We start from the raw sequence: 55953 nt of genomic DNA, 5'->3' as shown, positions 1-55953 counted from the left end.
CTTGCGTCAACGCGTGCGTGATGAGCGCGCGCGAACCCGTCTGATCGCCCTGCGTGAACGAGGCGTGCAGGGCAATGCGCACCAGCAGCCGTTCGGTTTGACTCAAGCCACCGGCCGGCGCACCGCCCTCGACAAAATCCAGCAGCACCCCGACATAGCCCGGATCTTGTGCCGCCAGCCGCAGCAGGCTTGCCGCCTGTTCCGGCCATAGCGCGTGGATGCGCTGGCAAAGGGGATCGTCCGGCGGCACGGGCACGGCGGGCGCGGCGTCATGCAGGACGTCGGCGGCTTGCAGTACGGCGTTGACGCCTTGCAAGGTAAGCAGATGCAGTACGTCGAACACATCCGCTTCACTGGCGCCGGCCGCGAGCGCCATGCGCAAATGGGTCTCCAGCCCGGCCGCGTACAGATGGGTGGCGGACGCGTCCAGCGCGACATAGACCAATTCGACCATGCGCGGCGTCAGCGGGCCCGTCTGCGCCGGATAGCCCGCGTAGTCGGCGTAGTACGACAGAAACGCGGGGTTGGCGCGCAGCATGGCCTCGGTCCATGGGCGCCAGTAGCCGCGCGCGGCAATGAAGCGGGATTTGATGGCATCCAGGTCGGTTAGCGTGTGCATAGCGTTTGGCCGGTCAGGTATTGAGCTTGGGCACCCGCTACGAAGCGAAGCAGCGGCCATAGCGCGGGGTCGGGGTGTGGCGAGGCGACTTCGATGGCATTGATCCGGCGCGCGCGGGGCCCCCATTCACAGGCCAGGGTGGCGATCAGCATGCGCGCGGCGGCGTCGTCGCCGGCGTGTTCCCAATCAGCCTGTTCGATGCGCGGCAAAAGCAGCGTCAGGCTACTTGGTTTGCCGTCCATGCCGCCCATTCCATGGCGGCGTGCCACGGCCAGGACCGCGGCCAGGCGGCCACCGGGCGGGCTAGCCAGGACGGTCGTGTCGATGACGGCGGGGTAGCCGTCGCGCGCTTGTTCGTGCTCTTGTCCGTGCTCTTGTTCGTGCTCGTATCCGTGCTTGTGCTCGCGTTCGCGTTCGTGCGCTTGCGTGTCGCCCCTTACGGGCCAGTCGCCGTGCACGGTCAGTGCCAAGGGCGTATCGCATGGCACGGGGGCGATGGCGTTGGGCGCATAGGCTTGGCTGCCGCCGAAGACGGACGATCCGCCGTCCACGGACAGGCGGCTGCCGCTTAACGGTGCGGCGTCCGGGCTGGCTAGAAACGCCAGCGCGCAAGCCAGTTCTTCGGGCCTGGCCAGGCGGCCCAGCGGAATCTTCGCCACCGCGCGCACCGGGTCCAGGCGGCCGCTGGCGATCAGCCCGTCGACCAATTCCGTTTGTACGAACCCGGGGCACAAGATGCTGACGCGCAGCTCGGGCCGCGCGCGCGCCAGGGCTTGTGTTTGCGCGATCAAGCCGGCCTTGCTGGGACTGTACGCGCCGCGCATCGGGATGGCGTGCAATCCCGCACCCGAGGCCACGTTGACGATGCGGGCATGCGGTGTCAGTCGTCCCTGTAGCGCACGCAGCAGTCGCGGCGGCGCGTGCAGGTTCAGGTCCAGCAAACGCTGCCAATCAAGATCGGCTTGTTCGACCACGGGCAGATTGCTGGCGTCCGTCATCCCCGCGTTGTTGATGATGGCGTCCAGCGGCGGCATGTCGTCGGCCAGCGCGTTGATCTGGTTGGGGTCGGTCAGGTCCGCGACGCGGGCAATATGTTCGGTGGCTGGTGTGGCAGGCAGCGGCCCAGAGACGACGGCGGCTCGGACGCCCGAACCTTTGGCACCCAGGACTCCGCCGCCCATGACCACGGCACCCAGGGCATCGGCGGCCTCTAGCTCGTTGTTCGTCGCCAGCGCGCCCGACCCGCCTGCGCGCAGCTCCGCAAGCAACCCCTCCAGCGCTTCCGCATTACGGTCCACCAGCACGCAGCGGTGGCCTAGACGGGCCAGCCGCCAGGCGGTGGCGCGGCCGATGCCGCTGGCTGCGCCCGTCAACAGCACCGTTTCCATCAGAGCGTGGTGAACGTGATGCCGCCGTCCACCACCAGCGCCTGCGCGGTGATGAAGCGCGCTTCGTCGCTGGCCAGGAACGCAATGCCGCTGGCCACGTCTTCCACCGTGCCTAGCCGCCCCATCGGCGTGCTGGCGATGCGGCGTGCGTCGCGTTCGGCGTTGCGGTTGCGCTGCGTGCCTTCCGTCGGCACGGCCGAGGGGCAGACGGCGTTGACGCGAATGCCGCGCCCACCCAGTTCGGCCGCGGCCGCGCGCGTAATGCCCAGCACGCCGGCCTTGATGCCCGAATACACCATCGACGCTGGCGCGGATTTCAGAGCGGCGGTGGACGCCACGTTGACGATCGCGCCGCCGCGTTCCGGGTCCATCGCCTCGGCGGCTGCCTGGATGCCCCAGATCACCGCCTTGAAACCGATGTCCAACATGCGGTCCATCGTGTCGGCCTGGATCTCGGCGGCGCTTTGATAGCGCACCCAGGCCGCGTTGTTGACCAGGATGTCAAAGCGCGAACCGTGTTCGGCGGCCTGGCGCACGGCCTGCGCGATGCCTTCGCGCGACGATACGTTCTGCACCACCGCAAACGCCTTGCCGCCGGCGGCGTTGATGTCGGCGACAGCCGCGTCCACCAGTTCCTGTTTTAAATCGTTGACGCCGACGATAGCGCCGCGCGCGGCCCGCGCGCGGGCCGTGGCGCGGCCGATGCCGGCGCCTGCGCCGGTGATGAGCGCGACGCGCCCAGCCAGATCTTGTTGCATGGTTTCTTCCTACACCGATTCAATGAATGCGCGGCCCGCCGCGCGCGACAAGCCGCTGAACGCCGCATCCAGCTTGCGCACCGCGCGCAGCGCGGGGTGCAAGGGCAGCTCCCAGGTAAAGCCCATGCCGCCGTGCAGGTGGATGGCCTTCTCGATGACGAAAGCGGCGTTGGCGATGGCGCCGGCCAGCGCGGGCCGGGTGTCGCGCGGCGCGCCGAATTCGTCGGTATGCATCGCGCGGCGAATGGCGGCGCGGGACACGTCCTGGACCAAGCGCATGCGCGCCAGCAGATGCCGCACGGCCTGCTTGGCCGACAGCGGACGGCCAAACTGCACGCGGGTGGCCAGGTAGCTGGCGGCGGCTTGCAGCGCCCCTTCGGCCGCGCCGTTGGCGAATTCGGCCAGCAACAACCGGGCCGAGCCTTGCAACGCGCGCCAAGCCTGCGCATCAAGCCGCGCCAGCACCGGCGCGCCTGCCAGCGCCAACCACATTTGCGGATGATCCGGGTCCAGCGTTGCCTGCGGCTCGTGCTTGGCATCGCTGACATCGACCAACACCGCGCCGTCGCCATCGGCCACCAGCACCCAATCCGCCGGGCCATGGTCCAAGCGGGCGCTGCCTTCCTGCATGCTGCCTTGCCAAGCTATGCCGGCCAGCCGTTCGCCCGCCACCAGCGCCGCGGCGTGCGGCGTGCCGGCCAGCGCCCGTGCAAGCAAGATCTGCTCGGCCAGCGGCAAGGGCAGTTGCAGCCGGCCCGCCGCGTGGGCGATGGGCAGGGCAAACGCCAAGTCCAGGCCCAGCCCGCCGTCAGCCTCGTCCGCCATCACGCCGCACAGGCCCGCCTGTGCCAGCACGGCGGCCATCGCATGCGGATCCTGGCGCGACAGCGCATCGGCAATGGCCGCGTCGGCGGCTTGCGCGAACTCTTCGGGATGCAGTTCTTCGCTACTCATGTCAAATCCTTGGGTAGGTTCATGACGCGCTGCGCGATCACATCCAGCTGCACTTCCGTGGTGCCCGCGTAGATCGTCTCGGCGCGCGCGAACAGATACGCGTTGGTAAAGGCCTGATGGGCGCGCCGCGCCAAGGGGCTGGAATGCGGCCCCACCTGCGACAGCAGCGAGAGCGCCAGGCCCGCAAACGCCTGATGGCATTCGGACCAATACAGCTTGGTCAAGGACCCGCGCGCGCCGATGGATTCACCGCGAAGCATGCGTTCAACCGTCAGTTCGACCAGCCCCTTCAAGCCGTCGATTTCAGCGACCAGATCACCGACGCGACGTTGCACGTAGCCATCGTCCAGCGTCGCGGCAAGCCGGGTGTCGGACTTGCAGGCGGCGATCAGCTGGCGCAGTTCGCATTCGAAGCGCCAGGGGCGGTACATGCGGTTGGTGGCGCGTTCGATCGACAGCACGCGGATGGCCGCGTTCCAGCCTTCGTCCGGTGCGCCCAGGCGCGCGCTGTCGGGCACGATCACGTCGTCGAAGAAGACTTCGGCGAATGACTCTTTGCCGTCGATGGACTTGATCGGCACCACGCGGATGCCCGGCGTATCCATCGGCACCGCGAACATCAGCAGCCCCCGGTGCTTGTCCGCCACGGTGCCGGTGCGCGTCAGCAGCAGGCAGTAGTGCGCCTTGGCCGCGCCGCTGGTCCAGATCTTCTGGCCGTTGATACGCCAGTGTTCGCCTTCCTGTACGGCTTTCGTGCGCAGCCGCGCCAGGTCCGAGCCCGCGTCCGGTTCGGAAAAGCCCTGGCACCAGAACTGCCGCATCGTCAGGATTTCCGGCAGGAAGGCCTGCTTCTGGGCCTCGTCGCCGACGGCCATGATGATGGGGCCGGCCAGCTCCTTGCCGATGGAGCTGACGCTTTCCGGCATCGGCAGCGCGCCGATTTCCTTGTTCACCGCCAGATGCTCGCGCAGGGTCAGCCCATGGCCGCCATAGGCCTTGGGCCAGGTCATGCCCGCCAGGCCGGCCTGATGCATCGCCGCTTCCCAGGCGCTGCTTTCGGCCAGCGTGGCGGCGCGCCAGTCCAGGCTGTCGGCGCGCATGAAATCCGGCAGATTGGCGCGCAGCCAGTGGCGCGCGTGTTGCCGGTAGACCTCGACGCCCGAGGCGGGGTCGGGAACGATCACCTGTTGTTCAAAATTCATGCTTGTCCTTGCTGTGCGGGCGCGGGTTCGGGTGCTGATGCCGGCATGGCGCGCGGAATCATCAGCGCGTCCAGCACCACCACGCCCTGGCCCTGCGGCCTTACCAGAATGGGGTTCATGTCGATGTCGGCGATGTCGTCGCGGTGCCGGAACGCGAATTCCGACAGGCGGGCCACGCTGCGTGCGGCGGCGGCCACGTCGGCCTTGGCCTGCCCGCGCGCGCCGTCCAGAATCGGGAACATCTTCAGCGACCGGATCATCGCCATCGCCTCGTCTTCGGTGACGGGCGCGGCCTGCACCGCCACGTCGTTCAACACTTCGGCAAAGATGCCGCCCATGCCCACCATGACGATCGGCCCGAAGACCGGGTCTTGCGACACGCCCGCGATCATCTCCGTGCCGCCGCGCAGCATCGGCGCCACCAGCACGCCGTCGATGCGGGCGGCGGGCGCATGGCGCGCCACGTTGGCAAGAATGCGCGCATGGGCCTCGCGCACGGCCTCGGCGTCTTCCACATTCAGCGCCACGCCGCCCGCCTCGGTCTTGTGCGCCACGTCTTCCGACGCGATCTTCAGCACGACGGGATAGCCGATGGTGTCGGCGGCGCGAACCGCCGCGTCGGCGTCGGTGGCGATCACTTCGCGCGGCACGTCGATGCCCGCGTTGCCAAGCGCCTGCTTGGCGTGGAACTCATTTTTGAAGACGATGGGGTCGATGGGGGCAGGGGCGGGGGGCGCAATGTCAGCCCCACCCATCGCACGCAGTTGCCCCAGCCGTGCCAGCCCCGCCAAGCCCGTGGCCGCGGCATCAATGCTGGAGAACACGGGGATGCCCAGCGTGTTGATCTGTTCGATGGCGTCCGCCGGCCCCTGGCTGATGATCATCAGCAGGCGCTCCGGATGGCTGGCGCGCACCTGCGCCAGCGCTTCCAGATAGATGCCGCGCAGCCGCGTGTTGTACAGCGACAGCGACATGAACAACACCAGCGAACTGTCTGAAGGGTCTTCCAGCAGCGCGGTCAGCATCTTTCCCAGGATGTCCGGCCGGCTCGACATCTGCGCCGACGCGTCGACCGGGTTGCCGGTGCTGGCGGTGGGCACCGCTTCGTGGATGCGCTGTTGCGTCAGCGGCGCCAGCGCGGGCAGGGTCATCCCGGCCTCGCTCATGGCGTCTGCCATCATGATGCCGAACCCGCCCGAGGCCGCCACCAGCGTCACCGCGTCGTTGCGGGGCAGCCGGTTCGGCATCAGCATCGACGCCGCGTGCCCGATGTCGATCAGCGCTTCCACCGAGCGCACGCGCAGCACGCCGTGGCGGCGGAAGACGGCGTCGATGACGGCGTCGGATCCGGTCAGCGCGCCGGTGTGCGACGCGGCCGCCTGCTGGCCCTTTTCGGTGGAGCCGATCTTCAACACGATGACCGGTTTACCGCGCGCGCGCGCCAGGCGCAGCGCGCTGATCAGTTTGGTGGCGTCGCGGCAGGTCTCCATGCAGCACAGAATGATGTGCGTGTCCGGGTCGTCGGCCAGCGCGGCGATGCCGTCGGCCACGTCCACGTCCGCCTCGTTGCCGGTCGCGATGAAGCGGCTGACGCCCATGCCGCGCCGGGCCACGCTTTGCATGGTGTGGCTGCCCACATTGCCCGACTGCGACACGATGCCCGCGTGCCCGACGGGTGGCATGTGTTCTTCCAGCGCGATCGAGAACGAGCCGATCAGGCGATCGGCCACATTGACCGCGCCCAGGCAGTTCGGCCCCAGCACGCGCATGCCGTGTTCACGCGCAATGGCGACCAGCTCGGCTTGCAGCGCGGTGCCGGCAGCGCCTGCTTCGGTAAAGCCCGCCGACAGCACGATGGCGGCCTTGGTGCCGCGCGCCGCGCAGTCGCGCAAGGCGGCGGGCGTGGCGGCGGCGGGCACGGCCAGGATGGCCAGCTCGGGAGCAGAGGGCGTGTCGCGCACCGAGGCGTAGGCGGGCAAGCCCTGGATGACGCCGCCCTTGGGGTTGATGGGATACACGGCGCCGGCATAGCCGTGCTTGATCAGCATGTGCACGGGCCGGCCGCCGATCTTGGTGACGTCATCCGACGCGCCCACGACGGCGATGCTGCTTGCGGTGAAAAACGGCGCCAGCCCGGCGCCCGCGCGCTGGGGGCTATGTCGTTGGGGGCTATGTTGCTGCGGGCTGTACGCTTGTGCGGTCTGCGCCATGCTCAGCGCCCCTTGAATTGCGGCTGGCGCTTTTCCAGGAAGGCCATGCGCGCCTCGCGCGCGTCTTCCGTCTTGGCCAGCGTCATCGTGAAGTCCTGCTCGAAGCGGTAGGCATCGCGCTGCGGCATGAGGTCAACCATATTGGCCGCGCGCTTGGCGTACAGCACGGCCAGCGGCGCCTTGGACGCGATTTCATGCGCCAGGGCCAACGCGGTCGGCAGCAACTGGTCGGGCGGTAGTACGTCTTCCAGCACGTTGCGGCGCAAGAGGTCGTGCGCACTTAGACGCTGGCCGGTGAAGAACATGCGGCGCAAGGTTGATCGGCCCACCAGCGTGCGCAACATGGACGCGCCGCCGGCCAGGCCCACGTTGATCTCGGGCATGCCGAAGGTGGCGTTGTCGGACGCGTACATGATGTCGCACGCGGCCATCAGCCCCATGCCCGCGCCCAGCGCCGCGCCATTGACGGCGGCAATCACGGGCTTGGCGCATTCCTTGATGGCGTTGCCGGTTTCGCGGGTGATGCGGTTGTGTTCCAGGAAGTCGCCGGCGATGTCGGCGTTGGGGCGGTCTTTCAAATCTGCGCCGGCGCAGAACACCTTGCCATGGCCCGTCAGGACCGCGCAGCGTATGTCGTCGCGTTCGGAAATTTCGTCGAAGATAGCGACCATGCGGCGGCGCATGGCGCGGTTCAGGGCATTGACGGGCGGGCTGTTCAGCGTGACCAGCGCAACGCCTTCGTTGACTTCCAGGGTGACGGTGGCCTCGCTCATGCGGGCACCTTGTTGGTCGGGGAAAAGGCAAGGGCGCGCAGGGCGCCGGTGGCATGCTGCATGACGTGTCTCCTAGAGTCCGATGGACCGGTCTTGCCCTGTTTTCAGCGCGGGGCGGCCGGGTTTTTTTGGATTATATGGACGGGTATTGCGCAGGATTCAGGCCAAAAATGTTGGTTGTGTTCTGCATGAAAACGGCATATTCCCGGCCCGTTCAAGCCGATACCATGGCTTGGGAAATCGTCCGCCGGACGAGCAGAACAGGGGCGGTCGGCTGATGCAGATCGAACGTATCGGCACGGTTCGCGCCGCGCTGGGCGAGTGCCCGGTGTGGGACGCAGCCGGCAATGTGTTGTGGATGCTGGACTGCCGTAGCGGGCAGTTGCTGAGGATCAATCCGGATAGCGGCGCCACGCGTGAATGGCTGTTGCCGGCCCCGGTGGGCTCGTTCGCGCTTAACGGCGACGATGAAATCATCGTGGCGCTGAAAGACACCTTTGCGCTGGTTCGCTTGTCGGACGGCACGCTGCGCACCTTGGCAAGCATCGACGACAGCCATCCCCATCTGCGCCTGAACGACGGCGCGCCGCTACCGGATGGCAGCTTCGTGGCCGGCACCATGCATATCCACCGGGAAGCGGGCGAAGCGCCGCTGGGCGGCTTGTATCGCGTGGACACGGACGGCCGGGTCAGCCGCATCGCGCAAGGGCTGGGCGTGGTGAACGGCCCGGTCATGCATCCGGACGGGCAGCATTTTCATGTGTGCGATAGCGCGCAGCGCAAGGGGTTTCGCTATCGCGTGGATGAGGCTGGCCGCTTGTCGTCCCCGGAAGTTTTCATCGATACCGATCCCTTGGGTTCCGCCCCGGACGGCTGTTGCTTTGATCGCGATGGCGGCTTGTGGACCGCGCTGGTGCATGCGTCGGCCATTGCGCGGTTCGATGCCGACGGCAAGCTGGATCGCCGTATCGACTTGCCGGTGGCGCACCCGGCATCGCTCTGTTTCGGGGGCCCGGATCTATCGGATATCTTCGTCACGACCATCAGCGATAGTGGCCGCCTGACCGCCACGGGCCCGCTGGATGGGGCTTTGCTGCGCATACGGGGGGCGGGCGCCGTGGGCGCGCCACGCGGGCGTTGCCGCATCCGGCCCTGATCACTGCCCCTGATCAGGGGCTTTCGGCGGCGGCGGTCTTGTTATATGCCGTGAACCGCAGCGCCGATCCCGACACGTGCGAGGCCACGAAATCCAGGAACAGCCGGATCTTCACTGGGATCATCGCGGTGTCCAGGATGGTGGCGTACATGCCTTCTTCGAAGGTCGTGTTGGTGACGTGGTAATCGGGGAACAGACGCACCAGCGTGCCGCGCGAAATATCGTTGTGCACGGTGTAGTCATCCAAGAGCGCAATGCCTTCGCCAAGCAGCGCCAGTTCCAGCAGCGCAACGCCGTTGTTGCTGACGTGGCGCGGCTTGATCAGCACTTCTTCGATGGTTTCGTCCTGCTTGAAGCGCCAGCAGGTTTGATCGCCCGGCAGCAGGTAGGCCAGACAATCGTGCTGCGCGATATCCGTGGGCAGCGCGGGCGCGGGGCGCTTGGCCAGATACGCGGGCGAGGCCACCAGGAAACGTTCGCTCTTGAACAGGATGCGCCGCTTCAGGCCCGCTTCCACGGGCGGCGAAATACGGAAATCGATATCGAAGTTGTTGCGGCGCAGGTCTGCCTTGGCTTCGGTCAGCACCAGTTCAATATGGATGTCGGGGTACTGCTGGCGAAAGGCGGCAACCAGCGGCGGCAGCACGCCCAGGCCGAACATCATGCGCGAATGCACCCGCAATATGCCCTTGGGCGCGGCGCGGATTTCGGTGATGTTGCGATGCGCCTCGTTGATGTTCCACAAGATGGATTCAAGCTGTTGCGCGTATTCCTGGCCGGCTTCGGTCAGCACGACCTGGCGGGTGGAACGCAGCAGCAGCTTCACGTTCAACTCGTTTTCGAACTCGGTGATCATGCGGGATACCGACGTTGCCGACACCCCGAATTGCCGAGCGGTTTCAGAGAAACTCTCGGTCTTGGAGATCGATAGAAAGAGCTCCATCGCGCGCAGCCTGTCCATCATTCCTCCACTTTACGCAGCACAGAACGCCGCATTTCCTGTATTCATCCGATGACTGCCGGCCTCTAGAATTTCCTCAGAACGTCAAGCATTCAATGAGGAGACATTATGGAATTCGGCGTGTTCATTCTGGCGCAGCAGCGAGGTTACCACCAGTCCTCAAAGCAAGTCATCAACAACTCCATCGAACAAACCGTGGTGGCGGAGCAGGCTGGTTTCGACGCCGCCTGGTACGCCGAACACCACTTCAACAACTACTCCTTGTCGCCGTCGCCGCTGATGACGGTGGCGCACGCGGCAGCCAAAACGCACCGCATCCGCCTGGGCACGGCGGTGTGCATCTTGCCGCTTTATCACCCCGCGCGCTTCCTGGCCGAAGTGGGTTTCGTGGACACCGTGTCCAATGGCCGGCTGGACCTGGGCGTGGGCTCGGGCTATCAGGAATTCGAGTTCGAACGCTTTGGTGTGCAGATCGCGGATTCGGGTGCGATCTTCAATGAATTTCTTGACGTCATCCCCAAGGGCCTCACGCAGAAGATCTTTGAACACGATGGCGAGTTCTTGAAGATTCCGCCCAGCTCGATCGCGGTGCGCTGCCTGCAAGACCCGATGCCGCCGCTGTGGATCACGTCGGGCAATCCGGTGACGCTGGGCCGTGGCGTGCGCGAAAACCATAACCTGTTCGTCACCGCGCTGCTCAAGGGCAACGACGCTATTTCCGAGCTGCGCGGCCGCCTGGAAAAAGTGGCCGAAGACAATGGCCGCGATCTGGACCGCGATGTGAAGTTCGGCTTTCTGCGCTGTGGCTACGCGTCGGACAACAAGGCCGAGATCGATGCCTACCTGGACTGCGCGCGCTTTCAACGCCGCATTTCCGAAAGCCTGAAGTTCCGTCGCGCGCAAAGCGACGACGGCTACATGGTCAAGGAAGTGCCGTCGGAAAACGACCCGACGTTCGAGCAGTTGCGCAAGAACCTGCCGGTGGGCTCGGTGAACGAGGTGATCGACAAGATGCTGGAAGAGATCAGCATCCTGCGGCCCAAGCACATCGCCTTGCAGACGCAGTTGGGCGACTTCGATCAGAAGACGATGCTCAAGCAGATCGAGCTGTGGGGCGACAAGATCATTCCGGCCATCCGCAAGGAAGTTGGCAGTACGACGGCCATTGCCTGAAGGAGCGCAAGATGCAGATCTATCTGAGCAATGCGGGGGCGATCACGCTGCGCCATCCGTCGGACTTCCGGCGGCTGGACGTGTTGGCCGATCCGCAGCCGCGCGAACGGCTGGAACACGCCATCGCGCGGGTCGGGCGGCGCGAGGACGAGCGCCATGTGCGCCTGTCTCCATCCGTGCTGCGCTTCTTGTCGCAGCACGCGGGCGATCCGAAGTGGGAAGCGGATTTTTCCGCCATGGTGGACTACGCGGCTACTCACGGCTGGGTCGATGAGCGCGGTGATATCCGTGCGCACATGGTGGTCAGCGAGCATGACCAGGTGGTGTCAGTGGATGACTTCAAGGCGGCGATGCGCTCGTTGCCGGCGGGTATCAGCGCGGTGACCACAGGGGACGGCGAGCAGGTGGCCGGCATGATCGTGTCGAGCCTGACATCGATTTCGGCCGACCCGCCGATGGTTGGCTTCTTTGTCCAGCAGACGTCTTCCGCGCGCGAACCCTTGCTGCGTCACGGCCGCTTCGTGGCCAATGTGCTGGGCGAGGGGCACGAGGCCGTCATGCAGGCGTTTCTGGGGCAGCCGCAGGGCATGGCCCGGTTCGCGCAAGGCGGCTGGGTGATGAACGGGCAGGGCACGCCGGTATTGCCGGATGCGCTGGCCAGCATCGAATGCGATATCGTTTGCACCGAAGCGCTGGGCACGCATGACCTGATCGTCGGCAAGATCCGCAAGACGACGTGCCGCGAGGCGCAGCCCGTGATCAATTTCAAGTCAGCCACGCATCGGATCGCGCCGGTTCGGCTTCAGTAGAGCGGGCGGGCTTACGCCTTAAGCAGGCCGATACGGTGCCCACGACAATGCCCGCCATAGTTGGCGGGCATCTTCTATTGCCGCTGAATGCCCGCGATGATGGCGGGCATTTTTTGCTGCCGATGAATGCGCGAAGCCTAGCTTGCGATCAATCCAGCACGATGTGATTGTCCTGGATCACGCGGCCCCAGTATTGGCGGTCGGCTTCCAATTGCGCGTCCAGCGCTTGCGGGCCGCCCGCCTTTTCGGTCTGCCCGTTCGCGACCAGCATGTGGCGAAAGCTCTCGGACTGCACCGTCTTGATGGCCGCTGCGGAATAGGCCTGGATCAGGTCCGAGGGCGTGCCCTTGGGAGCATGCAGCGCGGTCCAGTAACTGGCCTTCAACTGCGGATAGCCCAGTTCAGCCACCGACGGAACATCGGGCAGGGCAGGGTCGCGCTGGTCGGTCGTCAGCGCCAGGATCTTCACCGCGCCCGCCTTTTGGTGATCAGCCAGCGCGATGGGCGTCATGTACGACAAATCATTGCGGCCGGTGATCAGGTCGATCAGGCTCGTCGGCGTGCTCTTGTACGGCACGGCGATCAAGGGGATACCCAGCGTCTTGGCCAGGATCAGCCCATACAGGTCCGTAACGCTGCCCGGCCCCAGCGAGCCGTAGGTCAGCGCGCGGTTTTCCTTCTTGGCGTAGGCGACCAGGTCCGCAATGGAATTGACGCCGATCGTAGCGGGCACCGTGATGGTCAAGGGGCCGTCGAACATCATGGCAACCGACTCGAAGCTGTCGAACCGGTATTGCAGCTTGGGGCGCAGCAGGATGTTCAGCGACAAAGGCCCCGAGCCGCCCATCAGCAGCATGTTGCCGTCGGCGGGCGCGCGCGCGACCTGCGTCGCGCCGATGATGCCGTTGGCGCCGGGCTTGTTTTCAACCACAAATGGCACGCCCAGTTGCGCGCTCATGCCTTCGGCCAGCACGCGGGCGAAGTTGTCATTGGGGCCGCCGGCGGCATAGGGCACGATCAGGGTCACGGGCTTGGGCGCGGCGCGCAGCGGCCGGGCAAGCATCATGAGGGTGCCGGCCGCGATGAAGCCGCGGCGCGTGAGCTTGAACATTGTCTCTCTCCTTGTACCCACCGCCTGCATGTCCGTGCCTTCTGCGGGCCGGCTCAGCGTATTGTCAGCTTGGCGACGGGGGCGGCGGGCGCTTGGGCGCCCGCCTTGGGTTGTCACAGAAGTCGATGATAATTTTTATCGGACTTCCGGATTACCCCACTATTGCGCAGAACAGTTCTGCAAAGGCCGTCAGAAACCCTCCAGGACGACCTTGCCCTGCGCCTTGCCGCTTTCGATGAAGGCATGCGCGCGGCGCAGGTTATCGGCGTTGATCTTGCCGTAGTGCTCGCCCAGCGTGGTGCGCAGCGTGCCGTTGTCGATCAGGCGCGCGGCCTGGTTCAGCAATTCGTGCTGGGCGATCATGTCGAGGGTCTGGTGCAGGGGCCGCGCAAACATGAATTCCCAATGCAGCGACGCTGACTTGCCCTTGAGCAGGCGTACGTCGATGGCGGCGGGGTCGTCGATCAGCGCGATCTTGCCCTGCGGCGCGATGGCCTCGGCCAGTTGCGCAAAGTGCTTGTCGGTGTGCGTCAGGCCGGCGATGTAGCTGACCTGCGGCACGCCGATGCGCTTGAGCTCTTCGGTCAGCGGCTTGCTGTGGTCGATGACGTGGTGGGCGCCCAACTCGCGCACCCAGGCTTGCGTTTCGGGGCGCGAGGCGGTGCCGATCACCGTCAGGCCGGTCAGTTGGCGCGCCAGTTGCACCAGAATGGATCCCACGCCGCCCGCCGCGCCCACGACCAGCAGGGTGCCCTGGCTGGGGGCGGCGTTGTCCAGCACGCGCAGGCGGTCAAACAACAGTTCCCAAGCGGTGATGGTCGTCAGCGGCAGCGCCGCGGCCTGGGCAAAGTCCAGGCTCTTGGGCATATGGCCGACGATGCGCTCGTCCACGACATGCCGTTCGCTGTTGGCGCCGGGCCGGTTCAGCGCGCCGGCATACCAGACGCGGTCGCCGGGTTGGAACAGGCTGGTCTTGGCGCCCACGGCGCGCACGATGCCGGCCGCGTCCCAACCGATGATCTCCGGCTTGCCGTCCTTGGGCGCGCGGTTGGCGCGGATCTTTACGTCCACCGGGTTCACCGAGATGGCGTGTACGTCGACCAGCAGGTCGTGGTCACCCGGCACGGGTTCGTCGATGGTGATGTCTTGCAGCGCGTCGGCATGGTCAGCCGGCAGGTTCTTGAAATAGGCGATGGCTTTCATGAATAGGCTCGTTGTATTGGGGGGAATCAAAGAATGGAGCGGACCACGCCGCCGTCCACGCGCAGCGCGGCGCCGTTGGTGGCGCTGGCCTGCGTGGAGCAGGTGTAGACAACCATGTTGGCCACTTCGTCCACGGTGGCCAGGCGGCGCAGCAGCGACGTGGGGCGGTGCTGGGCGATGAAGTTGCGCTCCATCTCGTCTTGCGACACGCCTTGTTCCTTGGCCATTTCGGCGAAGAAGTCGGCCACGCCTTCCGAGCGCGTCGGCCCCGGCAGCACGGCGTTGACGGTGACGCCCGTGCCGGCGGTCAGCTCGGCCAAGCCGCGTGACACGGCCAGCATGGCCGTCTTGCTGACGCCGTAGTGGATCATTTCGGCGGGAATCTGCACTCCGGATTCGCTGGAAATGAAAACAATGCGGCCCCAGTTGGCGGCCAGCATGCGCGGCAGGTAGTAGCGCGACAGCCGGATGCCGCTCATGACGTTGATGTCCAGCATGTCCTGCCAGTCGTCGTCGGTGATTTCCGTGAACGACTTCGGGGCGAAGAAGCCCGCGTTGTTGACCAGGATGTCCACGTCGGGATGGGCGGCGCATATTGATGCCGCGCCGTCCGCCGTGGCCAGGTCCGCCTGCACGGTGCTGACGCTGGCGGCCGGGAATTTCTGCGTGATGGCCTCGGCGGCGTGGGCAAGCTTGTCCGCGCTGCGGCCGTGCAGCACCACTTGGGCGCCGGCTTCGGCCAAGCCCATGGCGATGGCCAGGCCGATGCCGCCGGACGAGCCGGTCACCAGTGCCTTTTTGCCTTTCAGTTCGATGTTCATGTGTGGGCTCCAGAAGGTTTGGGAACGTAGGTTGAGTACGGATATCGCGTGCGGATATCCAGTAGGTGTATCGAGTACGTGTACTGAGAACGCCACCATCATTACCCAGTCCGCACCGATGAAAAACCGGCTAGCATCGCACTCAGTTTCAATATTTTTTTGAAAATAGGCCAAGCATGGTGCGGTTTGAAGACTTACGGATCTTTGTTGCGTCGGCCGATCACGGCAGCTTCTCGGGTGCCGCGCGCGAACTCGACGTGTCGCCGGCGGTAGCCAGCGCGGCGCTCAAGCGCCTGGAACAGACCTTGGACGCGCGCCTGTTCGTACGCTCCACGCGCAGCCTGCGGCTGACCACGGACGGCGAGCGCTATCTGGAATACGCCCGTTCGGCCATCGCCACGCTTGAGGCCGGCAAGAACGCCATGGCGCGCGACAAGACCGCCATATCCGGCACGCTGTCGGTCTCCATCCCCTCAGACCTGGGGCGTCACGTGCTGCTGCCCTGGCTGGATGATTTTCAGACCCAGTATCCCCGCGTGAACTTCCAGGTGCGCATCAGCGACCGGCTGGCCGATCTGTATCGCCAGCCCGTGGACATCGCCATCCGCTACGGCACGCCGAATGACTCCGGCCTGGTGGCGCTGCCGCTGGCCGAAAAGAACCGCCGCGTCGTGTGCGCGTCGCCGGCATACCTGGCGCGTCACGGCGTGCCCCAGACCCCAGCCGATTTGCGTCGGCACAACTGCCTGTCGTTCGTGCTGGGCGAGACGCTGCACGACCGTTGGGCATTCGAGCACGAGGGCACGGCGATGACCGTGCCGGTCAAGGGCGACCGCGTCGGCGACGACGGCGACCTGGTGCGTCGTTGGGCGCTGGCCGGGCACGGCGTGGCGTACAAGTCACGCTACGACGTGCTGGCCGATCTGCGCACCGGACGCCTGGTGGCGCTCTTGCCCGACTACGTTACCGAGCCGTCGCCGCTGTACCTGTTGTGCGTACATCGCATGCTGCTGTCGCCTGCCGTGAAGCGCATGCGGGAGTTTTTGCAAGAACGCTTTCGGCAGTTTGACGCGGCTTAGCCTGGGTGCAGGCCTAGCGCAGGCCTAGTGCAGGCCTAGCGCGGGCCTAGTGCGCGGCATGGTGGTGCGATCCCGCCGCGGCCTTGTTCTTCGCCCGGGTGCGCGCCGCCTTCTTCGCAGCGGCAGAACGCCCGGCCGCTCCCTTGGTGGCCGCCGCCTTTTTCGCCGCCGCCGATCGGTCAGCAGCGGTGCGCCGGCTGGCCGTCTTGCTGGCGTGGTGCGACAACGCCGAGCGTGAGGCGGGCTTGGTGCTTTCCTTCTTCAAGGCCTTGGTGGTTGCGCGCGAGCGCGTCGAGGACTTGGCGTGTCCGTCATGCGCGGCTTCCAAGTCCTTCTTGGCGTGGCGCTTCGTCGACGGACTGGCGTTCTTCGAAGGCGAGGCCTTCACGCCCGCGCGGCGCGCCTTGGACAGCCCGATCGCAATGGCTTGCTTGGTGGAACGCACGCCATGCTTGCCTTCGCGCACGTGTTCGATTTCCTCGCGCACGAATTCTCCGGCCTGCGTGGACGCGGACTTGCCTTCGCGCTTGTCTTGCTTGGCACGCTCCAGGGTTTTTCGTTCAGGCATGGTGATCTCCTTGCTGGGTTGCGGGAGCGGGCTCCGTCGCCAGTCGAGACCACGCGACGGAACTCGTAACACCACGATAGCGCCGCGGCGGTATCCTGTGTGTTCGAATGGATTGCCGGTCGTAAGCGCCGGAACATCGCGTCCAGACCGGACAGTTCACGACTCACCCCCTTAGCGGAGACGAGCTATGTCGAATCATGTCTACAAGCAAATCGAACTGGTGGGCTCTTCCACCACCTCAACCGATGACGCCATCGCCAAAGCGATCGAGCGTGCATCCGAAACGCTGCGCAACCTGGATTGGTTTGAAGTCACCGAAGTGCGTGGCCACATCAAGGACGGCAAGGTGGCCCACTGGCAGGTCGGTTTGAAGATCGGCATGCGCCTGGAAGGCGACGAGTAATCCCTCGGCTGGTCTTTCTTTGAGCAGCACTTCCAAGTGCTTGTCGGATAAGAAGTTTTTGGGCTTGTTATCCGACTGTTCATAGGCTTGTCCACATTCCATGGGGACAAGCCTGTTCCTTTATCCCCAGCTTGCGCGGCATCGGCCGGGGCCGGCGGCCCGTCACCGCAGCCTACCCGCTATTGGGCGTTTATTGCCCGCCGCCTCCAAGTGCTTGGCCCACAAGGGTTTTTAGCGACTACCCGCACACTGTCCTCAGGCTTATCCACATTTGGCGGGGACAACTTGGCGCCCTGGGATCCACCGCTGGGCCATTATTGACCACCCCCTGCAGGTGCTTGATATCAATGGCGTTTTCGTACCTGCCCTCAAACTGTCCTCATGCTTTTCCACAGAATGCTGGGACAAATGAACAAGCGCTGCGCCGCATCGGCAACTGCTGGTCGGACATACAGCTTTTTCGGGGATAAGTCCGCCGAATCTCATCCAAAAGGATGATTGCGCATTGTTTGATCAGTGCGCGCAAGTGCTTGGCGGCACAGGGGATTTTGACTGTGCCCCAAGACTGTCCTCAGCCTTCTCCACAGATGGCGGGGATAAGTTTCGACTGGACCCTGGAAGTCGGCGTTTTTCGCTGCCCCGATCAAGTCGGGCCGCTGCGTGACTCCACATCCATCGCAGCCGGCCATTCGACTTTTGGCGCCAGACGAAGCGCCAGGTTGTGCGGCGGAACGTCGTTGGGATCGTTGAGTTTTTCGATGGGCGGCAGCGCGTCGGGGCCGTGCTGCATGTAGGTGCGGACGTAATCCCAGGAACTGCCTTCGTCTTGGCATACGCTTAATGGAAAGCGGTCGATGACCTGGTTTGTGCCAGGTTTGACGACGGCGATGGAAACTCCCCACGTAAAGATCAAACCGCCTTGCCCGGTAGCGCCACGTTGCCGCCAGAATTCGGCGCGCAGGTCATCCCAGTTGTAGGCGCGGGTTGTGACGTACCAGCGGGCGAAGGGGTTCCACCATATGTAGTGGAAGCTGTAGACGTAGACCTTGCGACGCAAGCGATTGAAGCGGATGGGTTCGTCACGGGGAATGGCGGTATCGACCCGAATCATAAAAATGGTCCACCAAAGCATTCCGACCGTAATCGGTATAGCTTTTATAAAGTGGGAAAACCCTGTCCTGCCTATGATGATTTTCGGCACTGCGAATACGAGCCACGCAATGCCGACCAATGACAAGATGAGCATCAGCCCGCGCATTTTTTGTCCTCTGCGGCTGATTTCCAAGTAGATGTCGTTCATCGAATTGATGGGGGGCGAGGGATGCGGGCCGTCTGGCCGAGGCGCGGATTCTCCGGGCAAGGTGAGGTCGCAGACCCAACCTGGATGTGGGGCAGCCAACGTAGGTCCGTCGCGAGTGGGGCGATTCTTGGTCGACATTAATTTCCCAGATTGAATCCGATGCAATTTTTTGCAGCGCTCAATATGCATTACCGAGTAGCGATCACCGTTACTTCGGCGTGTCCTCCTGGATCAGCGATATCTGGCCAGTACTTGATTCGAAGCGTTGCAAACTCGATATCAGCCTCGCCGATATCAAGTAAAAGCGAGCCACCAATTACACCCGCGTCTCCGGTGGGTCGACGCGTTGCTTGGTCGTCTATTCGATATCCGGGGCGCTTGGGGCGGTCAGATATTTCGCCAATCCTGGGTGAGTTGTGCTGCTCTGCAATTACGATTTGCTCAGGCGAGTAGCGCTTCAATGCCAAAGTCATGGCGTATCCCGACTTATTTGGATCCCACATGGGAAGCTTGACGTGATAAGCGAGCGTGGTTCCCCATTGCATTCCTGCGCCGATGGCAGGCAACGGAGATGATCGCGGTGCAAAACGAAATTGGAGATCTGTCTGCATCCCTATCAACGCAGCATTCAGCGCGCTAATGGCTATATCCTTGTCAATATTGGCCGCGCTAGTTTTCTGAATTTCTAGTTCTTCGCTCGCGTACCTCGGGATGCTGGGGACCGTTTTGGCTGAGTTCCACCAGATGGGAGGAGTTTCGTCATGGTGTCCAAAGTAGCAGCGGCGTGCCCATTGTTCGATTGCCGTTGACTCGCTGCCCTTAGCGGAAATCGAAACCGCGTAGGCCAGCATACCCAGGGCAATAGCCCATCCAAGCGGTCCTAGCAATGAGGAGGCGCTCGCCCAAGCCGCGTATGTCGCTGCCAAGCCGGAGGCGGCCGACAGGATGCCAGCATAGATATAGCTGTCTCGTGCTTCGCCGTCGCCAGACCGTTCTGCTCGTACTGCGGCAATTCCAAACTGCACCCCCTCAACCACCCCCGACAGAGCACTTGTCACGCCACCAAAGCGAATCAATCCCTTGCCCAGCGTCAACGCGTTCACCGCGCGGGCTTCAGCGATAGCGGCTTTCTCCATCGCCTGGGCCATGCTTCTTATACCCACGCCCGCCGCTTCAATGCTGACACCCACCACCCCCACCGCGCTTGCCGCCACGCCCGCGACGGCTTCCGGGTAGCGGTCTCCCATCACGCGCTCCAGGTCTTGCAGGCTTCTTGCCAGCCCATCCTGCTGAAAGAACAACGCGCCCATGGACAACGCCAAATCCAGGTTGGCCATCCCACGTATTCCGACAAAAGCGGTATGCGCCCGTAGCTTTGCATCCGCAGCCGTGGTTCGTAGTTGCCCGGCTATCGCATGTGCCTTCGGTTCCAGTCCGCCAATGCCCACCACCACGCTGCGCCAACCGCCTTCCAGAGTCTCCGCCGTGGCATTGGACATTGCGGTTAGCTTGTTTTTCAGTCCTTCAGCGGTATCCGCCACCCAGAACGTGGCTTTGAATATCTGGTTCTGTGCCGGCCCAGGCAGGGTCAGCATGCCGCTGAATATCAGCGCGCGGGCCTTCTTGCCGGTTTCCTTCGCGGCCTTGTCGTATTCCTGGCGCATCTGTTGGGTGAGTAATTCCTGATACTCGCCCAGCGTCAGTTCGATCTGAACTTGCAGCATTTGGACGCGCTCGCATAGCAGCAGGGCGGCTTGATGGACGGTTGCGGCCACGGGTAGAAGCTGTTCTTGCGCCCGTGCGTCCATCGTCAACATCGCGTTGATCATTGCGCCTTGCAGTTGGCCCACGGCATCCCTGACGCTGCTGCGTAGGTACATCTCGCCTTCTTGCGAGGCCATCACGTCTTTGATTGCGGCATACAGCTTGCCGGAATCGTTTGCTTTAAAGCCTTCCGCAAAAGTGGGATGCAAACCTTCAAGCAGGCGGGCGTTCTTGGCCAGTAGCGCCTGGTACAGAATGCTGTCGGGGTTTTCCAGCAAGGATTTCCATAGCCGCTGCGTGGGGCCCAGTTCCGCGCCATCGACTGGGGTAGCTTCGCTGGGACCGCCATCCAGGCAAGCCGCCACCATCTTGGTATACGCCGCTGCTGAATACGGATCGCTTGCCGAGTAGTCGTATCGTGCGATGCGCAGCCAGGCTAGCGATTGCAGCCAACTCACGTAACGGTTGGCCATCACGTCGATCAAGGTTTGCCGGCGTTGCCATTCCTTGTCATGGGCGTCCTGAAACTGCTTGCGGCGTGGCTCGCTGTAGCGTTGTTCCAGGCGCTCGTGATACTCGGTCGTGATGCGCTTGGCCGCAGTTTCCGTTGCGCGCGGCACATCGACAGGCGGTAAATGTGAGCGCGTGCCCAGCACCGGATGGTCATTATGCTGTCGGCGGTATTCGATGTCTTTGTCGACTTCCTGCACGGCCTGCGTGTGCGCCCAGGTCTTCTCAAGCTCTCTGATCTGCAACAGCGCCGCAGAAGTGAATAGCAGATACTGCCGCTCGGCGTTCCCCGCCCAGGCCAGCCGCTCGTTAATCAGCATGTGCCGCTGCTGGTTGAATTCCAGCACGGCGCCCACGGGGTCAGGCAAGGCCAACACCGGAACGCCTTGCGGCAACCCCTGAGTCTTGGCAATGTCGTCGACGTAGTCATTCAGCGGCACGAACCGTGGGGTGCGTAAACGCACGGCGTGCCGGCTGCCAAAATCCACCCCGTCGTACCGGTATTCCCACACGTGATCAGTCAGGAATCCATCCGCGAACTTCAAGCCATGCAATATCGCTTGTGGCGTCTCGCGCAGCGTTGTCAGATCGACTTTCACAAACCGCGCGGAAGGCGCGCGCTGCGCCTTATAGGCATCCAGCACCGGCTCGGGCCACCGGTCTTGCGAGAACGCGATCCACGCTTCCTTGTGGACCTTGGTGTCGATGTGAATGAACGAAGCGCGCACGTCATGCCCTTCGCTCGTGCAAGCCTTGGACAGCGGCTTTGGGCTGCCTTTCGGCATTCGGTAGGGGTCATATTGGCGCATATGCCCGTCGGCAGTGACCTGATACGCGTGCCAGATTTCCTGATCCAGCAGCACATACACATAGCCTTCGCGCAGGATGCGGTACTTGCCCGCCTGCATATCAATGCGTACGCGGTCTTGTTCAGGATCGAAGGGTGACGAGGACGTCGGCGGCAATGGTGCGTCACGCAGCAGCAGGATCGGCATCCCGCCGCGCTCGCAGGCACGGCAGGTGTCCATCGGCACTGCCGTGGTTTCCAACACCGCCAGCCGAATCTGATTGGTGAACGAATCTGCGTGCGAACCCATGAAGCAACTCCCCGTATTGTCCGAGAGGTGAAGACGGTTGCGCCGTTTGGCGTTGCCGTCGAGCACCCAGGCAGGCGCGCGGCGCGTCTGAGCCAGAAGCGCGTGCGCCTACCAGATACGGGGTAACGCAATATCCATGCCATGTGACGGGCGCCGAGAAATAACTCAACCATATCAATGGCTTGCGAGGGAATTGGCTGGCTTTTCGAGTCTTGGGTTGAGTGCTGCGGCTTGAAAACACATGTTTTCGACGAGAAATCGGGCCAGATCTGACCCGATTGAGAATAAGCCGATATTTATCAACGGCTTAGATCGAGCCAGAATTGGCCCGATCGGGTCAAATCTGGCCCGGTGCGTTATGAAAGCCCAAAACAGCCATAAAAAAGCCCCCCGACGTATCGGGGGGCTTGATCGCCCGGAGGTAGATCGGGCGATCGGCGCCGGCGGGCTTGGCCCTGCCGGCAGCGGCGGCGATCAGCGCTGCACAATCAGGTGTTCATCTTCTTGACCCAGTCGACGTAGCGGTCGCCCCAGCCTTGCAGGAACTTGCGCGTGCCTTCATTGGTGATGGTGTATTGGTCGTCGACCAGGCCATCGGAATACTGCAGGAAGACTTCCGGCGTGGTCAGCGCGTTGGCGCCTTCGGCGGCCAGGATGTTGCGCAGGTGTTGTTGCATCATCGCGGTGCCGGCGGCGCTGGGGGATGCGCCCACGATGCCGACGGCTTTGCCCGGCCAGGAGTTCTGGCCCCACGGGCGCGAGCCCCAATCGATGGCGTTCTTGATGGCGGCGGGCACCGAGCGGTTGTGCTCGGGCGATACGAAAAGAATGCCTTGCGCGTCGGCGATTTGCTGCTTGAGCTTGGCGGCGGGGGCGGGCAGGTTGTTTTCGTTGTCCTGGTTGTACAGAGGGATGTCGCCCAGGCTCACATACTCGAACTTGAAGTCTGCGGGAACCAGCTTTTCCAGCGCTCGGGCCAATCGCAAATTGATCGAGGCGGCACGCAGGCTGCCGACAAAAACCGCAATCTTGTATGTGCTCATGGGCAAATGCTCCGACGGGAAAAATGGAAAGATCAGTGTAGACCTGGTGCGCGATGCGCTCAATCATCAAGCGCGTGATGTCTTGATGCGAGATGTGTCATTGAAGCCGTCATGCTGAAGCCGTCATGCCATCAGGCTGACGTGCGCCGACACCACGCGCCAACCGGCCGGGGTCCGCATCCAGGTCTGGCTTTGGCGGCCGATGCGTTCGCTGCCTTCGCGCTGGAATTCAATGTTGGTGGTGGCGAAGTCGTTGCCGTAGGTGGTGATGGCGGTGCGCAGGACGCGGCGGGCCAAGCCTTGCGGTGAACGCCCCGCGCGGAATTCGCGGATGGCGTCATAGCCGTAGAGGTTTTCACTGGCGCCGTAGCGCAGCGTGTGGGGGCTGTTCCAGAACAGCGCGTCCAGTTCCTCGACGTCATTCGTGACCAGCGCCGTTTCGTAGCGTTCGAAGGCGGTGGTGACCTCGGCGACGACGTCGGGCAGGTTGATGTCCATGAGCTTTCTCCGAATGCACCGATGTGGTGCGTTGTGTAGGGGTAATCACCAATATGGTGTGTGCTGCGGTGCGCAAAATTCCGGACGCTGCGTCGTACGGTCATTCACACCAGGGAAATGCTGCGCCGCAAGGCTGGCACGGGGATTGCTAGGGTTAACACTGCATAACAAGCTGCACCGTTGCTCAGGAGTTCCGTCATGTCCAGTTCCGCTGTTTCCGCCCCGGTCACCATGCTGGTCACCCGTCACATCGCGCCCGAACGCTATAGCGATTTTCTGTCCTGGATGCGCCAGGGCGAAATTTTGGCGGCGGGGTTCCCCGGCTTCCTGGGATCGGGCGTGCTGCAACCGCCCGAGGGCGGGGACGAGTACCAGATTGTGCTGCGCTTTACCGACGAGGCCAGCCTGTTGCGCTGGGAAAAGTCCTTGCCGCGTCGCATGTGGTTGGAACGCGGCGCGAACCTGGTGCGCGCGAGCCATGAATACCGCGTCAGCGGCACCGACGGCTGGTTCGCGCCCAAGGCGGCCAGCGCGCCGCCGCGTTGGAAGCAGGCCGTGAGCATCTGGCTGGCCTACTTTCCGGTGCTGCTGGTGTTTTCGATTCTGGTCAGCGAGCACTTGAACATGATGCCGGTGTTCTGGCGTGTGCTGATCACGAGTGTGATATTGACGCCCATTATGGTGTTCATCTGCATCCCGGTCATTTCGCGTGTGTTGCAGCGCTGGCTGCGAGCGGGGTGATTGCGGGCGGTGAACCCTCATCCCCCGGGGCATAAGCCCGGGGGCATGAACCCCCACCCCAGGGCATTGCCGCGCATTCATGCCGCCTTGGCATGCCGCGTGGAGTACAGGCGGTGCAGGGTGATCTTGCGCACCGCGGTCTGGCTGTCATGGATATGGGCTTGCAGCAGTTGCGTGGCGGCGGCGCCGTCACGCGCCAGCACCGCGCGCAAGATCGCGCCATGTTCCTCGTAGGTATTGTCGATGCGGTCTTGCAGCGTGAAGTCCAACCGGCGCACGATGCGGATGCGCTCGGTGGCGGCGCGGTGCACGCGCGAGATTTCCGGGTTGCCGGCGGCTGCAACCAGGTCAATATGGAAGCGTTCGTCCAGGTCGGCCAGCCATTCGCCATCGTTGGAGCGTTCGCTTGGGCTGACAAGCCACGTGTCCGCCAGCGCTTGCAGCGCGCGTAGCGGATCAGGCACTTGTTGCGGGACGCACAAGGTCTGTACGGCAGCGGTTTCCAGCACGCTGCGCAGTTCGTAGAAGTGGTCCAGCGTGTTGAAGTCCAGCGGCTTGACCAGCCAGCCGTTGCGCTGCCGCACTTCCAGATAGCCTTCGCGCTCCAGCCGGAACAGCGCTTCACGCACCGGGGTGCGGCTGACCTGTAGCCGTTCCGCGATTTCGGTTTCGGTGAAGCGGTCGCCCGGCGCCAGCCGGAAGTCCAGGATGTCGCGTTTCAAAGCCCCGTAGGCCGTGTCGGCCAGGGTGCGCGGCATGTCGATGGCAGCGAAAGCAGTTTCCATAACGGGGCCTTGATTGCGAAAAAGGTAGGGGGGCGATCGGGCGTTGTCGGGGGGCGGGTAACTTAATTAAGCGTCAGACTGTCCGGACCCGCGCCGCGCCGGCCTGTTCCAGCGCATAGGCGGCGGCCAGGCAATCGGCCTCGCGCCAGGGTGCGCCGATCAGTTGCACGCCCAACGGCAAATGGCCGTCCTGCTCGGCTTCGGGCCAGGTGGGCGCGGTGCACACGGGCAGGCCGATGCACGAGATGGGCTGCGTCAACAAGCCCATGCTGGCGCGCGCCGGCAGTTCCTTGCCCGCCAGCGTCAGCCAGTCGGTGCCGATGGGCGTGGCGGACACGGGCGTGGCGGGCGCGATCAGCACGTCGTACTGGTCGAACAGCGCCAAGGCCTCGCGGTAGACGCGGTGGCGGATGCGTTGCGCCTGCTGCACCCAGGCCGCGGGCACCAGGCTGCCGGCCACGAGGCGGTCGCGGGAATAGGGTTCGTAGTAGTCGTAGTGGGTGACCAGCTTGCGTCGATGCAAGGCCCCGCCTTCGGCCGCCGTGATGATGAAGGCGGCGGCGCGGGCCTGCGTGGCGCCGGGTAGTTCGACGATGGCGGTGGCGTCCAGGGCGCGCGCGGCGATCTCGACGGCGCGGCGCGCGGCGGGGCCGGCCCAATCGTTGAAGTAGCCGCCCAGGACTGCCACGCGCAGCTTGCGCGCGCCGGCCGCAAGCGCGGGTAGCACGGGTTCGGCGGCGCGTTGCGCGCAGGCGGCGTCGTCGGCGTCGGGCCCTTGCAGCGCATCGTAGGCGGCGGCCAGGTCGCTGGCGCTGGCCGCGAACGGCCCCAGGTGATCCAGGCTGCCCACGAACGGGAAGGAACCGGTGCGGGGCAGGCGGCCATAGGTCGGCTTCAAGCCAAAGACGCCGCACAGGGACGCCGGCACGCGTATGGACCCGTTGGTGTCGGAGCCCAAGGTCAGCGGCACCAGTCCGCCCGCGACGGCGGCCGCGCTGCCGCCGGAGGAACCGCCCGCCACGCGGGTGACGTCATGCGGGTTGCGGCAGGGGCCGTAGTGCGTGTTTTCGGTGGTGAAGCCGTAAGCGTGTTCGTCCATGTTCAAGGCGCCGACCAGCACCGCGCCGGCCTCGCGCAGGCGCGTGACCAGGCGGGCGTCGTGACTGGCGGGGGGATTCGCCGCATTGACGCGGCCCCCCGCCAACGTGACTTCGTCGGCGATGTCGAACAGGTTCTTGACGGCGTAAGGCACACCGGCCAGCGGCGGCAGCGCTTCGCCCCGGGCGCGGCGCGCGTCGATGGCGGCGGCTTCCTGGCGCGCGCGGGTTTCGGTGATGGCGGTGAAGCAGTTGTAGCGGGCGTCGCGTTCGCGGATGCGCGCCAAGGTGGCGTCCAGCACCGCGACGGCGCTGCGCTCGCCGCTGGCAACCTGGCGGGCGATGTCGGTGGCGGGGCCGCTCATGGACGGAACACCGATGCGGATTCCAGCTCCACGGGCAGCGGCTCGTCGACAAAGCTAGCCGCAATGTCGTGGATGCGCGCGAACTGCTGCACGACTTCCACCGTGGTGGATTCGCGCAAGGCATAGCCCGACAGCGCCAAGGCGCTGCGCACATATTGATCGATGGTTTCCTGGGTCATGGCGGAGGCTCCCGATAGACGCTGTGTTGACTTACCTGTGTTGCTTGCTTGCAAAACGTTTGCTTGCAGGACGTATGTTCCCGACTTACTTGCGCACTTCGCGCTGGAAAATCTCCAGGCTCAGTTTCTTCATCTGGATGAAGCTGGGTTCGGACAAGGTTTCCACGGTGCGCGGGCGGGCGTCGGTGTAGTCCAGAATTTCAGCCACGCGCGTGGGCCGCTTGGTCAAGAGCAGCACCTGGTCGGCCAGGTACACGGCTTCTTCCAGGTCATGCGACACCAGCAACATCGTCGTGCCGGTCTGCAAGAACACCTCTTGCAGTTTTTCGCGGATGAACAGCGTCATCTCGAAGTCCAGCGCCGAAAACGGTTCGTCCAGGAACAGCACCTCGGGTCCGGGCGCCAGGGCGCGCATGATGGACGCCGTCTGCTGCTGCCCGCCGGACAGTTCATACGGATAGCGCTTCAGGTCGAACTTGACGTCGAACGACGCCACCAGCTCTTCCACGCGGGCATCCACTTCGGCCTTGCTGCGGCCTTCCAGGCGCAGCGGGTAGGCGATGTTGTCGATGGTGCGCAGCCACGGGAACATGGCTTCGCGGTAGTTCTGGAACACGTAGCCGATCTTGGTTTGCGCCAGCGATTTGCCATCGAACAGGATCTCGCCCGAATCAATGGGAATCAGGCCCGCGATCATGTTGATCAGCGTGGACTTGCCGCAGCCGTTGGGGCCGAACACCGAGACGATCTTGCCCTTGGGGATGTCCAGGTTGAAGTCTTCGTACAGCGGCCAGCCCGCGAAATACTTGGTCAGGCCACGGATGGTGATGTGCGTGCCCAAGGGGCCGGGCGCGAACGGCGCGGCGGCGGGGGCGGGGGCGATGATGGGATTGATGACGGTAGACATTTATCGGCCGCTCCAATGGACCACGCGCTTTTCCAGCACAAGAAAAATAATGTTCAGCACATAACCCAGGGCGCCGGCCGCCAGGATCGCCGCATACATCTCGCGCACGTTCAGCACCTGCTGCGAATTGATGATGCGGTTGCCCAGCCCGCTGTCGGACCCGATGAACATCTCGGCCACGATCACGATCACCAGCGCCATCGACACGCCGCTGCGCAAGCCCACGAACGTGGGTTGCAGGCTTTCCCAGATCAGTACGTCCTTGAAGATCTGCCAGCGCGATGCGCCCATCACGCGGGCCGCCATTACGCGCTGCTTGCGCGCGTTGATGACGCCATAGGCGCTGTTGAACAGAATCACCAGCACGGCAGCGAAGGCCGCGATGGCGATCTTGTTCATGTCCGTGACGCCGAAGATCATCAGGAACAGCGGGATCAGCGCGGACGACGGCGTGGAGCGGAAGAAGTCCACCAGGAACTCCACGCTGCGATACGCCTTTTCATTGCTGCCCAAGAGCACGCCCAGCGGCACGCCGATGACGCCGGCAATGACGAAGGCTTGCAGCGTGCGGTTCAGGGACGACAGGAAGTCCCACAGCAGCGGGCCGCCCGCCAGGCCCTTCACCAAGGCCACGATGGTGGCGCTTGGGGTAGGCAACAGCACGGGGCTGACCAATTGCAGGCGCACGACCAGGTCCCAGATGATGAAGAGCGCCAGCGGGCCGATCAGCGGCAGGAAGCGCGACGCATCGAACTTGCGGGGCGGCGACTTGGCGGGAGCGGCCGCGCCAGCAGGGGCGGCGGGCGTGGCAGACGTTGTTGCTGTCATGGATCAGCCCTTGTAAAGCATGGACGACACGTCGACCTTCTGCGCGAAGATGCCCTTTTCGGTGAACAGGTCGAAGAATTTCTGGAAGTACTGGATGTCGCTCGGCGTGAACTCGTTGTAGAGCGTGTAGGCGGCCAGCGGCACTTCTTCGGTCATGGGGCCTTCGATGGCGGTGTAGCCCTTCATGAAGGGGCGCGCCTCGGCCGGCTTGGTGCGGATCAGTTCAATGCCGCGCGCATAGGCCGCGATGAATTTCTTGCTTTCTTCCGGATGCTTTTTCAGGAAGGCGGTGGTCAGCGAGGCCGACCCGCCGAACCACGGCGCCATGGGATCGCCCAACACGTACTTGGCGATCACGCCGGTTTCCAGCACGCGCGTGGTGCCGTTCAAGCGGCCCACCGTGCCCGTGGGTTCCAGCGTGTAGCACGCATCCAACTGGCCGGCGGCAACCGCGGCCACGTGCTGGCTGATTGCCAACTCGACCACGGTTGCTCCGGTTGCGCCGGCGCGCTCCAGTACTGCTTTGGCCAGCGTGGCGTTCTGGATGCCGGGTCCAGATCCGACCTTTTTCCCCTTGAGGTCTGCTATGGATTTGATGGGACTGTCTTTCGCGACGATGAACTCATCCAGCACGTTCTTCACGTTGCTGGGGTTGGACGCAAAAATCTTGAACAGGCCGGGCGAGGCGATTTCGCCGATGGCCAGGTTGGCCGAGCCCGTGCCGTTGGCGCTACCGTCCGCGCGGCCTGCCAGCATGGCTTCCATGACCTGCTGCGCGCCCGCGAACTTCAGCGGTTCGACATTCAGGCCGGCTTCCTTGAAATAGCCTTTTTCAACCGCGGCGTAAAACGGCAGGCCGGCGGCAACGGGCCAGAAGCCGATACGGATTACCGGACCCGACTGCGCGCGCACCAGCGCGGGCGCGGCCAGCGTCGCGGCGCCCATGGCGGCGCCCTGGATCAGGCGGCGGCGGGTGGCGTTGAAAGCAAAGGACGCATTGCGGTTGATCATGAGGGCTCCTGGAGGGCTTGCATTGATTTGGGTCTGAGGCCTGTCTTGTAGACAAGCTTGCATACCAGTCATCAAGCAAAACCCGTGCCAGGTTTGCGCGTGGGGGTCCCGCTTGGGCTTCGGTTGGGGTTTCCGCTGAGCAGGTGGCCGGTCGGGCCTCGGGCTGGTGCCTTGTATGAACCATTTTGGTGCATGGCGCACCATTTAAGGGGACGTATCAAGGGCGAAGTCTGCCGACCGCCTGGCCAAGCACTGGCTACCTGATCAGCCAACCATCAACCCGTCAGCCCACCAGCCTATTGGCCAGCGGCTCGCCGCCAGCCCAGCGTTGCAGGTTGTTCAAGAACAGCGCGCGCACGCGGGCGCTGTTGCCATCTGAAAAGCCAGCGCTGTGCGGCGTGACGATGACATTGTCCAACCCCCATAGCGGAGATTCCGGTGGTAGCGGTTCTTGCTGAAAGACGTCCAGGAACGCGCCGCCCAACCGGCCCGCCGCCAGCGCCTCGATCAGCGCGGGTTCGTCGATGACATGGCCGCGCGCCACGTTGATGACCGATGCATGCGCGGGCAGGCCAGCGCGGCGCGGTCGACCAACCCGCGCGTGGCCGAGGTCAGCGGACAGGCCAGCACCAGCCAGTCTGCCTGGGACAGCAGCCCGCCCAGTTCGTCATACGTGGCGGTGTGGCGTGCCTCGGGCACAGGCGTGGCGGAATGGCGCACCACGGTCAGTGTCAGGCCCAGCGCGCCCAGCAACGCGCCGATGCGCTGGCCGATGGCGCCCCAGCCCACCACCACAGCGTGCTGTCCCGCCAGATCGCGCGGGGTGCGCGCGCCCAACAGCGGTCGCCATGCGCGTGCGCGCTGGTCGGCCGCCAATAAGGGCAGGCGGCGCGCCAAGGCCAGCACGCCGCCGATGGCGGTTTGCGCCACCACGGCGTCGCTTGCGCCTTGCGAGGTGGTAATAGCCACCCCGCGCGCGTGCAGGTGCTGATAGATCTCGCGGTCGGCGCCGGCCGAATGCACGTGCACCCATTGCAGCGCGGGCGCCTCGCGCATGGCGTCGTAATACAGCGCCGTGTCGGGCGTGATCTGGAACTTGGTTGAATCACCGGTGATATCGCGGGACACAAACGCCACCTGCGCATCGCAGGGCTGGCCGGCTTGCGGGTGGCACAGCGTGAAGCACCGCCCGCCGGCGGCGGGCAGCGCGTGGCGCAAGGTGTCCGCCTCGGCCGGCGAACACAGGATGCGGATCTCTTCTTGCGGCGTCAGCGTCATGGGCTCAGTTGGGGTTGGGTTGGAACTTGCGCACCAGCGCTGCCCACTTGTCGTGTTCCTGCTTGATGAAGGTGGCGAACTGCGCCGGCGTGCCGCCCACGGGTTCAGCGCCCTCGTTCACCATCTGCGTCTGCAGGCCGGGCAACGCGGCGTTGACTTCGCGATTGATGGTGGCCACCACCGTGGGCGGCGTGCCCTTGGGCGCAAAGAAGCCAAACCACGATCCGGCGTCAAAGCCCGCATAGCCGGATTCGGCAATGGTGGGCAGGTCGGGCAGGGTGGCCGAGCGTTGCAACGTACTGACCGCCAGCGGCCGCAGCTTGCCCGCGCGTATCTGCCCGATCACCGACGGGATGGTGGCGAACATGAAATCGATGCGCCCGGCCAACAGGTCGTTGACCGCATCCGCGCCCTTGTACGGCACGTGCGTGGCTTCCACGCCCAACTGGTCCATCAGCATGTAGCTGGCCAGGTGTGATGACGTGCCCACCCCGGTCGAGCTGTAGTTCAGTTGCTTGGCTTCTTTGACGTACTTCAGGAAGCCCTTGATGTCCTTGGCGGGCGAAGACGGCGGCACCACCAGCACGTTGGGCACCGTGGCGATCTGCACCATGGGAATCAGGTCGGTCAGCGGGTCGAAGGGCAGCTTGGTCAGCGATGAATTGACGGCGATGGGGCCCACGGAATTGACGATCAGCGTGTGTCCGTCGGGGGCGGCGCGCACCACGAATTCCGTGCCGATATTGCCGCCGGCGCCGGGCTTGTTTTCCACCACGAAGGACTGGCCCAATTGTTTGGCCAGCACATTGGAGACGCTGCGCGTCAGGGTGTCGGTGGTGCCGCCCGCGGTGAACGCGACGATCACCCTGACGGGTTTGTCGGGATAGTCCGCGGCAGTCGCGGGCAGAGCGGTACAGGCGCAGGCCGTCGCTGCGGCGGCGAGCAGGGCTCGGGCAGTGTTCATGTTGTCTCCGTTCGTGGTTGTTGTGTGGGCGGTGTCAGCGCCGTGCCGCCACGTCGGCCAGCGCTTTTGAAAAGGGGGGCTTCAGTCAATCTTTAGCTAGTCAGCTCCGAAAGCTCGGGTCCATGCGGTCCAGCTTGCGCAGCAGGGCCGGCCATTCCATGACGCCGTAAGGGCGCCGCGTGCCGGGCTGATAGTTGTTCCAGGTTTCTTCCAGCACGGCCGGGCTGACGGCGCGCAGGGGCGAGCCCGTGGCCATGGCCGCCAGTTGCGCGCGGCAGGCCAGTTCCAGCCGGTGCATCCAGTTGAAGGCCTCGCCCACCGTGCGGCCCACGGTCAGCGCGCCATGGTTGCGCAGGATCAGCGCCTCGCCCTGGCCCAGGTCGCGCAAGAGCGATTGCTGCTCTTGCAGGTCCAGCACCACGCCTTCGTAGTCGTGATAGCCGATCTTCAGGAAACGCATGGCGGTCTGCGTCAGCGGCAGCAGGCCGCAGTCCAGCGAGGCCACGGCCATGGACGCCCAGCTATGCGTGTGGATCACGCAGTCCACGTCATGGCGCGCGGCGTGCACGGCGCTGTGGATCACGTAGCCGGCCTTGTTGATGCCGTAGTCCAGGTCGCCAAAGTCGGGCTTGGCCAGGATGGTGCCGTCCAGGTCCACCTTGATCAGGCTGGACGCCGTGATCTCTTCGTACATCATCCCGTAGGGGTTGATCAGGAAGGCGTTGTCTTCGCCCGGCACGCGCGACGAGATGTGGTTGGCCATCATGTCGGCCATGCCGTAGTGTTCGACCAGCCGATAACAGGCGGCGAGGTCGACGCGGGCCTGCCATTCCTGTTCGGAACAGTGCGGCCGCATCGAAGAGATAGGAAGTACACCGGGGGGTAACACGCCCGGGCGTCGGGTGTCAGTCGTCATCGGATATCAAGAAGGTCCTTGGCCGTGGCACGATGCCGCAGCGTCCATGAACCCACTTTATCCGTGTGACTTACCGCGGCCTAGCCATGCACCCGGCATGGGGGCATCACGAATCCAGAAGGGTGGCGCCGGGCCAGGCGCCATGGCGCACCTGAGCGCGCATCACGTCCACCAGCACCACGCGGGCGGCCAGCGCGGCGGGCGACAATTCCTCTTCGTCGATGCAATAGACGGCGTTGCGCCGGTACAGGAAGGGGTCGTCGATGGGGTGCATGTTCAAGAGGCCCGCCTCGGCCCGCGCGACCGCCGCGCCGGGCTGGATGGTGGCGATGGGGTTGGCCTGCACCAGATCCATCAGGGTCGTCAGGCCGTCTACCTCGCCCCCGATCCAGGGTTCGATGCCCGCGCGTTCAAAGGCGGCTTCGACCCAGGCGCGCAGGCCGTGCGCCTTGCTGGTCACCGCCAGCGGCAGGCCCGCCAATTCGGCAATGGTGGTGGGCTCGCCATCGGCCAGCGCAACCATGCCGCGCCGGGCCAGCAGGAACAAGCGTTCATCCAGCACGGGGATGGCGCTGCGCCCCTGGCCGCTGTCGTTCTGAAACAGCACGGCCAGGTCCAGGCGGCGGCTGCCAAGCTGCTCGCCCAGGTTGCCCGACAAGCCTTCCACCAGATGCAGCCGTACGTTGGGATAGCGTTCGGCCATGGCGGCATAGAACGGTTTGGCCAGCAGTGACGCGGTGGTGGGCGCAAAGCCTACGCTGACCATGCCGGCCAGCCGGGCCTCGCGCGCGGCGGCCACGGCGTTATCCGCGTGCCGCAGCGTCAAGCGGGCCTGCCGCAAGAAAGCGGTGCCGGCGGCGGTGGCCACAACCCCAGTGTGCGTGCGCATCAGCAGCCGCGTCGCCAGTTCGCTTTCCAGCCGGCTGATCTGCTGGCTTAGCGCCGAGGCGACCACGCCCAGGTCTCGCGCCGCGCGGCCGATGCTGCCCAGTTCGGCCACGCGAACGAAATAGCGGAGTTGTCGAAGTTCCATGGATAACGCGAGGGAAGAGAGATTGCCGGATAGTAGCGGCGAGCCCTTGATATTGCGCGGATTTCACCGCGAAAGCCGTTCAAAAAAGTGTCAGGTATCTGACTTTGGGCTGAATATCAAACGAAAATTGTTTACACTCGCATCCTCAAAACTGAAGTCGGAACGGCCCGCCGCGGGGGCGGATACCGTTCGAGTCACGGGAGAAAGTCGATGCGCAAGTTGTTGTTGGGAGCGGTGCTGGCCGCGGCGGTATTCGGGGGAACGGCCCACGCGGCGGCAGAGCCTCGCGCCGTGGTCGCCACCTATTCGGATCTGGCGCTGGCGGGCTATGAAGACTCGCTTACCGCCGCCAAGACGCTGCGCACGGCCATCAACGCGCTGATCGCCAAGCCCAGCCCCGACACGCTGAAGGCCGCGCGCGAAGCCTGGCTGGCGGCCCGGGTGCCGTACCAGCAAACCGAGGCCTACCGCTTCGGCAACCCCATCGTTGACGACTGGGAAGGCCGCGTGAACGCCTGGCCGCTGGACGAAGGCCTGATCGACTATGTCGACGCTTCCTACGGTACCGAAAACGACGAAAACGCCTTCTACGCCGTCAACGTCATCGCCAATTCCAAGATCTCGGTGGGCGGCAAGACGGTGGACGTCAGCAAGATCACGCCGCAACTGCTGTCTGAAGTGCTGCACGAAGCCGACGGCAACGAGGCCAACGTGGCCACGGGCTATCACGCCATCGAATTCCTGCTTTGGGGCCAGGACCTGAACGGCTCTGGCCCCGCGCCGGCCGACCGCAAGGGCACGCCGCAAGAACGCCATTCGGGCAACCGCCCGCATACGGACTTCGACACCAAGCAATGCACGGGCGGCCACTGCGAGCGCCGCATTGAATTCCTGAAGGCCGTGACGGATCTGCTGGTGACCGACCTGGAAGAAATGGTGGGTAACTGGAAGAAGGACGGCGCCGCGCGCAAGGCCGTCGAAGAAGATCCCAAGGCAGGGCTGATTGCCATGCTGACCGGTCTGGGCAGCCTGTCGTACGGCGAACTGGCCGGCGAACGCATGAAGCTGGGCCTGATGCTGCATGACCCCGAAGAAGAGCACGACTGCTTCTCGGACAACACCCACAACTCGCACTACTACGACCAGATCGGCATCCGCAACGTCTATCTGGGCACCTACACCCGCATCGACGGCAAAGAGGTCAAGGGCGCAAGCTTGTCCGAACTGGTCAAGGCTCGCGATCCGAAGCTGGATGCCGAAGTGCGCGCCAAGCTGGACGCCACCGTGGCCGCCATGCAGGCCATGAAGACCCGCGCTGAAACGGTCGAAACCTACGACCAGATGATTGCGGACGGCAACAAGGAAGGCAACGCCGTGGTGCAGGCCGCCATTGACCGCCTGGTGGACCAAACCCGCAGCCTGGAGCGCGTGATCACGCTGCTTGAGCTGGGCAAGGTGGCCATCGAAGGTTCCGACAGCCTGGACAAACCTGACGCCGTATTCAAGTGAAACTCGTACTAGCCGCCGTACTGGCGGCGTCGGCTCATGCCGGCGCCGCCGCCACTGAAGTGACTGCCGGACGTGATGACCTTACGCCCGAAGACCAAAAGCGCGTCACCGCCATCACCGCGCCCACGCGCGATTTTTCAAAGGTCGAATCCTTTGAAACCATGCAGGCGGGCGCCGCGACCACCAACAAACTGATCAACGCCGATATCTTTTCCCAGCCCTCGGCCAACATGAGCTTCGAGGGCCGCCAGGAATTCCAGGTTGGCAATGGCCTGTTCCGCAAGGACTGGGTGTCGGCGCCTGCCTCGACGCAGGCGTCCGATGGCCTGGGCCCGCTATTCAACGCGCGCTCGTGCCAGGCCTGTCATACCAAGGACGGACGCGGCACGGTGCCCGGGTTCGATCCCTTGGAACGCACGGACGCCGTGGCGCTGCTGTTGCGCCTGGCCGTGCCGCACGGCCCCGATCGTGGCCACCCCAAGCTGGCCCCGGGCGAAATCGCCGAGCTGCCCGAACCCGTCTACGGCGTGCAGTTGCAGAACTTCGCGGTGGCGGGGCTGCCCGCCGAAGGCCGCATGGAGATCGAATACGAGCCCATTCCGGTGGCCTTGAATGGCGGCGAAACCGCCACGCTGATGAAGCCCACTTACCGCATCGAAAACCCCGGCTACGGCCCGATGCGCGCCGACACGCAGATCTCGCCACGCCTGGCGCCGCCGATGATCGGCCTGGGCTTGCTGGAATCCATCCACGAAGCCGACATCCTGGCCAACGTGGGGGCGGACAAGCGCGATGGCATCGTCGGCAAGCCCAACTGGGTGACCGATGCGCGTACCGGCAAGCGCGCGCTGGGGCGCTTCAACCTGAAGGCCGGCCAACCTACCGTCGAACAGCAGAGCGCCGCGGCGTTCTCCAACGACATGGGCTTGTCCACGCCGATGTTCCCCAAGCATTCGGGCGATTGCACGCCCGCGCAGAAGCAGTGCCTGGACATGCCGCACGGGGCGCAGCCGCGCTTTGGTCCGGAAGAAGTGCCGGCCAAGCTGATGGACTTCATCACCACCTATTCCACCAACCTGGCCGTGCCGCAGCGCCGCGACGCGGACGACGCGCGCGTGCTGGCGGGCAAGAAGCTGTTCTATGAAGCCAATTGCGTGGCGTGCCACGTGCCCAAGTACGTGACGAGCCGCAACGCCAAGCAGCCGGAGCATCGCTTCCAACTGATCTGGCCCTACACCGACATGCTGGTGCACGACATGGGCGACGACCTGGCCGATGGCGTGTCTGACGGCCAGGCCAATGGCCGCGAGTGGCGCACGCCGCCGCTGTGGGGCATTGGCCTGACCAAGACCGTGAACCCGTCGGCCACCTGGCTGCATGACGGGCGCGCGCGCACCTTGCTGGAAGCCGTGCTGTGGCATGGCGGCGCGGGCAAGCCCTCGCGCGATCGCGTGGTGGCGATGACGCCTGAAGAGCGCGCCGATCTGATCCGTTTCCTGGAGTCGCTGTAAATGGCCCGATACGCCTTGATGACCCGATACGCTGCAATGACCCGGTTCTTGCCTGCCGGGTTCAAGCCTGCTGTGTTCAAGCCTGCCCTGGCGGCTGTGCTGGCGTTGTCGGCCGCCTTGGTAGTACCGATGAGCGCGCAAGCCCAGTCGCAAGCCGGGTCTCAAGCCACCCTGCCGGCTGACCTGGGCGAACGGCTGGCGCGTGATTACGCGCGTCCGGCCGTGGGCAAGATGGTGGATGCTGCCGCCGCGTTGGACGGCGCGCTGGGCGGCTGGTGCGCCAAGCCGGATGCAGCTGGCGCGGCGCGTGTGGGCGAGGCCTACACGCAATTGGCGCTGGCTTGGTCGGGCGTGGAGATTCTGCGCTTTGGGCCGCTGGTGCAGGCCAACCGCTTTGAGCGGCTGGCCTTTTGGCCCGACACGCGCGGCGTGATGCCCCGGCAAGTGCAGCAACTGATTGCTGCCAAGGACGAAGCCTTGCTGGCGCCGGGCGCGCTGGCCGGCCGTAGCGTGGCGGTGCAAGGCCTGCCCGCGCTGGAATATGTGTTGTACGGCGACCCGTCGCTGTTGAAGCAAAGCACGCAAAGCACCGCGCCCACCTTCGCCTACGCGTGCGGCTATGCGCGCGCGGTGGCCGCCAACGTCGCCACGATATCGCGCGATCTGGCGCAGGCCTGGAGCGCGCAGGGCGATTTCGGTGGCCAGTTCGCCAAGCCGCAGTCGGGCAACGACCTGTACCGCAACTCGCAGGAAGTGGCGGCCGAAGCCATGAAGGCCTTGTCGACCGGCCTCCAATTTGCGCGCGACGTGAAGATCTTGCCGGTGCTGGGCGAGTCGCCCGATGCCGCGCGGCCCAAGCGCGCGGCATTCTGGCGCAGCGGGCTGTCCACGCGCCTGTTGGCCGCGAACCTGGACGGCCTGAAGGCGTTTTACCAGGCTGGCGCGTACCCCTTACCGGCGGGCGATGAGTGGATAGACGGCTCGGTGCGTGGCGAACTGCAGGCCGCCGCGCAAACCCTGCAAGCCGTGCCGGTGCCGCTGGACGCGGCGCTGCAAACCGAAGAAGGTCGTCGCTTGTTGGTGCTGGCTTCCCTGACCATCAAGAACGCCAAGGACATCGTCGACCAAAACCTGGCGCCCGCGTTGGGCGTCACCATCGGATTCAATGCGCTTGATGGTGATTGACCGCCGCCGCTTCTTGTCGATGGCCGTGGCGCTGGGCCTGTCGCCCGCCGCCGCGCGGGCGGCGTTGCCCGCCGACGGCGGCCCGCTGTATCTGAGCGCGCGCAAGCGCGGTGGGCGTGACGAAGCCGTGCTGCTGGACGAGGCCGGGCACGACCGCCTGGTGGTGCCGATGCCCGCTCGCGGCCACAGCTTTGCCATTGATTCCGCCCGCAATCGCGCCGTGGTGTTCGGTCGCCAACCGGGCTTTTTCGCCGTGGCGTTTTCGTTGCGCGAGGGCGGCGAGCCGCAGGCGCTGCCGGTGCCCGACGAACGCCATTTCTTCGGCCATGGCGCGTTCGTGGATGGCGGACGTTTGCTGGTCTCCACGGAAAATGATTTCGAGGGCGGGCGCGGCGTGCTGGGCATTTACGATGCCTCGCCGGGCGGGGCGTGGCGGCGCGTCGGCGAATTCGACTCGGGCGGCATCGGCCCGCACGAAGTCGTGCTGATGCCCGACGGCAAAACGCTGTGCGTGGCCAATGGCGGCATCCTGACGCATCCCGATTACGGCAAGCTGGAACTCAACCTGGATACGATGCGGCCGTCGCTGGCCTATATCGACGCGGCCAGCGGCCAACTGCTGGAAAAGGTAGAACTGGCGCCCGCGCTGCATCGCTTGTCGATCCGGCACCTGGCGCTGGCGGGCGATGGTTGCGTGTGGTTCGGCTGCCAATACATGGGGCCCGCCGCCGACCGGCCCGCGCTGGTGGGACGACATCGCCGAGGCGCGGCATTGGAACTGTTCGAAGGGCCGGCCGAGACGCTGCGCAACATGCGCAACTACGTGGGCTCGGTATCGGTGGACGCGGCGGGCAGCATCATCGCCACGTCCAGCCCCGTGGGCGGGCAGGTGATCTATTGGGATGCGGCCAGCGGCCGCTGCCTGGGCACAACGCAATTGGCCGACGGCTGCGGCGTGGCGCCCGCGCCGCAAGCCGGCTTTCTGGTCAGCAGCGGTTTGGGCGCCATGTTGCGCACCGATGCCGCGGGCCATGAAACGCCGGTGCTGCCGCCGTCGCGCGAACAGTCCTGGGACAACCACTTCCGCATCGTTGCGGCCTGAAAGCAGGTTGAAAAGCAGGTTGAAAAACAGGCTGAAAAACAAGCTGACAAGCACCCGCCGCATCGCTTACAAAGCTTGACATAGCCAGGCTGCGGCGCGCCCCTTTGCGTATCCGCCATCTGATACAGTTTTCGGTTGTCATTTTTGTTGGAGATTCCATGGAAGACGCCTTGAACGAATTCAACGCCTGGGCCCCCAGGCTGGTGGAGATGGGCATCAATTTGCTGGTCGCCCTGTTGATCCTGATCATCGGCTGGTGGGTGTCGTCGTTGCTGGGCAGTTGGGTTCGACGCGCCGCCACACGGTCCAGCAAGATCGATCCGACCATCGTGCCGATGTTCTACAGCACGGTCGTCTGGGCGGTGCGTATCTTCACGGTGATCGCGGTGCTGGCGCGCTTTGGCGTACAGACGGCAAGCCTGATCGCGGTCTTGGGCGCCGCCGGCCTGGCTGTCGGTTTGGCCTTGCAAGGCACGCTGCAAAACATCGCGGCCGGCATCATGCTGCTGATTCTGCGGCCTATCCGCGCCGGTGAATACGTGGCCCTGAGTTCGGGCTCCGAAGGCACGGTGGAAGAGGTCGGCCTGTTCCTGACCCGCTTGGTCCAGGGGGACGGCATTCATCTGACCCTGCCTAACAGCACGGTATGGAACGCCACCATCATCAACTACAGCCGCAACAAAACCCGTCGTCTGGATATCCCGGTGCCGGTGCGCTATGGCGATGATCTAAACGCGGTGCTGGCCAAGCTGAACGAAATCGTGGCCGCGCGTCCGGATGCGCTGAAGGACCCGGAACCGCAGGTGAAGGTGTTCGAATACAAGGAAAGCGGCGTCATCGTGAACGTGCGCGTCTGGGCCGAAAGCAGCAAGTACTGGGATCTGCGTTGGGGCCTGTACCAGCAGATTCGCACGTCGCTGGAAGCGGCCGGCTTCCAACCGCCGATTCCGCTGCGCGAAATCCAGAACCCCAAGACGGCGGGCAACGCCGACGCGGCGGCCTGATCGCCTTCGTTGGGTCTTCAATGCAAGCGGGCGCCTCGGTTCATCCAGGCGCCCGTTTTTTATCTGGCCAGGGGGAGATCAGGCCTGCATGACCAGCCGCGCCAATTCCGCCTTGATCCAGCCTGCGATTTCGCGCTGGCGCTGGGCCGGCATGCGGTCGATGATGGCCGTGACGCTCACCGCCAGCAGCGGCGAGCCGTGTGCGTCCAGCAGCGCGCAGCCCACGCCCAGCGCACCGCGCACGGCGTGGTTGCCCACCACCGAATAGCCGCGCGCGCGGGTGTTGTCGATCAGCCGGTACATTTCCTGGGGCGTCATGCCGCCGTACTCGTCGAGCCGGCCCGAATTGCGTTCCACGATGCCGCGCGCCAGGTCGTCCGGCAACGCGGCCAGCAAGGCCATGCCGCCCGAGCCCACGCCCAGCGGCTGACGCTTGCCGGCATAGGTGGCAAGGATCTGCACCGGGTAGCTGCCGATCTCGCGATGCAGGCTGATGGAATCGTCGTCTTCGCGCACCACCAGGAAGACGGCGTCGCCCGTGCGGTCGGCCAGGCGGCGTAGCACCGGCAGCAGTTGGCGCACGCGCGGATCGCGTGAGCGCGTGTCGGGGTCCACCGCCAATTGGGCGCGGTACTTTTTGGTGCCCGTAACCGGCAGCACCAGCCCGGCATCAAGCAGGGCGGCCAGCAGGCGGTAAATGGTGGGGCGCTGTATGCCCGTCAAGCGGGCGATATCGGTCACGCTGAGGCCATCGGGACCTTGGTCGCGCAGGGCGGCCAGCACGGCCAGTCCGCGCCGCAAAGTCCGTGGGCCTGCTGACGCGGCATCACTGTCTGGCATGCAAATCTCTGAAAAAGCTAGGGTTATTCCGGAACGGTCAAGGGAAAACCATTGTCCGTAGCGTGGACTCTACCTTGATGCAACCGTCGTGTATAGATCAAAATGCGTCATCCAATAATTCAAATCGTCCATCTAATGGACAGTACCTGCACGGAGACACTATGACTACAGGTCAAAAGCCTGGCCTGCGGCGTTTCGCCGCCCCCCTTCTGGCCACCGCCGCAAGCGCATTCGCAATGGGTTCCGCACACGCCGCCTACCCAGACAAGCCCGTCCGTATCGTGGTCGGTTTTTCCGCCGGTGGCACCACCGACGTGATTGCCCGCATCATGGCCAAGGAACTTACCGAGTCCCTGGGCCAATCGTTCGTGGTTGAAAACAAGCCGGGCGCCGGCAGCAACATCGCCACCGACCAGGTGAAGCGCGCCGACCCGGACGGCTACACGCTGCTGTTCGTGGCCGTGACCAGCGCCATCAACCAGACGCTGTACAAGAACGTCAACTTCGACCTGACCAAGGATTTCGCCCCGGTGGCGCTCGGCGCGAAAGTGCCGAACATCCTGGTCGTGAACCCGCAAGTGCCGGTGAAGTCGGTCAAGGAACTGGTCGACTACGCGAAGAAAAACCCCGGCAAGCTGGCATTTGCCTCGTCGGGCAGCGGCACGTCCATCCATATGGCGGGCGAGCTCTTCAAGATGAAGGCGGGCATCGACGTCCTGCACGTGCCTTACAAGGGCAGCGCCCCGGCCATGACCGACCTGATCGGCGGCCAGGTGCAGTTCATGTTCGACAACATGCCGTCTGCCTGGCCGCACGCCCAAACGGGCAAGCTGCGCGCTCTGGCCGTGACCACCACCGACCGCTCCAAGAGCGCGCCGGACCTGCCCACGATGCAGGAATCGGGCTTTGAGGGTTTCGACGTGTCGTCGTGGTTTGGCCTGTTGGCGCCGGCCGGTACGCCGCCGGAAGTGATCAACAAGCTGAACGCCGCCATGCAGAAGGCCTTGGACACCCCCTCCGTGCAGACCAGCTATGAGAAGCTGGGCGCCGTGGGCGTGAAGACGACGCCGGCCGAATTTGGCGCGTTCATCAAGTCGGAAGTCGACGGCTGGGCCCCGGTGGTCAAGGCCTCGGGCGCCAAGGTGGACTGATGCCTGGATTGCCCCGGCAGGCTTGCCGCCGGGGCTGACCAGAACCAGGGATGGGCATTGCGCCCATCCCTATTTTTTTGTCTGGCCTTTGCGTGCCGTGGCCAGCATGGCGGTGCAGACGCCGCGCAGCATGTCCACTTCGTCACGGGTCAGCGCGGGGCGTGAAAACAGGTGCCGCATGCGCGGCATCAGCTTCTTGGGATGGGCGGGGTCCAGGAACTGCACACCGACCAACGCCTCTTCCCAGTGCGCCAGGAACGCCTGCACGGCCTCGCCCGAGGCGGGCTCGGCGCCGCGCGACGGTTCCTGCGCGGTCGAGGCGGGCAGCAGGGCGGCGCCCTGTTCCACCAGCAGCGCATAGCGCAACTCCCAGGCGGCCAGTTGCAGCGCCTGGGCCACGTTGAGCGAGCTGTATTCGGGGTTTGCGGGAATGTGGCAGATGCGGTGGCACAGCGCGATCTGTGCGTTGGTCAGGCCGGCCCGCTCGGTGCCCAGCACGACGGCGGTCACGCCCTCGGCCGTGCTGGCCAGATGCGCGCGGGCCAGGTCGGCCGCCTGCCGGATGTCGCAGGGCGGGGGGCCCAGGTCGCGCACCCGCGCGGTCAGGGCGAAGGCCATCGTCACCGGGGCCAGCGCTTCTTCCAATGAGGGGTAGATGCGAGCGTTTTCCAGCACATCCAGCGCGCCGCTGGCCAAGGCCACGGCCTCAGGCTGGGTGGTTACATCTGGAAATTTAGGCTCCACCAAGACCAATTCGGAGAAGCCCATTGTCTTGATGGCACGGGCCGCCGAACCCACGTTTCCGGGGTGGCTGGGGTTCACCATAATGAAGCGAACACGTGAAAATGCTTGAGTCATTTAAAATGGCGCGTTTGGCTTCACGCCTTCCTGGTTTTTTGGGTCGATTTCCCCGTTGGGGCGACGATGGATCCGGGGGGCGGCAAGTGGCCTATCATCACGCGAACCCACCGCATACGTACGGAATTTTATGCACCCGATGCTCAACATCGCCATCAAGGCGGCCCGGCGTGCCGGCACCATTATCAACCGTGCCAGCATGGATTTGGAACGACTCAGCGTGGCTCGCAAGGGGCCGCGCGATTATGTCACGGAAGTCGATCGCGCCGCCGAGGAGTCCATCGTCGAGACCCTGCATGCCGCTTACCCGGACCATGCCGTGCTGGGCGAGGAATTCGGGCTGCAAGGTCCCGACCAGGCTGAATTCCAATGGATCATCGATCCCCTGGACGGCACGACGAACTTCATCCACGGCCTGCCCAACTACGCCGTGTCCATCGCGCTGACGCAGCGCGGCCAAGTGACGCAAGCGGTCATCTATGACCCCTCGCGCAACGAACTGTTCACGGCTAGCCGTGGCAGCGGCACCTTCTTGAACGACCGCCGCGTGCGCGTTTCGGGCCGCACTCGGTACCACGAAGCGCTGCTGGGCGCCCACTGGCCCAACGCCGGCGACCCTGAACAGGGTTCGCAGCGCTTCCGCCATATGGCGGAAAACGTCACCGGCGTGCGTCGCATGGGCTCCACCGTGCTCGACCTGGCCTACGTGGCCAGCGGCCGCCTGGATGGCTTCTGCGGCGTGGGCTTGAAGCCCTGGGATCTGGCGGCCGGCAGCCTGATGGTGCTGGAAGCCGGCGGCCTGATCGCCGACTTCGACGGCGAGCAAGGCTGGATGGATAGCGGCAATGTGCTGGCCGCCACGCCCAAGATCTTCACGCAGATGCTGGGCTCGCTGAACCCGCCGTCGGCAGCCTGATTCCGGCATGAATCCGGCATGAATCCGGTTTCAAAAAAGACTGGCCTTCGGGCCGGTTTTTTTTTGGCGCGATGCGTTCGGGCAAGCCCCGCGCATGGCGCAAAGCCAATGGCCATCAGGCAAACGGACGGGGGCGCGTCACCGGCATGTCATGAATTTTCCATGTACGATTACCGGTCGTGTAACTTCTGGAGCTCCTGATGGAGTGGCTGCTGGACCCCGCCGCGTGGGTCGGCTTGCTTACCCTGGTCGTCCTTGAGATCGTCCTGGGCATTGATAACCTGATATTCATCGCCATCCTGGCGGACAAGCTTCCCCCCGAGCAACGCGACCGCGCTCGCGTCCTGGGGTTGAGCCTTGCGCTGATCATGCGCCTGGGTTTGCTGTCCGTCATGTCGTGGCTGGTCACCTTGACCACACCCTTGTTTTCGGTGGGCCCCTTGTCCCCGTCGGGCCGCGATCTGATCCTGATGGTGGGCGGCCTGTTCCTGCTGTTCAAGGGCACGATGGAACTGCACGAGCGCCTGGAAGGCGGGTTTCACAGTGGCTCGTCAGGCCCGCGCGTGTACGCCAGCTTCTGGGTGATCGTGACGCAGATCGTGGTGCTGGACGCGGTGTTCTCGCTGGACTCGGTCATCACGGCCGTGGGCATGGTGGACCACCTGGCCATCATGATGATTGCCGTCGTCATCGCCATCGGCATCATGCTGATCGCCTCCAAGCCGCTGACGCGCTTCGTCAACGCGCATCCCACCGTGGTGGTGCTGTGCCTGGGCTTCTTGCTGATGATCGGTTTCTCGCTGCTGGCCGAAGCGTTTGGCTTCAAGGTGCCCAAGGGCTATCTGTATGCGGCCATCGGCTTCTCGGTGGCCATCGAAGCGTTGAATCAGGTGGCGCGCCGCAACCTGCTCAAGCTGGACGCCCGTCGTCCCATGCGGGAACGCACCGCGTCGGCCGTGCTGCGCATGCTGGGCAAGCGCCCGCCCGCCAGCGACGAGGCCGACCTGCCCAACATGGACGGCCCGGCCATGCCGGCCTTCGGCGTTGAAGAGCGCAACATGGTCAGCGGGGTGCTGACCCTGGCCGAACGTTCCATCCGGTCCATCATGACGCCGCGCACGGATGTGTCGTGGATCAATATTGATGACGACCCGGACCTGATTCGCCACCAATTGACCGAGGCGCCCCACAGTTTCTTCCCGGTCTGCCGGGGTTCGCTGGACGAGGTGCTGGGCATCGCGCGCGCCAAGGACCTGGTCGCGGACTTGATCACCGAAGGCCGCGTGCGCCGCAACCGCCTGCGCGACCCGATCATCGTGCACGAGTCCATCGGCATTCTGCGCCTGATGGACACGCTCAAGCGCTCGCGGGGCCAACTGGTGCTGGTGGCTGACGAGTTCGGCGCCATTGAAGGCCTGGTCACGCCGATTGATGTGTTTGAAGCCATTGCCGGTGAGTTCCCCGACGAGGACGAACTGCCCGACATCGTGGCCGACGGCGACAACACCTGGAAGATCGACGGCGCGGCCGACCTGCACCACGTTGAACAGGTGCTGGAAACCGAAGGCCTGGTCGACGACGCGCAGGAATTCTCGACCCTGGCGGGCTACCTGTTGTCGCGCTTCGGCCACCTGCCCAAGCCGGGCGATGTTTGCGAATACGAAATTCACTACCAGCATTTCCGCTTCGAGGTGCTGGAGATGGACGGGCGCCGGATCGCGCTGGTGCGCGTTGAAAAGCGGCCGCAGGAAATGCTGTCGGACGAAGCCCCCCTGGCCAACGATTAACCGGACCCTTATCCAACGTGACTGATAACGCGCTCTACCTGATCAAGGCCTTCATCCTCGGCATTCTTGAAGGCCTGACCGAGTTCATCCCCGTGTCCAGCACCGGCCACCTGATCCTGGTGGGCGACTGGATCAATTTCCAGTCCAGCGATGGCAAAGTGTTCGAGGTGGTGATCCAGCTTGGCTCGATCCTGGCGGTGATGTGGGTATTCCGCGCGCGGCTGCTTCAGCTGATACGCGGCACGCTGACCGGCGTGGCGAGCGAGGTCGCGTTCACCCGCAACCTGATCATCGCGTTCCTGCCGGCGGCAGTCATCGGCGCGATCTTCATCAAGACGATCAAGTCGGTGTTCTATCACCCGGGCGTGGTGGTCGTGACGCTGGTGGTGGGCGGGTTGATCATGCTGTATGTCGAGCGCAAGACCCACCACACGCCGGGCGATGCGCCGGGCGCGGCGGACGATACGGCATCCGATGAAAGGGCGTCGGCGCACACGCTGGAGCAGATCACCTGGAAGCAGGCGTTGGGCGTGGGGGTGGCGCAGTGTTTTGCGATGATCCCGGGCACGTCGCGGTCTGGCGCCACCATCATCGGCGGGATGATTGCCGGAATTCAGCGCAAGACGGCCACGGAGTTCTCGTTCTTCCTGGCCATGCCCACGATGCTGGGTGCAGCGGTTTTTGATATGTACAAAAACTTCGGCGTGCTGACCCAGCACGATTTGTCGGGCATCGCCGTGGGCTTCATCGCGGCATTCCTGAGCGCGATGGTGGTGGTGCGCGCGGTGCTACGGTTCGTGGCGAACCATACGTATAGAGTGTTCGCGTGGTACCGAATCGTGTTCGGCGGGGTTGTTGCGGCTTGGATCTTTACGCGCTGAGGTAACGGTGGCGCTGCACGCAGGGTACGGGTGGGGCGCTGGTTGGTGGGTTTGCGCGTTAGGCATTGGGATTCTTATCCGTGCCTTGCCGCGCTACACCCATCCTACGTTTCCAGGTCGTAGAACTCTAGCCCGTCGCGGTCGATGGTGAGCCAGCCGCCGCGGGGGGGCGAGACGTGGTCGAAGTCCCAGTCGGGCAGTACCCAGCGTTCGCATTTCTTGCCGTCGACGTCCAGCACGTGGCGCGCCGGGCGGTGGGTGTGCCCGTGCACCAGCACGCGCACGCCGGTGTCGCGGAAGATTGCGTCGATGGCCGCGCCATTGACGTCCATGATTTCCATGGACTTCGTCTGGTTGGCCGCCTGGCTTTCGCCACGGGCCTGCTGCGCCATCGCCAGCCGTTCGGGAATGCTCTTGCCCAGGAATTCGGACTGCCACTGCGGATTGCGGACCATCTTGCGGAACTGCTGATACGCGGCGTCGTCCGTACAGAACTCGTCGCCGTGCGTCAGCAGCACCTGGCCAAAATCCGTTTCCAGCAGCGCCGGTTCGGGCAACAGCTTGGCGCCCACGGCATTGGCCAGCTCTTCCCCGATGAGGAAGTCGCGGTTGCCGCGGCCCAGCCACACGGGAATGCGTGCGGCCGTCTCGCGCAGCGCCGTCAGCACCGTGGCAAGCCACGGTGGCGCGGCGCGGATCACGTCGTCGCCGATCCAGGCGTCAAAGATGTCGCCCGGCAGCAGCAAGGCTGCGGCGTCTTCTTGCGCGGCTTCCAGGAATGCCAGGAATGCCTCGGACGTGGCCGGCGTGGCCGGCCCCAAGTGCAGGTCGGACGCCAGCCAGATCTGGCCGGGCAGGGCAATCTTATTCAAGAATTTCGGCCTTCTCGATGATCACGTCTTCGTTGGGCACGTTCTGGTGGAAGCCCTTGTTGCCGGTCTTCACGCCCTTGATCTTCTCGACCACGTCGGTGCCTTCGGTGATGGTGCCGAACACGGCATAGCCCCAGCCGTTCGGCGTGGGCGACGTGAAGTTCAGGAAGTCGTTGTTGGACACGTTGATGAAGAACTGCGCGGTGGCCGAGTGCGGGTCGCTGGTGCGGGCCATCGCCAGGGTGTACTTGTCGTTCTTCAAGCCGTTGTTGGCTTCGTTTTCGATGGGGGCATGCGTCTGCTTTTGCTTCATGCCGGGTTCGAAGCCGCCGCCCTGGATCATGAAACCGTCGATCACGCGGTGGAACACCGTGCCGTTGTAGAAGCCTTCCTTGACGTAGGTCAGGAAGTTTTCGACGGTCTTGGGGGCCTTGGCGGCATCCAGGGTGATGACCATATCGCCTTGGTTCGTGACGAGCTTGACGCGCGGATTGGTGCTCATGGCTTTTGTGCCTTCAGAAGTAGTGGTGGTGGAGGAGGCCGCTGGGGCGGCGCTGACAAGCGCTGGGGCAAATGCGGCCAGCGCGAACGAGCACGCCGTCAGGCGCAGCAGGTGAAAGGGGGAGTAACGGGACATCATTTGCCTTGTTTATCCTTCAGCATGGTTTCGACTTCACGAGCCTTTTCCTGCATGCCCGGCACGCCATCGCTGGCGGCCTTTTTGTAGGTGCGCAGGGCCAGTAGAAGTTGCAGATCGCCCAGATTGGCGCGGGCGGCGGCATAACCGGGGTCAGCGCGTAATGCCATTTGCAGGGCATCTTGCGCTTTTTCAAGTTCTCCGCGGCTGGCATATAGAGCGGCCAGATTATTCCAAGGTTCCGGAAGCTCCGGGAAACGCGTGGTCATTTCGGTATAGATGTCGATGGCTTCTCCCGGGCGGTCCAGGGCAGCCAAGGCGCGCGCGTGCTGGAACATCAGTTGCACATCGGTGCCGCGCTGGTCCTTGATTTCGGCCTGGCGCTTTTCGATCATCGCCAGTGCTTCTTCGTTGTCGCCGCGGTTCAGCAGCGTTTCGATGCGAGTGGTGATCTGCGATGCCGACGGCGTCAGCCGCGTGTCGACGCCGGGTTTCGCCGCTTCCAGCAAATTGGCCAGGGCGTCCCAGCCGCCTTCGGGCGGAATGGGGTCCAGGGTGGTGCGCGTGGCGTTCGGGTTGGCTCCGCCGCCGCCAGCCATCGACTGGGCAAGGGCGGTTCCAGCCGGCGCGCCGGCAAGGGCCAGGGCGAGCAGGGCGACAAAAAAACGCGGCTTGATCGTCACGTGGGTATCCGTTAAAAGTCGTGGCCGGGCAGCACTGATACGTGCGACCGGGCCGCTTGCTATACTTGACGACCGCCATTTTAGCCCCGGTTGCGTTTTTGGTTCGGCGTTGGGTAGAGCTTTATGCCAGAGCGCTATGAGTCAGTGCTTTATGCCAGAGCGGCATGAAGGTAATTGACCCCAAAAGCCAAGCTTTGAAGCCTAAGCCCAAGAGCTAAGGCCAAGAGCAACAACCTATCCCGATGGCGGCAAGCTGCGCGGGTATCGTCCCGCCCAAGCAACTTTTTCCGATTCCGCCGCGGAAAGCAATCAGACACTTCATAAGCGCCATGCTGCAAATCTACAACACGTTATCGCGTACCAAAGAACCGTTCAAACCGGCCCAGGCTGGTCAGGTGCGCATGTACGTGTGTGGCATGACCGTGTACGACTTCTGCCATCTGGGCCACGCTCGCATGCTGGTGTCGTTCGATGTCGTGCAGCGTTGGCTGCGCGCCAGCGGCCTGGCCGTCGACTACGTGCGCAACATCACTGACATTGACGACAAGATCATCCGCCGCGCCGTTGAAACCGGCCGCCGCATTGGCGAAGTCACCGAGTTCTACATTGCCGCCATGCATGCCGACGAGCAGGCGCTGGGTGTTGAAACGCCCGACCGCGAGCCGCGCGCCACGCAATACGTGGGCGAGATGCTGGACATCATCGGCAAGCTGGAACAGAACGGCCTGGCCTATCAGGCCGATGACGGCGACGTGAACTACGCCGTGCGCGGCTTCCCCGGCTACGGCAAGCTGTCCGGCAAGACGCTGGACGACCTGCGCGCCGGCGAGCGCGTGGCGGTGGGCGCGGCCAAGCGCGACCCGCTGGACTTCGTGCTGTGGAAGTCGGCCAAGGCCGAGGAACCCGACGACACCAAATGGGAATCGCCCTACGGCATGGGCCGCCCGGGCTGGCACATCGAATGCTCGGCCATGAGCAAATCCTTGTTGGGCTTGCCGCTGGATATCCACGGCGGCGGCCCCGACCTGAAATTCCCGCACCACGAAAACGAAATCGCGCAGACCGAAGGCGCGTTCGGCGGCACGCTGGCCAACGTCTGGATGCATTGCGGCCCGCTCATGGTTGATTCGGACAAGATGTCCAAGTCCCTGGGCAATTTCCGCACCATCCGCCAAACCATCGCCCAGGGCAACCCGGCCACCGATGACGCCAACTACAGCGTGAACCCGCGTGAAGCGGAAATGGTGCGCTTCTTCATCGTGCGCAATCACTACCGCAGCTCGCAGAACTACACGCCCGACAACCTGATCGACGCGCAAAACGCACTGGACCGCCTGTACCAGGCCTTGCAGAACGTGCCCGCCGACGACCAGGGCATCGACTGGAACGAGCCGCAGGCCCAGGCCTTCAAGGCGGCCATGGATGACGACTTCAACAGTTCGGGCGCGGTCGCGGCCCTGTTCGAACTGGCGTCCGAAGCCAACCGTGGCAAGAGCGCGCGCAGCGCCGGCCAGTTGAAGGCACTGGCTAGCCTGTTGGGCTTGTTGCAGCAGGACCCGGCAACGTATTTCCAATCGCCCACCCGCTATTCGGCGGCGGCCATCGAGCAAGGCCAGCGCGCCACGCTGGACGCCACGGCCATCCAGGCCCTGATCGACGCCCGCGCCGCCGCCAAGGCCGCCCGCGACTTCGCCGAAGCGGATCGTATCCGCGCGGAATTGCGCGAGGCCGGCATCGAACTCGATGACAAGCCCGGTGGCTTGACGCAATGGCGACGGGCGTGAGCCCAGTGGATACGCCCGATATGTCCACCCCCGATCTCGACGTTCCCAAGCCTGAATATTGGGAAACCGCCGTCGCCCATCTGATGCGGCGCGACCGCATCCTGAAAAAGGTCATCCCCCAGCACCCCGAGGTCTGGTTGACCTCGCGCGGCACGCCGTTCGTGACCTTGGCGCGCGCCATCATCGGCCAGCAGGTATCGGCCAAGGCGGCCGACGGCGTCTGGACCAAGTTCATCGAAGCCGTGGGCAAGCGTCCCACGCCCGTGGCCGTGCTGCGCGTGGGCCTGGAGGGCTTGCGCAAGGCAGGGCTGTCGCAACGCAAGGCCGAATACGTGCTCGACCTGGCCGTGCACTTCGGCGAGCGCCGCGTCCACCCTGAAAAATGGGCGGCGATGGACGACGAAGCCGTTATTTCTGAATTGGTCGCCATCCGGGGCATTGGGCGCTGGACGGCGGAGATGTTTTTGATTTTCAATCTACAGCGGCCTGACGTCCTGCCGCTGGATGATCCAGGGTTGCTCAAGGCAATCTCGCTACACTATTTCAGTGGCGAGCCTGTCTCGCGCTTCGAGGCTCGCGAAGTCTCGCTGGCGTGGCAGCCCTGGCGTACCGTGGCAACCTGGTACTTATGGCGCAGTCTGGAACCGACACCGGTCCAGTACTGATGCACACCAGGCAGCCCATCTACGGAACCACACTACATGCGCAATACATTTCTGGAATTTGAACAGCCGCTGGCCGAACTTGAAAACAAGATCGAGCAGCTGCGCTATGTGCAGGCCGATTCGGCGGTAGACATCTCCGACGAAATCGGACGTCTGCAGCAAAAGAGCCAGACCTTGGCCAAGGAAATCTACGCCAAGCTCACGCCTTGGCAGACGGCCCTTGTCGCCCGCCATCCCCAGCGTCCCTACACGCTGGACTACGTGCGCGAAATGTTCACCGACTTCCACGAACTGCACGGCGACCGCATGTACGCCGACGATCAATCCATCATTGGTGGATTGGCGCGGTTCAACGGCACGCCCTGCATGGTCATCGGCCATCAAAAGGGTCGCGACACCAAGGAACGCGCCGCCCGCAATTTCGGCATGCCGCGTCCCGAAGGCTATCGCAAGGCCCTGCGCCTGATGCGCCTGGCTGAAAAATTCGGCATCCCCGTGTTCACCTTCGTAGACACCCCGGGCGCCTACCCCGGCATCGGCGCTGAAGAGCGCGGGCAGTCGGAAGCCATCGGCCATAACCTGTACGCCATGGCCGAGCTCAAGGTCCCCATCATCTGCACGATCATCGGCGAAGGCGGCTCCGGCGGCGCGCTGGCGATTGCCGTGGGCAATGCCGTGCTGATGCTGCAATACGCCACCTACGCCGTGATCTCGCCCGAAGGCTGCGCGTCCATCTTGTGGCGCAGCGCCGACAAGGCGCCGGACGCCGCCGAAGCCCTGGCCATCATCGCGCCGCGCTTGAAGGACCTGGGCCTGGTCGACCGCGTGGTCAACGAACCGGTGGGCGGCGCCCATCGCGACCCCCGCGTCATGGCCCGCCTGTTGCGCCGCGCGCTGGGCGATGCCCTGCGCCAATTGCAAGGCATGACGCCCGAGCAGCTTGTGGAACAGCGCGTGCAGCGCCTGCTGTCCTACGGCGCCTACCAGGAAGTGCGCGCGTAACGCAGGCAAAGGCGCTGGCCGCTTGGCCGGCGCCACGGCCGCGCCGCCCGCGCCCTGCATCATGAACACGCCTCCCACGCCCGACACGCCCCTTGCGGCCGAGTCGGGCGTGTTGCGTTGCGCGTCCGTCGCGCTGCCTTTGACGCCCGCGCTGCTGACGGCGTTGCGACTGGCCTTGCGTGCCTTGCCGGCGCAACCGGCACGCATCGGCGTGGCCTTGAGCGGCGGCGCCGACTCGGCCATGCTGGCCGTGCACGCGGCGGCGGTGGCGCGCGAATTGGGCATCGATCTTGCGCTTTTGCACGTGCACCACGGCTTGCAGTCCGCCGCCGACGACTGGGGGCGGCACGTCCATGCCTTGGGGGCCTTGCTGGGGCTACCGGTCCAGGAAGCTCGCGTGCAGGTGGAGCAGGGTGCCGGCAAAGGGATCGAGGCCGCCGCGCGCGACGCCCGCTACGCGGCGCTGGCGCAGCTTGCGCAGGCACAGGGCATCAACCACGTGCTGCTGGCGCATCACCGCAACGACCAGGCCGAAACGGTGTTGCTGCGCCTGCTGCGCGGCACGGGCGTGGTGGGCATGGCGGCCATGTCCCACCGCTCGGTTCGCGACGGTATCACCTATCTGCGTCCTTGGTTGGGACAGGACCGCGCCACGATATTGCAGGCCGCCGCTTCGGTCGAAAACGCCTGCGGCTGGCGCCCGGTACAAGACCCCACCAATGCCGACCCGCGCTACACACGCGCCGCCGTGCGCGAATTGCTGGCGCCGGTGCTGGACAGCCGCTGGCCCAGCTGGCGCGCCATTGTGGCGCGGCACGCCGCCCCCATGGCCGAAGCCGCCCAGATCCTGGACGAGGTGGCACGCGAAGATTTTGCGCGGCTGGAACCGAGTGCAGACGGCGCCAGCTTTTCGTTGAAAGCCTGGCGGGAATTGTCACCGGCGCGCCAGGCGCAGGTGCTGCGCTTCTGGCTGCAACAAAACGGCGCGCGCATGCCCACGGACGCGCGCCTGCGCGACCTGCTGCGCCAATTGCGCGAACTGCACAGCCTGGGCCATGACCGCCAGTTGCGGGTGGAGCAGGCCGGCCATGTGGTGCGCTGCCATCGGGGACGGGTCTGGGTCGAGCCGCGCGGATAGCGATTGTGGTTTCCGCAGGAATTCACGGAAAAATAACCGCCCAATGAACGTAAATTCGCACAAATTGAGCAAATTTTTACCGCCGCGCTAGAATATATGGTTTTGCCCGTCACCACTTTGCGGCGGGTTTCCAGCCAGAGTACGAGATGTCCCTGATCGTTCACAAATATGGCGGTACTTCGATGGGCTCGGTCGAGCGCATCCGAAACGTGGCGCGTCGCGTCGCGAAGTGGCATGCCGCCGGCCACCAAGTTGTTGTTGTGCCGTCGGCAATGGCGGGCGAAACCAATCGCCTGCTGGGTCTGGCGCGCGAAATTTCGCCCCAGCCTGACGGCCGCGAACTCGATATGATCGCCGCCACCGGCGAGCAGGCCAGCAGCGGTTTGTTGGCCATTGCGTTGCAGGCCGAAGGCGTGCCCGCGCGCAGCTATGCCGGTTGGCAAGTGCCGGTGCGCACCGATTCGTCGTTCACCAAAGCCCGCATCAGCTCCATCGACGATGCGCGCGTGCGCGCTGACCTCGACGCCGGCCGCGTGGTGATCGTGACCGGCTTCCAGGGCATAGACCCCGAAGGCCACATCACGACGCTGGGCCGTGGTGGTTCGGACACCTCGGCCGTGGCCGTGGCAGCCGCCATCAAGGCCGACGAATGCCTGATCTACACCGACGTGGACGGCGTCTACACGACCGATCCGCGCGTGGTGCCCGAAGCGCGCCGCATGGCCGTCGTTTCCTTCGAGGAAATGCTGGAAATGGCGTCGCTGGGTTCCAAGGTGCTGCAGATCCGCTCGGTGGAATTCGCTGGCAAATACCGTGTACCGGTCCGGGTGTTGTCCTCGCTGACCGACCCGCTCATTCCGCTCGACGAAGAAATGGTCTCGGGCACGCTGATTACTTTTGAGGAAGACGAAAAAATGGAAGCCGCCGTAGTCTCCGGCATCGCCTTCAGCCGCGACGAAGCCAAAATCACCTTGCTGGCGGTGCCCGACAAACCGGGTATCGCTTTCTCCATCCTGGGTCCGGTCGCCGCCGCGAATATCGACGTCGACATGATCGTGCAGAACCAGTCCGTGGCCGGCACCACCGACTTCTCGTTCACCGTGAACCGCAACGAATTCGCGCGTGCCGTCGACCTGCTCAAGCGCGAAGTCATCCCCGCCGTGGGCGCGCGTGAGCTGTCCACCGACGAGAAGGTTGCCAAGGTCTCGATCGTGGGCATCGGCATGCGTTCGCACGTGGGCGTGGCCAGCTTGATGTTCCAGACGCTTTCGCAAGAAGGCATCAACATCCAGATGATCAGCACCAGCGAAATCAAGACGTCGGTCATCATCGACGACAAGTACATGGAATTGGGCGTGCGCGCGCTGCACAAGGCGTTCGGCCTGGACCAGGCGCCGGGCGCCAAGGAATAAAGGCAGCGAGTCCGGCACGTTTTTTTGCATGATGACCCCGTTTGCGGGCAACGGCCAAAAAATTCGTGCTAGAATCTCGTTCTCTTTTCGGAGACGTGCCCGAGAGGCTGAAGGGGCTCCCCTGCTAAGGGAGTATGTGGCTAAAAACTGCATCGTGGGTTCGAATCCCACCGTCTCCGCCAGATAAGCTTCGGCGCTGGCTTAAGTACAGCGTTGAAGATAAAAACCCCGCAATCGCGTAAGTGATTGCGGGGTTTTTTCATGTCGGCTTTATCTGCATCGCTTTCATCTACACCGCTTTTATCTGCATCGCTTCCGCCTGCATCTCCGCCAGCAACGCGCGCGCCTGTTCCACCACATCCGCATCGTTCGGCCTGAACCTCATCTGCATGGCTTGCGGCAGTTGCGTGTAGTGCGCGTGGCCGCTGCGGGCATACGCCGGGTCGTAATGGCGGTTGATCAGGTCGCTTGCCAGCTCCAGGCGGCGGCCTTCGTCCACCATCTGTAGCCAGCCCTTGATGACGTCGCGGCTGTGCAGGCCAAGCAGGCGTTGCAACTGTTCCTTGAGCCAATCGGCGTTGTCGAATAATTGCGCGTAGTCCTGCTGTAAAAACGCCGCGCGGTCTTCGGGGGTGCAGACCACTTCAATGCACGCGCCTTGATGCATGGCTTGCAGCAGCGCGGGTGGCAACGCTACGGCGCCGATCTTGCGGCTTTCGGCTTCAACGAACACGGGGCGCGTGGTGTCCAAGGCACGCAGGCGCGCGGCTAGCAAGGTGTCGAAACGCTTTTGTGAGGGTTGTGCAACGCCCGGCACGGCGCCCAGCAGCGAGCCGCGATGGGATGCCAGGTGCTCAAGGTCCAGCGTCTGTGCGCCAGCCGATTCAAGCGCGTGCAGCAGGCGCGTCTTGCCGCTGCCCGTGGGGCCCACAAGCACCACGCAGCGCAGCGTGGTGGGCAGGGTGTCCAGGGCAAGCAGCGTGGCGCCACGGTAGCGTTTGTAGCCACCGTTCAATTGCCTGGCGCGCCAACCGATCATGTTGAACATCACCGTCATCGAGCCCGAGCGCTTGCCGCCGCGCCAGCAGTACACCAGCGGACGCCAACCCTGCGGCCGATCGACGAAGGTGGTTTCCAGGTGCCGTGCGATGTTGCGCGCAACGATCGCGGCGCCAATGCGCGAGGCTTCGAAGGGCGAGACCTGGGTGTACAACGTGCCGACCCGCACGCGCTCTTCGTCGTTCAGCACCGGTGCGTTGATGGCGCCGGGGATGTGGTCGATGGCGTACTCAAGCGGTGAACGCACGTCGATGATTTCGTCGAAGTCGTTTAGCTGTTCCAGATCAGCGAGCAGGTGTTTCACGTTCAAGGCCGTTGTGTTGAGCGGCCATTAGAGTAGTGCTTTTCTGACCGCACCCAAACTTGCACGCCGCAAAAATTCACGTTATTATTCAAGGCTTGCTTGAACGCGCGCCCGTAGCTCAGCTGGATAGAGTACCTGGCTACGAACCA

51 protein-coding genes, 1 tRNA gene and 1 pseudogene (1 of these 53 only partly in view) are annotated in these 55953 nt (G+C 64.4%); 21 read left to right on the top strand and 32 right to left on the bottom strand.

All coding sequences use genetic code 11. The features are described 5' to 3' along the window. The 7 genes in view from ACE04A_RS15605 to ACE04A_RS15575 are tightly spaced (at most 9 nt apart) and all read right to left on the bottom strand, a layout consistent with a single transcriptional unit that may run on beyond the window. Positions 1 to 619, bottom strand: the 5' portion of a protein-coding gene (locus ACE04A_RS15605) for a carboxymuconolactone decarboxylase family protein (protein WP_448718091.1). It extends 161 nt beyond the left edge of the window; 619 of the gene's 780 nt are visible here — the first part of the coding sequence; its start codon is at positions 617 to 619; the stop codon falls past the left edge of the window. Beyond that, complete coding sequence (locus tag ACE04A_RS15600) at positions 607 to 2007, bottom strand: SDR family NAD(P)-dependent oxidoreductase (protein WP_485820281.1); 1401 nt, start codon at positions 2005 to 2007, stop codon at positions 607 to 609. Before ACE04A_RS15600 ends, ACE04A_RS15605 begins: the two co-directional genes overlap by 13 nt. Next, positions 2007 to 2765, bottom strand: a complete 759-nt coding sequence (locus ACE04A_RS15595; protein ID WP_485820280.1) for an SDR family NAD(P)-dependent oxidoreductase — start codon at positions 2763 to 2765, stop codon at positions 2007 to 2009. Before ACE04A_RS15595 ends, ACE04A_RS15600 begins: the two co-directional genes overlap by 1 nt. Before the next feature lie 9 nt (positions 2766 to 2774). After that, positions 2775 to 3719, bottom strand: coding sequence for an acyl-CoA dehydrogenase family protein (locus ACE04A_RS15590; protein ID WP_448718094.1), 945 nt, complete (start codon positions 3717 to 3719; stop codon positions 2775 to 2777). Then, on the bottom strand, positions 3716 to 4921 hold the full coding sequence (locus ACE04A_RS15585) for an acyl-CoA dehydrogenase family protein (protein WP_448718096.1): 1206 nt from the start codon (positions 4919 to 4921) through the stop codon (positions 3716 to 3718). Before ACE04A_RS15585 ends, ACE04A_RS15590 begins: the two co-directional genes overlap by 4 nt. Continuing rightward, positions 4918 to 7131, bottom strand: a complete 2214-nt coding sequence (locus ACE04A_RS15580; protein ID WP_448718098.1) for an acetate--CoA ligase family protein — start codon at positions 7129 to 7131, stop codon at positions 4918 to 4920. Before ACE04A_RS15580 ends, ACE04A_RS15585 begins: the two co-directional genes overlap by 4 nt. Before the next feature lie 2 nt (positions 7132 to 7133). Continuing rightward, on the bottom strand, positions 7134 to 7904 hold the full coding sequence (locus tag ACE04A_RS15575; protein WP_259245914.1) for an enoyl-CoA hydratase/isomerase family protein: 771 nt from the start codon (positions 7902 to 7904) through the stop codon (positions 7134 to 7136). A gap of 277 nt (positions 7905 to 8181) precedes the next feature. Between ACE04A_RS15575 and ACE04A_RS15570 the strand changes: the two genes are divergently transcribed. Next, positions 8182 to 9060, top strand: a complete 879-nt coding sequence (locus tag ACE04A_RS15570) for an SMP-30/gluconolactonase/LRE family protein (RefSeq protein ID WP_448718099.1) — start codon at positions 8182 to 8184, stop codon at positions 9058 to 9060. Between the two features lie 13 nt (positions 9061 to 9073). Here the strand turns inward: ACE04A_RS15570 and ACE04A_RS15565 are convergent, their stop codons facing one another. After that, positions 9074 to 10021, bottom strand: a complete 948-nt coding sequence (locus tag ACE04A_RS15565; RefSeq protein WP_448718170.1) for a LysR family transcriptional regulator — start codon at positions 10019 to 10021, stop codon at positions 9074 to 9076. Between the two features lie 108 nt (positions 10022 to 10129). On the opposite strand from ACE04A_RS15565, the gene ACE04A_RS15560 reads away from it, so the two are divergent. Both ACE04A_RS15560 and ACE04A_RS15555 read left to right on the top strand, forming a co-directional pair. After that, positions 10130 to 11194: an LLM class flavin-dependent oxidoreductase gene (locus ACE04A_RS15560; RefSeq protein WP_447990445.1), complete on the top strand. Its 1065-nt coding sequence runs from the start codon at positions 10130 to 10132 to the stop codon at positions 11192 to 11194. An 11-nt stretch (positions 11195 to 11205) separates the two neighbouring features. Then, positions 11206 to 12003, top strand: coding sequence for a flavin reductase family protein (locus tag ACE04A_RS15555; RefSeq protein WP_268081961.1), 798 nt, complete (start codon positions 11206 to 11208; stop codon positions 12001 to 12003). Positions 12004 to 12151: 148 nt separating this feature from the next. On the opposite strand, the gene ACE04A_RS15550 is transcribed toward ACE04A_RS15555, so the two are convergent. From ACE04A_RS15550 to ACE04A_RS15540, 3 genes are all read right to left on the bottom strand, one after another. Next, complete coding sequence (locus tag ACE04A_RS15550) at positions 12152 to 13114, bottom strand: tripartite tricarboxylate transporter substrate binding protein (protein ID WP_259245919.1); 963 nt, start codon at positions 13112 to 13114, stop codon at positions 12152 to 12154. A gap of 189 nt (positions 13115 to 13303) precedes the next feature. Continuing rightward, entirely contained in the window at positions 13304 to 14317 is a 1014-nt protein-coding gene (locus tag ACE04A_RS15545) for a zinc-binding alcohol dehydrogenase family protein (RefSeq protein ID WP_279997009.1), read from the bottom strand. 26 nt (positions 14318 to 14343) lie between these two features. Beyond that, a complete protein-coding gene (locus ACE04A_RS15540) occupies positions 14344 to 15138 on the bottom strand; it encodes an SDR family NAD(P)-dependent oxidoreductase (protein ID WP_438859795.1) in 795 nt (264 codons plus the stop codon). A gap of 176 nt (positions 15139 to 15314) precedes the next feature. Here ACE04A_RS15540 and ACE04A_RS15535 point away from each other — a divergent pair, with 176 nt between their 5' ends. Beyond that, positions 15315 to 16217, top strand: a complete 903-nt coding sequence (locus tag ACE04A_RS15535) for a LysR family transcriptional regulator (protein WP_485820279.1) — start codon at positions 15315 to 15317, stop codon at positions 16215 to 16217. Between the two features lie 46 nt (positions 16218 to 16263). Here the strand turns inward: ACE04A_RS15535 and ACE04A_RS15530 are convergent, their stop codons facing one another. Then, complete coding sequence (locus ACE04A_RS15530; protein WP_259245923.1) at positions 16264 to 16785, bottom strand: DUF6496 domain-containing protein; 522 nt, start codon at positions 16783 to 16785, stop codon at positions 16264 to 16266. Positions 16786 to 16972: 187 nt separating this feature from the next. Here ACE04A_RS15530 and ACE04A_RS15525 point away from each other — a divergent pair, with 187 nt between their 5' ends. Continuing rightward, positions 16973 to 17188 carry a dodecin gene (locus ACE04A_RS15525; protein WP_050449258.1) on the top strand — a complete coding sequence of 72 codons (216 nt, stop codon included), beginning with the start codon at positions 16973 to 16975 and terminating at the stop codon, positions 17186 to 17188. Positions 17189 to 17831: 643 nt separating this feature from the next. On the opposite strand, the gene ACE04A_RS15520 is transcribed toward ACE04A_RS15525, so the two are convergent. The 4 genes from ACE04A_RS15520 to hpxZ form a co-directional block, all read right to left on the bottom strand. After that, complete coding sequence (locus ACE04A_RS15520; protein ID WP_279997013.1) at positions 17832 to 18488, bottom strand: DUF6708 domain-containing protein; 657 nt, start codon at positions 18486 to 18488, stop codon at positions 17832 to 17834. A 188-nt stretch (positions 18489 to 18676) separates the two neighbouring features. Next, positions 18677 to 21859, bottom strand: coding sequence for a T6SS effector BTH_I2691 family protein (locus tag ACE04A_RS15515; protein WP_448718102.1), 3183 nt, complete (start codon positions 21857 to 21859; stop codon positions 18677 to 18679). A gap of 488 nt (positions 21860 to 22347) precedes the next feature. Then, positions 22348 to 22902 (bottom strand): NADPH-dependent FMN reductase, encoded by a 555-nt coding sequence (locus tag ACE04A_RS15510; RefSeq protein WP_485820278.1) that lies wholly within the window; start codon positions 22900 to 22902, stop codon positions 22348 to 22350. A 123-nt stretch (positions 22903 to 23025) separates the two neighbouring features. Next, a complete protein-coding gene (hpxZ, locus tag ACE04A_RS15505; protein ID WP_259245927.1) occupies positions 23026 to 23400 on the bottom strand; it encodes an oxalurate catabolism protein HpxZ in 375 nt (124 codons plus the stop codon). A gap of 198 nt (positions 23401 to 23598) precedes the next feature. Here hpxZ and ACE04A_RS15500 point away from each other — a divergent pair, with 198 nt between their 5' ends. Further along, positions 23599 to 24141 carry an antibiotic biosynthesis monooxygenase gene (locus ACE04A_RS15500; RefSeq protein ID WP_485820277.1) on the top strand — a complete coding sequence of 181 codons (543 nt, stop codon included), beginning with the start codon at positions 23599 to 23601 and terminating at the stop codon, positions 24139 to 24141. A 77-nt stretch (positions 24142 to 24218) separates the two neighbouring features. Here ACE04A_RS15500 and ACE04A_RS15495 read toward each other — a convergent pair whose 3' ends face one another. From ACE04A_RS15495 to ACE04A_RS15450, 10 genes and pseudogenes are all read right to left on the bottom strand, one after another. Continuing rightward, entirely contained in the window at positions 24219 to 24926 is a 708-nt protein-coding gene (locus ACE04A_RS15495; protein ID WP_485820276.1) for a GntR family transcriptional regulator, read from the bottom strand. A gap of 73 nt (positions 24927 to 24999) precedes the next feature. Continuing rightward, the gene (locus ACE04A_RS15490; RefSeq protein ID WP_448718107.1) at positions 25000 to 26388 is read right to left on the bottom strand and encodes an AtzE family amidohydrolase; all 1389 of its coding nucleotides are present in this window, start codon (positions 26386 to 26388) and stop codon (positions 25000 to 25002) included. Next, positions 26385 to 26567: a DUF4089 domain-containing protein gene (locus ACE04A_RS15485; protein WP_050448639.1), complete on the bottom strand. Its 183-nt coding sequence runs from the start codon at positions 26565 to 26567 to the stop codon at positions 26385 to 26387. The genes ACE04A_RS15490 and ACE04A_RS15485 overlap by 4 nt, the downstream gene beginning before the upstream one ends. 85 nt (positions 26568 to 26652) lie before the next feature. Then, positions 26653 to 27474 (bottom strand): ABC transporter ATP-binding protein, encoded by an 822-nt coding sequence (locus tag ACE04A_RS15480; RefSeq protein WP_050448640.1) that lies wholly within the window; start codon positions 27472 to 27474, stop codon positions 26653 to 26655. Continuing rightward, on the bottom strand, positions 27475 to 28302 hold the full coding sequence (locus tag ACE04A_RS15475; protein ID WP_100856653.1) for an ABC transporter permease: 828 nt from the start codon (positions 28300 to 28302) through the stop codon (positions 27475 to 27477). It lies immediately after the preceding gene. Positions 28303 to 28305: 3 nt separating this feature from the next. Beyond that, positions 28306 to 29313 carry an ABC transporter substrate-binding protein gene (locus ACE04A_RS15470; protein ID WP_279997018.1) on the bottom strand — a complete coding sequence of 336 codons (1008 nt, stop codon included), beginning with the start codon at positions 29311 to 29313 and terminating at the stop codon, positions 28306 to 28308. A 283-nt stretch (positions 29314 to 29596) separates the two neighbouring features. Beyond that, positions 29597 to 30591 (bottom strand): annotated as a pseudogene (locus ACE04A_RS15465) (NAD(P)-dependent oxidoreductase). Positions 30592 to 30595: 4 nt separating this feature from the next. Further along, positions 30596 to 31555, bottom strand: a complete 960-nt coding sequence (locus ACE04A_RS15460; protein WP_100856650.1) for a Bug family tripartite tricarboxylate transporter substrate binding protein — start codon at positions 31553 to 31555, stop codon at positions 30596 to 30598. Between the two features lie 100 nt (positions 31556 to 31655). Further along, complete coding sequence (locus ACE04A_RS15455) at positions 31656 to 32471, bottom strand: class II aldolase/adducin family protein (RefSeq protein WP_259245935.1); 816 nt, start codon at positions 32469 to 32471, stop codon at positions 31656 to 31658. Between the two features lie 106 nt (positions 32472 to 32577). Continuing rightward, the gene (locus tag ACE04A_RS15450; RefSeq protein ID WP_485820275.1) at positions 32578 to 33504 is read right to left on the bottom strand and encodes a LysR family transcriptional regulator; all 927 of its coding nucleotides are present in this window, start codon (positions 33502 to 33504) and stop codon (positions 32578 to 32580) included. A gap of 210 nt (positions 33505 to 33714) precedes the next feature. Here ACE04A_RS15450 and ACE04A_RS15445 point away from each other — a divergent pair, with 210 nt between their 5' ends. The 5 genes from ACE04A_RS15445 (at position 33715) to ACE04A_RS15425 (ending at position 39815) form a co-directional block, all read left to right on the top strand. Next, on the top strand, positions 33715 to 35013 hold the full coding sequence (locus tag ACE04A_RS15445) for an imelysin family protein (RefSeq protein ID WP_100856647.1): 1299 nt from the start codon (positions 33715 to 33717) through the stop codon (positions 35011 to 35013). Further along, positions 35010 to 36524: a di-heme oxidoreductase family protein gene (locus tag ACE04A_RS15440; protein WP_279997021.1), complete on the top strand. Its 1515-nt coding sequence runs from the start codon at positions 35010 to 35012 to the stop codon at positions 36522 to 36524. Before ACE04A_RS15445 ends, ACE04A_RS15440 begins: the two co-directional genes overlap by 4 nt. A gap of 129 nt (positions 36525 to 36653) precedes the next feature. After that, positions 36654 to 37709: an imelysin family protein gene (locus ACE04A_RS15435; RefSeq protein WP_259249212.1), complete on the top strand. Its 1056-nt coding sequence runs from the start codon at positions 36654 to 36656 to the stop codon at positions 37707 to 37709. Further along, entirely contained in the window at positions 37699 to 38811 is a 1113-nt protein-coding gene (locus tag ACE04A_RS15430) for a DUF1513 domain-containing protein (protein ID WP_448718110.1), read from the top strand. The genes ACE04A_RS15435 and ACE04A_RS15430 overlap by 11 nt, the downstream gene beginning before the upstream one ends. Positions 38812 to 38969: 158 nt before the next feature. Then, the gene (locus tag ACE04A_RS15425; RefSeq protein ID WP_100856644.1) at positions 38970 to 39815 is read left to right on the top strand and encodes a mechanosensitive ion channel family protein; all 846 of its coding nucleotides are present in this window, start codon (positions 38970 to 38972) and stop codon (positions 39813 to 39815) included. Between the two features lie 78 nt (positions 39816 to 39893). Here the strand turns inward: ACE04A_RS15425 and ACE04A_RS15420 are convergent, their stop codons facing one another. After that, positions 39894 to 40655, bottom strand: coding sequence for an IclR family transcriptional regulator (locus ACE04A_RS15420; RefSeq protein ID WP_100856643.1), 762 nt, complete (start codon positions 40653 to 40655; stop codon positions 39894 to 39896). A 161-nt stretch (positions 40656 to 40816) separates the two neighbouring features. Here ACE04A_RS15420 and ACE04A_RS15415 point away from each other — a divergent pair, with 161 nt between their 5' ends. Beyond that, positions 40817 to 41806, top strand: a complete 990-nt coding sequence (locus ACE04A_RS15415) for a Bug family tripartite tricarboxylate transporter substrate binding protein (RefSeq protein ID WP_485820274.1) — start codon at positions 40817 to 40819, stop codon at positions 41804 to 41806. Between the two features lie 69 nt (positions 41807 to 41875). Here ACE04A_RS15415 and ACE04A_RS15410 read toward each other — a convergent pair whose 3' ends face one another. Further along, positions 41876 to 42664 (bottom strand): RNA methyltransferase, encoded by a 789-nt coding sequence (locus ACE04A_RS15410; RefSeq protein ID WP_279997023.1) that lies wholly within the window; start codon positions 42662 to 42664, stop codon positions 41876 to 41878. 130 nt (positions 42665 to 42794) lie between these two features. Between ACE04A_RS15410 and ACE04A_RS15405 the strand changes: the two genes are divergently transcribed. From ACE04A_RS15405 to ACE04A_RS15395, 3 genes are all read left to right on the top strand, one after another. Then, entirely contained in the window at positions 42795 to 43580 is a 786-nt protein-coding gene (locus tag ACE04A_RS15405) for an inositol monophosphatase family protein (RefSeq protein ID WP_259245941.1), read from the top strand. A gap of 200 nt (positions 43581 to 43780) precedes the next feature. Further along, positions 43781 to 45367, top strand: coding sequence for a TerC family protein (locus ACE04A_RS15400; RefSeq protein ID WP_100856639.1), 1587 nt, complete (start codon positions 43781 to 43783; stop codon positions 45365 to 45367). Positions 45368 to 45384: 17 nt separating this feature from the next. After that, positions 45385 to 46248, top strand: a complete 864-nt coding sequence (locus tag ACE04A_RS15395) for an undecaprenyl-diphosphate phosphatase (protein ID WP_100856638.1) — start codon at positions 45385 to 45387, stop codon at positions 46246 to 46248. Between the two features lie 104 nt (positions 46249 to 46352). Here ACE04A_RS15395 and ACE04A_RS15390 read toward each other — a convergent pair whose 3' ends face one another. The 3 genes from ACE04A_RS15390 to ACE04A_RS15380 form a co-directional block, all read right to left on the bottom strand. After that, positions 46353 to 47120 carry a UDP-2,3-diacylglucosamine diphosphatase gene (locus ACE04A_RS15390; protein ID WP_279997024.1) on the bottom strand — a complete coding sequence of 256 codons (768 nt, stop codon included), beginning with the start codon at positions 47118 to 47120 and terminating at the stop codon, positions 46353 to 46355. Then, positions 47113 to 47622: a peptidylprolyl isomerase gene (locus ACE04A_RS15385; protein ID WP_006225507.1), complete on the bottom strand. Its 510-nt coding sequence runs from the start codon at positions 47620 to 47622 to the stop codon at positions 47113 to 47115. Before ACE04A_RS15385 ends, ACE04A_RS15390 begins: the two co-directional genes overlap by 8 nt. 134 nt (positions 47623 to 47756) lie before the next feature. Then, positions 47757 to 48440: a tetratricopeptide repeat protein gene (locus tag ACE04A_RS15380; protein WP_259245947.1), complete on the bottom strand. Its 684-nt coding sequence runs from the start codon at positions 48438 to 48440 to the stop codon at positions 47757 to 47759. 329 nt (positions 48441 to 48769) lie between these two features. On the opposite strand from ACE04A_RS15380, the gene cysS reads away from it, so the two are divergent. The 6 genes from cysS to ACE04A_RS15350 all read left to right on the top strand — a co-directional run bounded on the left by cysS (position 48770) and on the right by ACE04A_RS15350 (position 54623). Further along, entirely contained in the window at positions 48770 to 50224 is a 1455-nt protein-coding gene (gene cysS, locus ACE04A_RS15375) for a cysteine--tRNA ligase (protein ID WP_485820273.1), read from the top strand. 20 nt (positions 50225 to 50244) lie between these two features. After that, the gene (locus ACE04A_RS15370) at positions 50245 to 50889 is read left to right on the top strand and encodes a DNA-3-methyladenine glycosylase family protein (protein WP_259245949.1); all 645 of its coding nucleotides are present in this window, start codon (positions 50245 to 50247) and stop codon (positions 50887 to 50889) included. Between the two features lie 36 nt (positions 50890 to 50925). Further along, the gene (locus ACE04A_RS15365) at positions 50926 to 51891 is read left to right on the top strand and encodes an acetyl-CoA carboxylase carboxyltransferase subunit alpha (protein ID WP_259245950.1); all 966 of its coding nucleotides are present in this window, start codon (positions 50926 to 50928) and stop codon (positions 51889 to 51891) included. Positions 51892 to 52054: 163 nt separating this feature from the next. Beyond that, positions 52055 to 53029, top strand: coding sequence for a tRNA lysidine(34) synthetase TilS (tilS, locus tag ACE04A_RS15360; protein WP_485820287.1), 975 nt, complete (start codon positions 52055 to 52057; stop codon positions 53027 to 53029). 146 nt (positions 53030 to 53175) lie between these two features. Further along, complete coding sequence (locus ACE04A_RS15355; RefSeq protein ID WP_259245952.1) at positions 53176 to 54441, top strand: aspartate kinase; 1266 nt, start codon at positions 53176 to 53178, stop codon at positions 54439 to 54441. A gap of 89 nt (positions 54442 to 54530) precedes the next feature. Further along, positions 54531 to 54623: transfer RNA gene (locus ACE04A_RS15350), tRNA-Ser, on the top strand. 107 nt (positions 54624 to 54730) lie between these two features. On the opposite strand, the gene mnmH is transcribed toward ACE04A_RS15350, so the two are convergent. Continuing rightward, complete coding sequence (mnmH, locus tag ACE04A_RS15345) at positions 54731 to 55804, bottom strand: tRNA 2-selenouridine(34) synthase MnmH (protein WP_448718117.1); 1074 nt, start codon at positions 55802 to 55804, stop codon at positions 54731 to 54733. Between the last annotated feature and the right edge of the window lie 149 nt (positions 55805 to 55953).

The sequence above is a fragment of the Achromobacter colocynthidis genome, assembly GCF_057334535.1.
This window is presented reverse-complemented; position numbering and strand designations above follow the sequence as displayed.

What these genes read in the sequence shown, in the direction of transcription:
- ACE04A_RS15585 (WP_448718096.1), bottom strand. Translation starts at nt 4,921, where the DNA reads ATGAATTTTGAACAACAGGTGATCGTTCCCGACCCCGCCTCGGGCGTC.
- ACE04A_RS15475 (WP_100856653.1), bottom strand. Translation starts at nt 28,302, where the DNA reads ATGACAGCAACAACGTCTGCCACGCCCGCCGCCCCTGCTGGCGCGGCC.
- ACE04A_RS15580 (WP_448718098.1), bottom strand. Translation starts at nt 7,131, where the DNA reads ATGGCGCAGACCGCACAAGCGTACAGCCCGCAGCAACATAGCCCCCAA.
- ACE04A_RS15535 (WP_485820279.1), top strand. Translation starts at nt 15,315, where the DNA reads ATGGTGCGGTTTGAAGACTTACGGATCTTTGTTGCGTCGGCCGATCAC.
- ACE04A_RS15490 (WP_448718107.1), bottom strand. Translation starts at nt 26,388, where the DNA reads ATGAGCGGCCCCGCCACCGACATCGCCCGCCAGGTTGCCAGCGGCGAG.
- ACE04A_RS15485 (WP_050448639.1), bottom strand. Translation starts at nt 26,567, where the DNA reads ATGACCCAGGAAACCATCGATCAATATGTGCGCAGCGCCTTGGCGCTG.
- ACE04A_RS15470 (WP_279997018.1), bottom strand. Translation starts at nt 29,313, where the DNA reads ATGATCAACCGCAATGCGTCCTTTGCTTTCAACGCCACCCGCCGCCGC.
- ACE04A_RS15400 (WP_100856639.1), top strand. Translation starts at nt 43,781, where the DNA reads ATGGAGTGGCTGCTGGACCCCGCCGCGTGGGTCGGCTTGCTTACCCTG.
- ACE04A_RS15445 (WP_100856647.1), top strand. Translation starts at nt 33,715, where the DNA reads ATGCGCAAGTTGTTGTTGGGAGCGGTGCTGGCCGCGGCGGTATTCGGG.
- ACE04A_RS15365 (WP_259245950.1), top strand. Translation starts at nt 50,926, where the DNA reads ATGCGCAATACATTTCTGGAATTTGAACAGCCGCTGGCCGAACTTGAA.
- ACE04A_RS15560 (WP_447990445.1), top strand. Translation starts at nt 10,130, where the DNA reads ATGGAATTCGGCGTGTTCATTCTGGCGCAGCAGCGAGGTTACCACCAG.
- ACE04A_RS15575 (WP_259245914.1), bottom strand. Translation starts at nt 7,904, where the DNA reads ATGAGCGAGGCCACCGTCACCCTGGAAGTCAACGAAGGCGTTGCGCTG.
- ACE04A_RS15405 (WP_259245941.1), top strand. Translation starts at nt 42,795, where the DNA reads ATGCACCCGATGCTCAACATCGCCATCAAGGCGGCCCGGCGTGCCGGC.
- ACE04A_RS15435 (WP_259249212.1), top strand. Translation starts at nt 36,654, where the DNA reads ATGAGCGCGCAAGCCCAGTCGCAAGCCGGGTCTCAAGCCACCCTGCCG.
- ACE04A_RS15510 (WP_485820278.1), bottom strand. Translation starts at nt 22,902, where the DNA reads ATGAGCACATACAAGATTGCGGTTTTTGTCGGCAGCCTGCGTGCCGCC.
- ACE04A_RS15370 (WP_259245949.1), top strand. Translation starts at nt 50,245, where the DNA reads ATGTCCACCCCCGATCTCGACGTTCCCAAGCCTGAATATTGGGAAACC.
- cysS (WP_485820273.1), top strand. Translation starts at nt 48,770, where the DNA reads ATGCTGCAAATCTACAACACGTTATCGCGTACCAAAGAACCGTTCAAA.
- ACE04A_RS15460 (WP_100856650.1), bottom strand. Translation starts at nt 31,555, where the DNA reads ATGAACACTGCCCGAGCCCTGCTCGCCGCCGCAGCGACGGCCTGCGCC.
- ACE04A_RS15425 (WP_100856644.1), top strand. Translation starts at nt 38,970, where the DNA reads ATGGAAGACGCCTTGAACGAATTCAACGCCTGGGCCCCCAGGCTGGTG.
- ACE04A_RS15540 (WP_438859795.1), bottom strand. Translation starts at nt 15,138, where the DNA reads ATGAACATCGAACTGAAAGGCAAAAAGGCACTGGTGACCGGCTCGTCC.
- ACE04A_RS15590 (WP_448718094.1), bottom strand. Translation starts at nt 3,719, where the DNA reads ATGAGTAGCGAAGAACTGCATCCCGAAGAGTTCGCGCAAGCCGCCGAC.
- ACE04A_RS15545 (WP_279997009.1), bottom strand. Translation starts at nt 14,317, where the DNA reads ATGAAAGCCATCGCCTATTTCAAGAACCTGCCGGCTGACCATGCCGAC.
- ACE04A_RS15565 (WP_448718170.1), bottom strand. Translation starts at nt 10,021, where the DNA reads ATGGACAGGCTGCGCGCGATGGAGCTCTTTCTATCGATCTCCAAGACC.
- ACE04A_RS15410 (WP_279997023.1), bottom strand. Translation starts at nt 42,664, where the DNA reads ATGACTCAAGCATTTTCACGTGTTCGCTTCATTATGGTGAACCCCAGC.
- ACE04A_RS15385 (WP_006225507.1), bottom strand. Translation starts at nt 47,622, where the DNA reads ATGAGCACCAATCCGCGCGTCAAGCTCGTCACGAACCAAGGCGATATG.
- ACE04A_RS15600 (WP_485820281.1), bottom strand. Translation starts at nt 2,007, where the DNA reads ATGGAAACGGTGCTGTTGACGGGCGCAGCCAGCGGCATCGGCCGCGCC.
- ACE04A_RS15500 (WP_485820277.1), top strand. Translation starts at nt 23,599, where the DNA reads ATGTCCAGTTCCGCTGTTTCCGCCCCGGTCACCATGCTGGTCACCCGT.
- ACE04A_RS15430 (WP_448718110.1), top strand. Translation starts at nt 37,699, where the DNA reads ATGGTGATTGACCGCCGCCGCTTCTTGTCGATGGCCGTGGCGCTGGGC.
- ACE04A_RS15555 (WP_268081961.1), top strand. Translation starts at nt 11,206, where the DNA reads ATGCAGATCTATCTGAGCAATGCGGGGGCGATCACGCTGCGCCATCCG.
- ACE04A_RS15355 (WP_259245952.1), top strand. Translation starts at nt 53,176, where the DNA reads ATGTCCCTGATCGTTCACAAATATGGCGGTACTTCGATGGGCTCGGTC.
- ACE04A_RS15495 (WP_485820276.1), bottom strand. Translation starts at nt 24,926, where the DNA reads ATGGAAACTGCTTTCGCTGCCATCGACATGCCGCGCACCCTGGCCGAC.
- ACE04A_RS15520 (WP_279997013.1), bottom strand. Translation starts at nt 18,488, where the DNA reads ATGAACGACATCTACTTGGAAATCAGCCGCAGAGGACAAAAAATGCGC.
- ACE04A_RS15515 (WP_448718102.1), bottom strand. Translation starts at nt 21,859, where the DNA reads ATGGGTTCGCACGCAGATTCGTTCACCAATCAGATTCGGCTGGCGGTG.
- ACE04A_RS15415 (WP_485820274.1), top strand. Translation starts at nt 40,817, where the DNA reads ATGACTACAGGTCAAAAGCCTGGCCTGCGGCGTTTCGCCGCCCCCCTT.
- ACE04A_RS15450 (WP_485820275.1), bottom strand. Translation starts at nt 33,504, where the DNA reads ATGGAACTTCGACAACTCCGCTATTTCGTTCGCGTGGCCGAACTGGGC.
- ACE04A_RS15570 (WP_448718099.1), top strand. Translation starts at nt 8,182, where the DNA reads ATGCAGATCGAACGTATCGGCACGGTTCGCGCCGCGCTGGGCGAGTGC.
- ACE04A_RS15550 (WP_259245919.1), bottom strand. Translation starts at nt 13,114, where the DNA reads ATGTTCAAGCTCACGCGCCGCGGCTTCATCGCGGCCGGCACCCTCATG.
- ACE04A_RS15530 (WP_259245923.1), bottom strand. Translation starts at nt 16,785, where the DNA reads ATGCCTGAACGAAAAACCCTGGAGCGTGCCAAGCAAGACAAGCGCGAA.
- ACE04A_RS15455 (WP_259245935.1), bottom strand. Translation starts at nt 32,471, where the DNA reads ATGACGACTGACACCCGACGCCCGGGCGTGTTACCCCCCGGTGTACTT.
- ACE04A_RS15420 (WP_100856643.1), bottom strand. Translation starts at nt 40,655, where the DNA reads ATGCCAGACAGTGATGCCGCGTCAGCAGGCCCACGGACTTTGCGGCGC.
- ACE04A_RS15480 (WP_050448640.1), bottom strand. Translation starts at nt 27,474, where the DNA reads ATGTCTACCGTCATCAATCCCATCATCGCCCCCGCCCCCGCCGCCGCG.
- ACE04A_RS15525 (WP_050449258.1), top strand. Translation starts at nt 16,973, where the DNA reads ATGTCGAATCATGTCTACAAGCAAATCGAACTGGTGGGCTCTTCCACC.
- ACE04A_RS15595 (WP_485820280.1), bottom strand. Translation starts at nt 2,765, where the DNA reads ATGCAACAAGATCTGGCTGGGCGCGTCGCGCTCATCACCGGCGCAGGC.
- hpxZ (WP_259245927.1), bottom strand. Translation starts at nt 23,400, where the DNA reads ATGGACATCAACCTGCCCGACGTCGTCGCCGAGGTCACCACCGCCTTC.